We start from the raw sequence: 57,671 nt of genomic DNA, 5'->3' as shown, positions 1-57,671 counted from the left end.
AGGCCTGGGCGACCAAGATGGAGCGGGCGATCTGGGTGTGGAAGCTCATGATGTCGCCGGAATAGGCCTTGTGCAGGTGGCCGGCCAGCAACAGGTCGACTCCGCAGCTTTCCAGCGCCGGCAAGGCGAGCTTGTGACGGCCGACCAATTGGGTCTTGGGCAGGTCGGGTGGCGGCAGGAAGGGATGGTGGGTGAACAGCACCTTGAACACGGTGTCCGGCATGCCGCAGAACACCTCGCGCACCCGCGCGATCTGGCGCCGGTTCATCCGCCCTTCGGAAAAATCCATGATGACCGGACGGGCGGTGTTGATGCCGAGCACCGCTATCTCGTCGTCGACATGCAGCGGGCTGAAATCGCTGGTGATGTATCGCCGGTAATGGCCGAATGGGTCGGTGAAGCGTTTGAACACGTTATAAACCGGGATGTCATGATTTCCCGGTACAGCCATGTAAGGAAAGGGCAATTTCTCCAGAAAGGCGCGGGCCTCCTGGAAATGGCGCGCTTTCGCCCGCTGCACGAAGTCACCGGAGATGACGATCAGGTCGGGCACCTGAGCAGTCAGATCGGCCAGCAGCCCGTCCACCACGCGCTGGTCGATCCGCCCGAAATGCAGGTCGGAGATGTGAGCGAGCCGTTTCACGCCATCCTCATCCTTTTTCTCAGCCCGGCGCCAGAACCTTCAGAGCCCCCGGGAGAATCCGATAGTGAAGCGGCGCGTGCAGCTTCCGGACCTCGCCATCGTTGACCATCTTCAGGTGGTGGCGGCGGCTGTGGACCGTCAGGCTGGTCACCGCATAGGTTTCCAAACCCTCGTCCTGCTTCCAGGAACCGGTAATCAGCCTTCCCATCAACCGCAGCATTGCGAATGCGTTCCGTTCACGGGCCACATAGACCCCAAGCTTTCCGGCATCGAGCGCCTGCCGGCTGAGGACGAGGCCGAATCCTTCATCATAGACGTTGTTGGAGACGACCAGGATCGGTGTGCGCATGCGCCGGAGCCCCTCTCCCCAGTCCAGCCGGACATCCAGCAACGGCAGACGGTAGAGTGTTTTCGCCATGGCCACCGCGGCTCCCGGCCATTTCAGCAGCCGGTGCTGCTTGCGCTGGCGTTCGCGTTCCTGAACCACCTGCGGATAGAAGCCGAGGACGGAACTGTTGGTGTAGGGTTCCCCATTCACCTCGGCGATGTCGATGACCCGAACCCGGCCGGCGGCCAGGGCCTCCGCCGCATCCCCAAGTTCAAGTGGAATGCGAAGATCACGCGCCAGAAGATTGAGAGTACCCAAGGGAAGGACGCCCAGCGTCTTGCCGGTCGGCAGCGCCAGCTTCACCGCGCTGTGCAGCGTGCCGTCGCCGCCGCCGACCACCACCGTATCGGCATCGGAGTCCAGCACCTGCCGGATCGTGTCGGTGCATTGCGCACCGTCGACCGTGTGCAGGTCCACCGTGGCGCCGTGCCGCTGAAAGGCGTTGCGGATCGCCGCCTCGGCGCCTTCGATCGGCCGGTCGACCAGCGATCCCGCCTGCCGGTTGAGTACAATTGCGACCTTCATGCGTCACCCGGCAGGATGTGGAGCGGCATCGGCATCTGACTTTCCGTAATGCTTCAGAGAGGAGCCGTTCTCAGATGAGAGCGTGATCGCAACGGTCCAAGAGGGGCGTTGTTCCTAATCCGCGTATCGGCGAACATCCGGATCCGTATGGTAGGTTTGACAGGGCCGCCGGCTCCCGTATCATCACTCTGGGCCGGTCTTCACGCCCTGGATCATCGCGGGGATGGAACAGACTGCTCGCCACCGCCCGATTCGCAACGATAACCGAGAAAATACAAGACGATGAGCGACGCTGCTGAGATTCTGTTCGAACGTCGGGGCGCGATCGGCCTCGTCACGCTCAACCGACCCAAGGCGCTGAACGCGCTGACGCTGGGCATGATCAGGCTGTTCGATCCGCAGCTCCGGGCATGGGATGCCGATCCGGAGGTCAAGGCCGTCGTGATTCGCGGCGCCGGCGAAAAGGCCTTCTGCGCCGGCGGCGACGTCGTCAGCCTGTACGAAGCCGGCAAGGCGGTGAAGGAAGGGCGCGGCGATACCGGGCCGATCCGTGCCTTCTTCAGCGAGGAATACGTGCTGAACCGGCGGATCAAGCGTCTGTCGAAGCCCTATGTCGCACTGATCGACGGTATTTCGATGGGCGGGGGCGTCGGCCTGTCGGTCCACGGCACCCACCGCATCGTCACCGAGCGCACGATGTTCGCCATGCCGGAAACCGGCATCGGCCTCTATCCCGACGTCGGCGGCACCTATTTCCTGCCGCGGCTGCCGGGACAGGTCGGCATCTGGCTTGGGCTGACCGGCGACCGGCTGAAGGCGGCCGACCTGCTGGCCATCGGGGCCGCTGATGCCTTCGTGCCGAGCGCCGGGATCGACGCGCTGATCGACGATCTCGCCGCCGGAGTCCCGGCCGACGAGGCGATCGCGGCCCATCGCGGCGATGCCGGCGAGGCGGCGGTGAGCGGCATCCGGGCCGCGGTCGACCGCTGCTATGCCTTCGACAGCGTGGAGGCGATCCTCAAGGCGCTGGAGGCCGAGGGGACCGACTGGGCGGCCGGCCAGCTTGCCACCCTGCGCCGGGTTTCGCCCACCAGCCTGAAGGTGACGCTGGCCGCACTCCGTCGCGGGGCCAAGCTGGATTTCGAAGGCTGCATGGTGCAAGAACTGCGCCTCAGCCTCGCCTGCCTTGCCGGGGATGATTTCTACGAAGGCATTCGCGCGGTGCTGGTCGACAAGGACAAGAATCCGAAATGGAAACCGGCGGAACTGGCCGATGTCGGCCCGTCGGATGTCGAGCGGCACTTCGCCGAACCGGCTGGCGGCGATCTGGTGTTCCGCGACTGACGAGCCGCCGTCCGGTAAGGATTCCGGGGGAATGGTCGCGCAAGCGGTCGCGGGACCATTCCTTTCCGCTTATGCCGGTCACACCGCCCGGCCGAAAACCTTCGTGTGGGGACACCCGGCGAAAGGCGCCTGTACAGACGGGTTGTGCCAGACTTTTTCTGGAATTATTAGGATGATTGCCGACGAATGATCGGTTAATCTCGCTTTAAGGTCCCGGTATCGTCCTTGCGCGGGGAACGGCCGGTTAGAGCCAAAGGAGACCGCGGTGCGCAAACCCTATTACGAGAGCATTCTGTTGATCGAGCGGCTTCACCGCCACTTTCTTGAAGTGCTCAAGACTGAGTTGGACCGGCTCGGGATCCAGGACATCAACAACGTCCAGAGCCTGATTCTGTACAACATCGGCGAAGATGAGATGACGGTCGGCGAACTGACCGCGCGCGGTTACTATCTGGGTTCCAACGTCTCCTACAACGTCAAGAAGATGGTCGAGAACGGCTATCTCGGCCAGGAACGCTCCCCGCACGATCGCCGGTCCGTCCGTGTCCGCCTGTCGGAGAAGGGCCTGGACCTGCGCGAAAAGATCAGCGTCATGTTCGAACGTCATCTGACCGCCCTGGAAAAGGCCGGCTTCAGCGACGAGGAACTGACCAAGGCCAACGAGACCCTGCGCAAGCTGGAACGCTTCTGGTCGGCGTCGCTCGACTACAGCGGCTTTCCGATGACCTCTGCGGCCTGACCGGCCGGTATTTGCGAGGCCCCCGCGGTTCCGGCTCCCGCGGGCGGCATCGGGTTCCCGCTTCCCATCGGCCACCACCCTTATCGTGGTCGGCAGGGAAGTGAAGTCGAGCGAGCCGGCATCTCCGCCATACATACCGCATCGTTCCTGCATCCGTCCTGAACCCATCGGCGCCTTCGCGTGTTGACGGGGATTGGCTTTCGCGCGGCCACAGTTGGTCCGGTCGGACGATTTCCGGCGGCCGAGCCGTGCCGAAGGCGCCAAGGCAACGGGCGGCTTATGTCTTATATCGTCATGATGGTGGGGCTCGGGGTCCTGATACTGTTGGTGGCCTGGCTGCCGATGGTGCTGAAGGAACTGCCGCTTTCCTTGCCGATCATCTGCGTCGGGCTTGGCTTCGCGGTGTTCAGCACCCTGCAGCTGGAGAACCCGGAACCACTGCTCTTTCCCCAGGCCACGGAGCGGCTGACCGAACTGATCGTCATCGTCTCGCTGATGGGCGCGGGGTTGAAGCTGGATCGCCGCATCGGCTGGCGGCGCTGGATCATCACCTGGCGGCTGTTGGGCATCACCATGCCGTTGTCGATCCTGATGATCGCGCTGATCGGCTGGTACTGGCTCGATTTCCCGTTGGCGGCTTCGATTCTTCTGGGGGCTGCGCTGGCGCCCACAGATCCGGTCCTTGCGTCCGACATCCAGGTCGGTCCGCCCAAGTCCGGCGAGGAGGATGAGATCCGCTTCAGCCTGACCTCTGAAGCCGGACTGAACGACGGCTTGGCCTTTCCCTTCGTCCATCTTGCCATTGGGGTCGCCCTGTTGAACGGCAACCCACCCTGGGGCATGCTGGAACATTGGGTGCTGCTGGATGTGGTGTGGAAGCTGGGGGCCGGCGTCGGAGTCGGTTGGCTGGTGGGGCGGTTCCTCGGCTATGTCACCTTCCGGGTGCCGAATCGGGCGAATCTGTCACGGACCGGCGACGGATTCGTGTCGCTCGGCATCACGCTGATTGCGTACGGCCTGACGGAACTGGTCAGCGGATACGGCTTTCTCGCGGTGTTCGTCGCTGCACTCGCATTGCGCGATGCCGAGCGGAACAGCGAATATCATGGGCGCTTGCATGATTTCGTCGAGCAGACCGAACGGCTGCTGATGATGCTGATGCTGGTGCTGTTCGGCGGCACGCTGGCTCATGGATTGATCGACGCCCTATCTTGGAGCGCCGTCGGCGCTGCGGCCGTCATCCTGCTTCTGGTGCGTCCGGTTGCTGGAGTGGCGGGTCTGGCCGGCGTGCCGATGCCGGTCGGCGAGAAGCTGGCCATCGGCTTCTTCGGCATCCGCGGCATGGGCAGCATCTATTACGTCGCCTATGCATTGAACGTCGCGGAATTCGACGTGCCCAACGCCCTGTGGGCGGTCACCGGCCTGATCGTGCTTCTCTCGATTCTCGTCCATGGCATCAGTGTGACGCCGGTCATGCGGCGGATCGACCGGCGTCGGCAGGCCGCGGCGGCGCCACCGTCGCCCTCCATACACCGCCGAATGGAAAAAGCGCGCGTTTCGGCCGACTCTTGATGAAAATTGTTGGTGAAGCTGAAATTCAGCTTTTCGTACAAGGTGATGCGCCTGCATAGTGGTCGGGAAGGGGCGGCGTGGACGACCTGACGGTTTCGGATGAAACCAATCAGGCGGACCGACGCGACCGCCCGGGAACCGCCGGACGAACCGATCCGGACGGTCTTCCGCAACATGCGCAACGCAACGCTGTGGGGAGGAATTCACGTATGATCGCACGTCTTCTGGCCGGTGCCGCCCTTGCTGCCCTGACGATCGGTGTCATGTCCACCGGGCCCGCCATGGCCCAGCAGGGCAAGCTTTCCGGTGACATGGTCAAGATCGGTGTGCTGAATGACCGCTCGGGCCTCTATGCCGATCTCGGCGGAGAGGGGTCGGCCATCGCCGCCCGGATGGCGGCCGAGGAGTTCGGCAACAAGATTCTCGGCAAGCCCATCGAGATCATCACCGCCGACCATCAGAACAAGCCCGATATCGGGTCCAACCTCGCCCGTCAGTGGATCGACCAGGACGGCGTCGACGCGATCGTCGACGTGCCGAATTCCGGCGTCGCGCTCGCGGTTCAGGAGGTGACGAAGGAGAAGAAGAAGATCTTCCTGATGGAAGGTCCGGCGACCTCGCGCTTGACCGGCGACGCCTGCTCCCCCACCGGCTTCCACTGGGCCTACGATACCCGCGCCCTGGCGGTCGGCACCGGGCAGGCCATCGTGAAGGAGGGCGGCGACAGCTGGTTCTTCATCACCGCCGACTACGCCTTCGGCCACCAGTTGGAGGCCGACACCTCGGCGGAAGTGAAGAAGGCCGGCGGCAAGATCGTCGGGTCGGTGAAGGCGCCGCTGAACACCGCAGACTTCTCGTCCTTCCTGCTGCAGGCGCAGGCTTCGGGCGCCAAGATTGTCGGCCTCGCCAATGCCGGCGGCGACACCATCACCTCGATCAAGCAGGCCTCCGAGTTCGGCCTGACGCAGAGCGGTCAGCAGAAGCTGGCGGGCCTGCTGATCTTCCTGTCCGACGTCCATGCGCTCGGGCTGCAGGTCGCGCAGGATCTGGTGCTGACCACCGGATTCTATTGGGACCGCGACGACGAGACCCGCGCCTGGTCCAAGAAGTTCTTCGACCGCTACGGCAAGATGCCGACGATGGTGCAGGCCGGCAGCTATTCCGCCGTCCGCCACTATCTGAAGGCGATCGAGGCCGCCGGGACCGACGACGGCCCGACCGTCGCCGCCAAGATGAAGGAGATGCCGGTCAACGACATGTTCGCCAAGAACGGCACGATCCTGCCGAACGGCCGCATGGTCCACGACATGTATCTGGCCCGCGTGAAGAAGCCATCGGAGTCCAAGGGCGCCTGGGATTACTACCAGATCCTGCGCACCATCCCCGGCAAGGAGGCCTTTGCCACCTTCGAGGAGAGCGGCTGCAAGTTGCCGAAGTGATCGCGTCGGTAAACAGGACGACAGGGCAAAAGCCGTGACGTGACGGAGCGGCATCCCCGCCAAGGCGGCGGTCTTCGGACCGGTGCCGCGGCGGGTATGCCGCTGAGGAGTGCGACTCTCATGATGGGAACGATTTTCGGCATTCCGCCCCAGGCGCTGTTCGGCCAGCTTCTGCTGGGGTTGATCAACGGGTCGTTTTACGCGTTGCTCAGCCTTGGGCTGGCGGTGATCTTCGGCATGTTGAACGTCATCAACTTCGCCCATGGCGCGCTCTACATGATGGGCGCCTTCGTGGCGTGGCTGCTGCTGAACCAACTCGGCATCGGCTATTGGTGGGCGCTGCTGGTGGCGCCGCTGATCGTCGGCGCGTTCGGGGTGGTGCTGGAAAAGACGCTGCTGTCGCGGCTCTACAAGCTGGATCACCTCTATGGGCTGCTGCTGACCTTCGGACTGGCTTTGATCGTCGAGGGGGCGTTCCGTCACCAGTATGGCGTCTCCGGCCAGCCTTATCCGATTCCCGCCGAACTCAGTGGTGGCCGGAACCTGGGCTTCATGTTCCTGCCCAATTATCGCGGCTGGGTGGTGGTGGCGTCGCTGATCGTCTGCATCGGCACCTGGATCGCCATCGAGAAGACGAAGCTGGGCGCCTATCTGCGCGCAGCGACGGAGAATCCGGTGCTGGTCCAGGCCTTCGGCATCAATGTGCCGCGAATGGTCACGCTGACCTACGCCTTCGGCGTGGCGTTGGCCGGGCTCGCCGGCGTGCTGGCGGCACCTATCTATCAGGTATCGCCGCTGATGGGCTCGCACCTCATCATCGTCGTGTTCGCGGTGGTGGTGATCGGCGGCATGGGCTCCATCCTCGGCGCCGTGCTGACCGGCTACGGGCTGGGCCTGTTGGAAGGATTGACCAAGGTCTTCTACCCGGAGGCCTCGAACATCGTGGTCTTCGTCATCATGGCGGTGGTGCTGATGGTAAAGCCCGCCGGCCTGTTCGGACGGGAGAGGTAAGCGCATGAGCCTTCATTCGCAGAGCAGTGGCCGAGCGTCCGCACAGGCGGCCGGCGGACCGGCGACGGTGGGGCTGACCCTGGCGAAGGTTGGGGCGCTGGTGGTGCTGGCCGCTCTGCTGGCGGTGCCGTTCCTGCTCTATCCCGTTTTTCTGATGAAGGTGCTGTGCTTCGCGCTGTTCGCCTGCGCCTTCAATCTGCTGATCGGCTTCGGCGGGCTGCTCAGCTTCGGTCATGCGGCATTCTTCGGCAGCGCCGCCTATGTCACCGCCCATGCGGTGAAGGAGTGGGGCTGGTCGCCGGAACTGGGGGTCCTGCTGGGCACCCTGGCCGGGGCCGTCCTGGGGCTGCTGTTCGGCATGATCGCCATCCGCCGGCAGGGCATCTATTTCGCCATGATCACGCTGGCGTTGAGCCAGATGGTCTATTTCCTGGCCCTGCAGTTGCCCTTCACCCACGGCGAGGATGGCATCCAGGCGGTGCCGCGCGGCGTCCTGTTCGGCCTCTTCGACCTGCACAACCCTCTGGCCATGTACTACACGGTGCTGGGCGTCTTCCTGATCGGATTCGCCATCATCTGGCGAACGGTGCATTCGCCGTTCGGGCAGGTGCTGAAGGCGATCCGCGAGAACGAGGCGCGCGCCATTTCTCTGGGCTACCGTACCGACCGCTACAAGCTGCTGGCCTTCGTGCTCTCGGCGTCGCTGGCCGGTCTGGCGGGCGGCACCAAGGCCATCGTCTTCCAATTGGCGACGCTGACCGACGTGACGTGGCAGATGTCGGGCGAAGTCGTGCTGATGACGCTGCTGGGCGGAATGGGCACGCTGACCGGCCCGGTCATCGGTGCTGCCCTGGTGGTGACGCTGGAGAATTATCTGGCGGCGACCAGCCTGCCGGTGCCGGTGGTGATCGGCTGCATCTTCGTCGCTTGCGTTCTGGTATTCCGTCGCGGAATCGCCGGGGAAATCGCGGCGCGTTTTGGAAATCAGAAACAGGGCAGCTGAATACTTGTCTGAAAAACGACAAATATATTAAGGACTGTTTCGTCTGTAAGACCTTACGGTTTCAAAATACCGCATACCCCGAAAGAATGGGTGTGCGGTTATTATTTTGCGTCCTGGAACGTTCTGCTTGTCGGATGTTATAGCTCTCAACGCGTGCGGCGGTGCAGCAAAATGACCGACGCGAGCTTTGGGAAGAAGCGTCCACCCGGACGAACGTATTCGAGGAGCATCCCGCATGGCTATGGACAAGGACACCACGACCAGCGCGCGTGAAACCGCTGACCGGGCAAAAGGCACGGTGGAGGACATGACGCGCGCCGGAGAGGCCACCACCCGCCGCGCCGCCGATGCCGCCCGCTCAATGGGTGAGAACGCGGCGGAGACCGGCCGGCAGGCCGCCGATGCAAGCCTGAACGCCGGTCAGAAGGCAATGGGGGCGGGTGCCGACATGACCCGCCGCGGTGCCGAGACCGCCGGCACCATGATGAACAAGGCCACCGATGTCGCCGGCCGCACCACCGAGCAGCTCCAGCGTGCGCTGGGCCTGTCGAAGGAGGCGCAGGGCGAGGTCGCCAGCCAGACCCGCGAAACCATGGACGTCATGGTCCAGTGCGGCAGCGTTCTGGCCGACGGCTGGCAGAATGCCTGGCGCGAATGGATGGGGCTGGCGCAGGACGTCGCTTCGCGCAATGCCGAGGGAATGAACGCGCTGATGCGCAGCCGCACCGTCCCCGATTTCTACGCGGCGCAGAGCCGCATGCTGAAGGACAACATGCAGATGGTCCTCAGCCGCAGCGTCAAGATCTCGGAGATGTCGGCGAGCACCGCCAACACGGCGATCGGCAAGCTGAACGCCCGCCTGGAAGGTGCGGCGCAGCAGACGGAACGCCGCTTCTGAACGTCTGGCCGACTGCATCGGCACGTCATCGATAACGAACGGTCTCCATCCTGACTGAACCCCGGCCCGCAAGGACCGGGGTTTTTTCTGCGCCGGATAGGCTGCCTACCCGCTCGTTATGACGCTTCAGGCGTGAGCCAGCTCACCGCGGCCCCGCCGCCGGTGGAGGGCAGGGCGCTGTGCAGGGCCGGCAGCATTTCCTTCAGCGTCTGGTCCAGCTTCCAGGGCGGATTGACGATCAGCAGGCCGGAGCCGTTCAGCCGCAGATGGGTGTCCTCGGGATGCCAGGTCAGTTCCGCGATCAGCACCTTCGGGATGCCGGTCTTCTCCACCGCATCCTGGAAGCGCCAGACCGCCGCGCGCTCCTTGATCGGATACCACAGGGCGAAGATGCCGGTGGACCAGCGGCGGTGCGCCTGCGCCAGCCCCTCCGCCATGCGGGCGAACTCGTCGGGCTGCTCGAAGGGCGGATCGATCAGCACCAGCCCGCGCTTCTCCTTGGGCGGCAGATGGGCCTTCAGCGCGGTGTAAGCATCGGACTGGTGGACGGCGACGGAGCGGTCACCGGCGAACTCCGCCTTCAGGCTGACGGCGTCATCCGGATGCAGCTCGACCAGCACCATGCGGTCCTGCGGGCGGAGGGCGGCGCGGGCGATTCGCGGAGAGCCGGGATACCAGCGCAGGGCGCCGTCGGGGTTCAGCGCTTGGACGGCATCCAGATAGGGCGCCAGCGCCGGATGCGGCAGGGGATGGCCGAACAGCCGGCCGATGCCCTCGTCGCTCTCACCGGTCTTGCGGGCCGCTTCGGAGGTCAGGTCGTAGCGGCCGATGCCGGCATGGGTGTCCAGAACGCAGAATGGCGTCGGCTTGGCGCGCAGATGATCAAGGATCAGCGCCAGCACGGCGTGCTTCATCACGTCGGCCGGGTTGCCGGCGTGGAAGATGTGGCGGTAGTTCATGCGTCGGGGTTTACCCGATCACGCAACGCGGCGCCAGCGCTCTTGCCGGCGCGTTCGGTCGGTGGACGATCAGTTGATCGCCGCGACCTGCTGTGCATTGTGGAAGCTGCGGCGGGTGCGCGGGGCGACGCTGACGGGATCGCTATCCTCGCAGCGGGAAGAGGCCAGCAGCTTGGCACTCTGCGTGTCCAGTTCGCCCAGGCTCTGCCAGATCTTGCAGACATAGGCCTGGGCGCGACGACCGGAGCTGCCGTTGTAGCGGGCCAGCGCGGTCTTCCAGTTGCCTTCCTCACCATGGAAGCGGACCAGAAGCTGACCGGCGTAGAACACGTTGTCGCGCGGCTCGACGATCTTCTCCAGCGGCTGGAACTCGCCACGGTGGGTGGCGACCGACAGCTGCATGCAGCCGACATAGGTGTTGGAGCGAAGCTGGCCGCGGTGATCGCGAAGGTGACGGGCGGCGTCGCTGACGTTGCGGGCGTAGTAGGGACGGCCCTGCACGCTCATGGCAAAGGGATGGGGAGCGCCGTCCTGGCCGCTCTCGACCAGGGCGATGGCCACCAGCATCCCGGAAGGAATGCCGAGCTTCTGTTCGGCTTCCACCGCGTGGGTGACGCAGCTTTCCTTAGAAACGGTCTGGGCCTGGGCGGTTCCGCAAACGGAGAGCGCCACCAGGGGAGCCGTCAGCAGTCCCGCAGCCAGTGCGAAGCGTCCACACGTTGTGGCGCCTACGCGCTGATTTCGTCCCCGCATCCCAAACCTCCTTCTGCTGTCGCCCCGTATTATACGGCGGCTGTTTGACCCCCCGCGCGGGGCCGTTGTTCCGGTCACCGAGTCGCTTACGGCGACCGCCTCCTACCCAGATGTTCAGCGCCTCCCGATTGGGCGCCGCGGCAACACTTCCAAAAATTTGATCCATCGTCAACCCGCTTGCATCCTGGTAATACCACAGCTTTCGTCCGTCAGATGTCACCCAGGCTCGCCGAACGGACGGCTTAGGCGCTTCGGTCAGGTTCATAAGTCATTGAATCGCCACATTTTCCGGCAAAATCGATTGGGGTGCCGCTGCTGTCGCTCTTGACCCTTCGGATGGGGGACAAAAAAGGGGCTACTGCGACCGCGTGTCGCCCGAATCACACTTCGGAAGGATTTTCGCACACCCCTTGCGCGCCGCAGCATGTTGGGGCAGTAAACTCCGCCGCCCTGTTTTCCTGGACTCGGTTCCCTGGACCAGGTCGGTGCCGCAGCGACGCCCGGGACGGCCCGATGGCGGGCGGAGGTGGGCTATCCGGGCCGGCGGCATTTCCCTGGCCGAAGCCCGCGATCAGAGGAACTCCATCCGTGTCCGCGGATACCTCCATCGGCGACGAGCCGCAAATCTACAATCTCGATCAAATGTTCCGGTTCGGTTACGACCGGCTCTACGCGGGGGATAATGGCGGAGCCGTGCGCGCATTCCGCGCCGGCGTCGCCGTCGACCCCGCCCATGCGGAGGCATGGTCCGCACTGGCGGAAGCCGGCGGCGGGACCGAGGCGGCAGGGCAGGTGGCCGCCTGTTTCCGGCGCGCCGTCTCTCTGGAACCCGGCAATTGGGGCTGGCGGCTGATGCTGGCCGATGCGCTGCGGCAATGCGGCGAAACCGATGCTGCACACGCGTTATTCCACTCCCTTGTGGCGGAGCGGAGCGATTCGGCACCGGCGCGACTCGGCCTTGCCCGCTGCCTCGCCGCTGCCGGCCGCCAGGAGGAGGCGCTGGAGGAGTACCGGGAGGCGGTGGCTCTACGCCCCAACGACCGTGATGCCGTCCTCGCGCTGGCGGAGGCGCTAGCCCTGTCCGGCGATGCGCTGGCGGCGGTAGAACTGCTTCAGCCGCTGGCCCGGCGGCTTGAGGATGATGCGTCCGTCCATCACGCACTGGGCCGCAGCTGGCTTGCCCTGCGCGAACCGACGAAGGCGTTGGCCGCGCTGCGCCACGCCCGAACCGCCGCCGAAGGGGACGAGGCGGCGGCGATCGAACGTCTGATCGCGGCACTGGAGGCCGGGGAGGGCACCGACCTGTCCGCCTCCTATGTCCGCGCCCTGTTCGACCGCTATGCCGACCGATTCGACCAGGATCTGGTGGGTAAGCTCGGCTACGCGGCGCCCGAACTGCTGAGGTCGGCGCTCGACCGCATCACGCCCGGCGCTGTCGGGTTGCGCATCCTCGATCTCGGTTGCGGTACCGGACTGGCCGGCGTCGCCTTCAAGCCGCTGGCCTCTCGGCTCGCCGGAGTCGATCTGTCGCCGCGGATGGTCGAGAAGGCGCGGCAACGCCGCCTCTATGATGAACTGACCGTCGGCGACGTCGTCGAGGCGATGGAGCGGACGCCCGGTGGCTGGGACCTGCTGGTCGCCGCCGACGTCCTTGTCTATATCGGCGACCTCGTTCCCGTCTTCGCGGCGGCCGCCCACGCCCTTCCGCCGGGAGGCCGTTTCGCAGCCACCGTCGAACGCCTGCCGGGCGAACCGGCCTCGCTTACGGGCGAGTCTTTCGTGCTCGGTGCGACCCGCCGTTATGCCCATTCCGAACAATATGTCCGGGCAACTGCAGAAGCGGCAGGCTTCCTCATCCGCCTGATGGAACCCTGCACTCCGCGACGGGAAAAGGGCATGCCCGTCCCCGGTCTCCTGTTCGTGGTGGAACGGGCGGCACGGTAGCGATCCGACTGCGGGTCAGATCGCCTGTGTATAGCGGCCGGTATCGCCGGGCAGGCACCAGCGTGCATGCAGTTGCCCCTTGGCGTCGAAGCTGCAGGCGATCCAGCCGGAACCGTACAGCAAGCGCCGGCCGCCATCGGCGAAGGGCGGCATTTCGAACCGGTGGGCGGGCAGGGGATGGTCAGGGCGGGTGGCCAGCGGTTCCGCCAGTCGCCACCTCCATCCCCCCGCCGGGGTGGTGGTCGTGGTGAAGCGCGGCGCGTAGAGCTGCCACATCTCCAGTCCGCCGCCGCGCAGCACGCCCCGCGCCCCCGCCCCACCGGCGATTCCGCGCGAAGCGACCGTGATCCGGCAGCCGCTGCGTCGGGAGAATTCGGCCAATGTGCCGATCATCCGCTCCCATTCGGCATGGCGTCCCGGTGCCGACCAGTGATCGCCGAACCGGCCACGCAGCCGGGAGGGAAGCACGCCGCCCAGCTGGTCAAGCAAGGCGGCGGCCGGGGTCAGCAGCGGCCCGCCGCTGACCAGGATCAGGTGGCGACAAGCGGCGAAGCGGTCGAGCCAGTCCGGCAACATGCTCCAGCTGCGTTCCGACAGCATGCGCCGGCCGTTGCGGTCGCTCCAATTGTCGAGCGTCAGCAGTCCGACTTCGCCCATGGTGAATCCCTGGGCCAGCGTTCCGCACTCCGAACCCCACAGGCAATCGGGCGGGCTGTCGGCGACGGAGCCGGTCTGGAAAAGCTGGACCTGCCGGCGGGTTGCCGCGAACAGCGGACGCAGGCTGCGCGAGGCGGCGTCGCCCTCCTCCCGGCCGCCCCAGGCGCTGGCCAGCAGCCGGCCGAGATCGCCGCCGTCCCACACCATGACCGAGGGGATCGACGCCAACGCCGACGCTGCGGCGGCCCCGCTCCAAGTCCGCAGCATGCGGTCGAAGCCGGCGGCCATCAGCTCTTCCGCCACGCCGGGCAGTGCGGGGCCAAGCCGGCGGGAGGCATCGGACAGCAGGGCATTCGCCTGGGGGGCCGCGGCCGTCACGGCGTCGCCGTCGATCTGTCCGCCGGCCTGGACAATCAGGTGATAGCGGTCGGGGGAATGCCGGGCCAGGAGATCGGACCAGAGGGCCGGTGACGCACCGGTCGAGCCTCTGCCCTCCGGAGCGCCACCACCGGTCATTCCGCTTCCGTAAAGAATAGCTATGCGCGGGAGTGAATGACGACCTGGAACGACCACGGTCCAGCGGGGGCCGTCGGGAAAGCCGTAGGTGACGTCGGTGTCGCGCATGCCGCGCGGGACGGCGAAGTCGAATCGCCAGAGCTGACGGTGGCGCCAATGAGTCAGATGCCGCGGCGGGACGGGCAGGGTAACGCCATCCACCCGCAGATCGTCGGGTTCGACCTCCCCGTCCAGAACGAACAGCGCCGACAGCCACCAACGGTCGCGCTGCTCACCACGGAAATACAGGATGGGACCAAGCAGGATGCTCGGTTCCGCTCGTCTCGGCGCCATGCTTCATCCGTCCGAACCGGCCCTTCCCCCAAAGATGGGCCTGCCGCATGCAATAGCGCAAGGCGCGGCCGGACGGCGAAAAATTATCGCGCTCCGAGACGGGCGGTCAGCCGTTCCGCTTGCGCAACAGCTCCAGCATTCGGGGCGGCACCTCTTCGTTCAGGACCGGGTCGTACAGGCGATGAAGCTCCTCCACATGCTGGCGATGCTGGGCCAGCAGCGCCTTTGCGTCGGGATCGCTCTCGACCACGCTTTCGAATTCTGCGCGCTCCCGCTCGTCCAGGGCGCCGTCCAGATAGGCGTTGATATCGGTCATCGTCACACGCTTCATCTCTGTCGTTCCCGGATGGGTCGCCGGGGTTCTCCCCTGGGACACGATCAACCGTGACACGTCCGGTGGCCCCGCCGTTCCCGGAAAGTTCGGCCGAAAGGACGCATACCTCATCTTATGGGCATGATCCTCGGTCCTACCAGTCCGACAAACGGCGCGATCACAGCTCACTTTCGAGGCGAGCAAACCGGCGCTGTCATCCTCTTTCGCGTCGCCCGGCCAAGTAACAGGGCGGTACGGCCGATTGTTCCGGTTTCCGTTGGTGTGGAACGCCGCGCAATGGGGACTGTTGTGATTGTGCAACTCACCCCATCCGCGCCCTGACAGGGTTGCCGAAGAAGGAGAATGGCTATGGCGCAACAGGAGGGCAGACAACCGCCCCAGCACCAGAACACGCAGCCGGGCCGTCAGGCGCCCATGACTCCGCAGCCGTCGGAAACACGCCCCGCCTACCGCGGCAGCGGCAAGCTGCGCGACAAGGTGGCATTGATCACCGGCGGCGACAGCGGCATCGGCCGGGCGATCGCCGTTCTGTACGCGCGCGAAGGCGCGAAGGTCGGCATCCTGTACCTGAACGAGGACGACGACGCCCGCGAGACCCGCCGCCTGGTCGAAGCCGAGGGCCAGCCCTGCACCATCCTGAGCGGCGACGTCGGCAGCGAAGAAACCTGCCGCAAGGCAGTGGAGCGCATCGTCGGCGAGCATGGCCGCCTCGACATCCTGATCAACAATGCGGCTGAACAGCATCCGCAGAAGTCGATCGAGGACATCACCGCCGAGCAGTTGGAGCGGACCTTCCGCACCAACATCTTCGGACAGTTCTATATGGTGAAGGCTGCCCTGCCGCACATGCACGAGGGTGCCTGCATCATCAACACCACCTCCGTCACCGCGTACAAGGGCAGTCCGGAATTGCTGGACTATTCGGCGACCAAGGGCGCCATCGTCGCCTTCACCCGGTCGCTGTCCATGGCTTTGAGCGACCGCGGCATCCGCGTCAACGCCGTGGCTCCCGGTCCGATCTGGACCCCGCTGATCCCCTCCACCTTCGACGAGAAGAAGGTCGAGAGCTTCGGCGGCAATGTGCCTATGAAGCGGGCCGGCCAGCCGGACGAGGTGGCGCCGGCCTATGTGTTCCTGGCATCCGATGACTCTTCATATATGTCCGGGCAAGTGCTGCACCCGAACGGCGGCACGGTGGTGAACGGCTGACTGGGAGCCGTTCGTTTGACCGGGCAGCGCTCACAACCCCAAGCCGATCCGACGAGCCCCGGTGCAGGTTGCACCGGGGTTTTTCAATCGTGGAGTGTTCGCAGCTGGCGGGCGGGCCATCAGGGAAGGTGTCGGATCAGGCGGCCATCAGGTTGTTCAGCCGCTCCCGTGCCCGGCACAGGCGGGAACGGATGGTGCCGATCGACACGTTCAGCGTCTCGGCCGCTTCCTGATAGGGACGCCCTTCGATGGCGACCAGCTTCACGACCTTGCGCTGGCTGGGGGTGAGGGAGGAAAAGGCGCGGTCGACGTCGCGGAAGACCAGACGCGACATCTGCGCCGCGTCGACCGACATGGCGCCGTCCCACAGTTCCACCTTCGTCACATGGCGGTCACGCTGCAGGTTGTTGAAATGCAGGTTCTTCAGCATGGTGGTCAACCACGCCTGCATGTTCGTGCCGGGTTCGAAACGATGCTGGCGCGACAGGGCACGGGCCAGGCAGTCCTGCAGCAGGTCCTCTGCGGCGTTGGCGTCACGGGTCAGCTTGCAGGCATAACGCTGCAGGTTCGGCATGCAGCGGATCAGTTCGTTTTCGAACGAGTACGCCATGGTCTTTCCTTCCTCCACGGTCTGTGTACGTCTCCCGCCGGCCGGGTGAGCGGCGGCGCCCTTCGCAGTACGGGCGGGGCGCAGGGCGGGGACGGCATTGGGCTTTCCGGCGCGCAAAAGCGGCGCCACCGGTTCGAAGGGCTGACAGTGTGTATGCGGTCTTGAGCGCTCGGTACGCCCTGGCGATCGGCTCCAGGGTCCTCCCGGGCCGGCCCGTCATCTGCTGCGGGTCGGTGGCCCCTGGAGAGTGTTGCGGAACGATCCGTTCGGCGGTGGCGTCATTGAGGAGGTCCCGTTGTTGCCCGTCGTTGATCGTGTCGGGAGCTAAACGCGCCGTCCTCCACGGATGTTCCACCGCAGGAACCGGAAAGAGTGACATCGGTGGCAGATTGCGGAGATTCCGGTCCCGTCTCCGCTTGCCGGGCTTACCACCATCGAACGCGCCCGCCGGTGCGGCGCTGCAACACTCAGTCGTTGGAAAACAGCGGTTTTTCCAGGCGAAGCGCCGCCATTCCATCCTCGTAGTAATCAGGATATTCCGCGAATCGGCGATAGCCGGCCGCGGTATAGAGCGCGATGGCGGCGGCATTATCCGCCCGCACCTCCAGTCTCATTCCACGGCAGCCATGGGCGGCGGCGGCGGCCTCCAGCGCCGCCAGCAGTCGGCGGCCGATTCCCTGTCCGCGGTTCCCCGGCGCCACCGCGAATGAGGTGAGGCGGGCGAAGCGCGTGCCGGCATGGAAGCTGACCACCCCATAGGCAAGTGGCAGCCCCCCCACATTCGGCACTTGGCGGTATGCCGTCAGCACCACACCTTTTGCCTTGTGGATCGCATAACGGAAGTTGCGCTGCGTCATCTGGTCGGTCGGGAAGCTTTGCTCCTCGATCGCCAGCAGCGCGGCTATGTCGGCCAATTCGGCATGGCGGATGCGGATGAATGCTGCATCGCAGTGGACAGGATCGGATTCGTGAAGCATCGTTGACGGGAAAAAGGGGAGGGGACGACAGCCTACTCCCTTTTACCACGACGAAACGACGGTGCGTTCCATCTTGGGAAAGCTTTGCTTAACCAACAGGGCAGACACTTCCCCCATGATTGGAGCGCCGTCCTTCCAGCCGCCCGCTCCTATTGGCCTTTCACGCAGAAAGTCAGGACATGGACGCTCGGTTCAAATCTCGCGACATCGAACGCCGCAGCCTTGATGTCGATGGCCTCAAACGGTCGTTCCTGGAATGGCTGGTCTATTCGGTCGGCAAGGATGCACGCGCCGCGACGCGCCGTGACTGGTTCCACACCGTGGCGCTGGCCGTTCGCGACCGCGTCGTCGACCGCTGGATGGACACGACCCGCAGCTATTACCAGGAAGACGCCAAGCGCGTTTACTACCTGTCCCTGGAATTCCTGATCGGGCGGCTGCTGACCAACAGCCTGTCGAACCTGGGCATCATGGACGAATGCCGTCAGGCGCTCGACCGTCTCGGCCTGTCGATGGACGACGTGGTCGATGCCGAGCCGGACGCGGCGCTGGGCAACGGCGGCCTCGGACGTCTGGCCGCCTGCTTCCTCGACAGCATGGCCTCGCAGGGCCTGCCCGGCTACGGCTATGGCATCCGCTACGAGTTCGGCCTGTTCGAGCAGCGCTTCGAGAATGGCTGGCAGGTCGAATATCCGGAGCAGTGGCTGCAATTCGGCAACCCGTGGGAGTTCGCCCGTCCGGAGGTGCTGTACCCGGTCCAGTTCTATGGCCGCGTCGAGGAGTTCCGCGACAGCGTCGGCGAGCGCGCCTATCGCTGGGTCGATGCCGACCGCGTGCTGGCGATGGCCTATGACACCCCGGTCGTCGGCTTCGGCGGCGAGACGATCAATACGCTGCGCCTGTGGTCGGCCCGCGCCACCCGCGACTTCAACTTCGGCCATTTTAACGACGGCGCCTACATGAAGGCGGTCGAGCAGAAGATCCTGTCGGAGAACCTGAGCCGCGTCCTCTATCCCAACGACGCGACGGAGACCGGCAAGGAACTGCGGCTGAAGCAGGAGTATTTCTTCACGTCGGCCTCGCTGCAGGACATCCTGCGCCGCTATCTGCAGCATCACTCCACCTTCGACAATCTGCCCAACAAGGCGGCGATCCAGCTGAACGACACCCACCCGGCCATCGGCATCGCCGAACTGATGCGCCTGCTGGTCGATCAGCACGCCCTGCGCTGGGACGATGCGTGGGAGATCACCCGGGCCACCTTCGCCTACACCAACCACACCCTGCTGCCCGAGGCGCTGGAAGCCTGGCCGGTGCGGATGATCGAGCGGGTGCTGCCGCGCCACATGCAGATCATCTACGAGATCAACGCCAAGTTCCTGAACCGGACCAAGGCAAAGGCCGAAGGCGACAACGCCAGGCTGTCGCGCCTGTCGCTGATCGACGAGCGCGGCGAGCGCCGGGTCCGTATGGGCAATCTCGCCTTCCTCGGCTCGCACAGGGTCAACGGCGTGTCAGCCCTGCACACCGAACTGATGAAGCAGACGGTGTTCGCCGACTTCCATCAGGAATTCCCGGACCGCATCAACAACAAGACCAACGGCATCACTCCGCGCCGCTGGCTGAAGCAGGCCAACCCGGCCCTGTCGGAACTCATCACCACCCGCATCGGCGAGGGCTGGATCTCCGACCTGTCGCAGATCGCGGCCCTGCGCGAGAAGGCCGACGACGTGGTGTTCCGCGAGGAGTTCCGCCGGGCCAAGCGCAAGAACAAGAAGCGTCTGGCCGCCTACATCGCCCGACAGACCGGTGAGGAGGTGCTGGTCGACAGCATCTTCGACGTGCAGGTCAAGCGCATGCACGAATACAAGCGCCAGCTGCTGAACGTGCTGCACACCATCGCGCTGTACAACGAGATGCGCGACAACCCGACGGTCAGCTGGGTGCCGGTGACCAAGGTGTTCGCCGGCAAGGCGGCGCCGTCCTACCACATGGCCAAGCTGATCATCAAACTGATCAACGACGTCGCCAAGGTGGTGAACCACGACCCGTCGGTGCACGACAACCTGAAGGTCGTGCTGCTGCCGAACTACAACGTCACCGCGGCGGAGATCATCATCCCGGCCGCCGACCTGTCGGAGCAGATCTCCACCGCCGGCATGGAGGCGTCGGGCACCGGCAACATGAAGCTGGCCCTGAACGGCGCCCTCACCATCGGCACGCTGGACGGCGCCAACGTCGAGATCCGCGAGCATGTCGGGCCGGACAACATCTTCATCTTCGGCATGACCGCGGAGGAGGTGAACGACCTGCGCGCCAGCGGCGGCTTCAACCCGCGCGATGTGATCGCGTCGAACCCGAGCCTGAAGCGGGCGCTCGACATGATCTCCACCGGTGCCTTCTCGCCGGACGACCGCAATCGCTACCACCCGATCGTCCAGGCGCTGACCGACGGCGGCGACCATTTCCTGGTGACGGCGGACTTCGCCGACTATTGCCGGGCCCAGGACGCCGCGATGCAGTTGTACCGCGATCCGGAGGAATGGACCCGCAAGGCCATCCTGAACACCGCCAACATGGGCTGGTTCTCGTCCGATCGTACGGTCAACGAGTACGCCCAGGAGATCTGGGACGTACACCCGGTACACCCGAGCCATGACGGCGAGGGGTTCCGGTAATTTTCGAATGGGCGAATGCGCAGGCGCTTTACAATGCCTGCGCATTCGGATAAGAAGGCGCCATGAACCGCACGGCCATCACCACCACTACGACCAAAAAAGCGACTCGTTTCGGCGGGCAGCGTCGTGGTGCGTGCTGATCGGATCGACCAGCGTTTCTTCCACGAGGCAGGCCCCGCCGGACAACGGACGGGGCCTCGTCGTATCCGGGGTCCGCTGTCCGAACGACCGATAGGCCGGTCCGATCAACAGTGCGATAGACAGGACGGAACCCCGCCATGAGCAGCAACAACGCCTCCGCTTCTTCCAAGTCCCTCCGCGTCGCCGTGGTCGGCGCCACCGGCGCCGTCGGCCGCGAGATGGTCAAGGTCCTGCACGACCGCAACTTCCCGGTCGCCGAACTCGGCCTGTTCGCCTCCGAGCGTTCCGCCGGCAAGGTGCAGGAGACCCCCTACGGCGCCCTGACCCTGCAGGCCTTCGACGCCGCGGTGGTCAAGGGCTATGACGTTGTCCTGCTGGCGGTGTCGGGCGACTTCGCCAAGGCGCATGCCAAGGATCTGGCCTCGGCCGGCGCGCTGGTGATCGACAACAGCTCCGCCTTCCGCTACGACGCCGACATCCCGCTGATCGTTCCGGAAATCAATGCCCACGTCTTCCGCGAGGCGTACGCCGCCGGTTCGCGCCTGATCGCCAACCCGAACTGCACCACGGCCATCGCCGTCGTGGCTCTCGGCCCGCTGCACAAGGCCTTCGGCATCAAGCGCGCCATCGTCTCCACCTATCAGGCCACCAGCGGCGCCGGCGCCGAGGGCATGGCCGAGCTGGAGGAGCAGACGCGCAACCAGTTGGACGGCAAGCCGGTCACCAACAGCGTGTTCCGCCATCCGATCCCCTTCAACCTGATCCCCCAGATCGATGCCTTCCAGGAGAACGGCTACACGAAGGAGGAGATGAAGGTGACGTGGGAGACGCGGAAGATCATGGAGGTCCCGGACCTGCTGGTCAGCTGCACCGCCGTCCGCATCCCGACCTACCGCGCCCATTCCGAGGCCATCACGCTGGAAACCATCCAGCCGGTCACGCCCGACGCCGCCCGCGCCGTGCTGGCCGATGCCGCCGGCGTGAAGGTGGTGGACGATCCGGCCAACGGCGCCTACCCGATGCCGCTGAACGCCACCGGCCAGTATGACGTCGAGGTCGGGCGCATCCGCAGCAACCTGGTGTTCGGCGACCATGGCCTGGACCTGTTCGTCTGCGGCGATCAGCTGCTGAAGGGCGCCGCCCTGAACGCGGTGCAGATCGCCGAGCTGGCTCTGTAAGACAGGCGGCCCAGCCCGATCCCAAGGCTCTGGAATCCCAGGGCCGGCACTGCTATGTAATGCGACGGGGGCCGACGGGCGTTTTTCGCCTGTCGGCCCTTTCGCCGTTCGCACCAGATAACGCCTTTCTAGTCACGGGACTTCGCGCATGTCCGAACTTCAGGACGCCGTCTCCCGCCGTCGGACCTTCGCTATCATCGCGCACCCCGACGCCGGTAAGACCACGCTCACGGAAAAGCTGCTGCTGTTCGGCGGCGCCATCCAGATGGCCGGCGCCGTCAAGGCGCGCGGCGAGCAGCGGCGCGCCAAGTCCGACTGGATGAAGGTGGAGCGCGAGCGCGGCATTTCCGTCACCGCCTCGGTCATGACCTTCGATTTCGATGGGCGCACTTTCAATCTGCTCGACACGCCGGGCCACGAGGACTTCTCGGAGGACACCTATCGCACGCTGACCGCGGTCGACAGCGCGGTGATGGTGATCGACGGCGCCAAGGGCATCGAGGCGCAGACGCTGAAGCTGTTCGAGGTCTGCCGTCTGCGCGACGTGCCGATCATGACCTTCTGCAACAAGATGGACCGCGAGGCGCGCGATCCCTTCGACCTGATCTCGGAGATCGAGAGCGCGCTGGCGCTGGAGGTCACGCCGGCCAGCTGGCCGATCGGCATGGGCCGCGACTTCCTCGGCTGCTACGACCTGATCCGCGACCGGCTGATCCTGATGGACCGCAGCAAGGGCGACGAGATCGACGAGGGCATCGAGTGCAACGGCCTGGACGATCCCCGTCTGGACGAACTGCTGCCCGCCCACGCCGTCGCCAAGCTGCGCGAAGAGGTGGAGATGGCGCGCGGGCTGATGCCGGCCTTCGATCTGGAGGCCTATCGCGCCGGCCATCTGACGCCGATCTATTTCGGCTCCGCCATCAACAACTTCGGCGTGCGCGAGCTGCTGTCCGGTCTGGCGGAGAACGCCCCGCCGCCGCGTCCGCAGCCGGCCGATCCGCGCACCGTCCAGCCGGACGAGGAGAAGGTCACCGGCTTCGTGTTCAAGGTCCAAGCCAACATGGACCCGAACCACCGCGACCGCATCGCCTTCGTCCGCCTCTGTTCCGGCCGCTACAAGCGCGGCGCCAAGCTGAAGCATATCCGCTCCGGCAAGCTGATGGCGGTCAACAACGCCGTGCTGTTCCTGGCCCGTGACCGCGAGGTGGCGGAAGAGGCGTGGCCCGGCGATATCATGGGCATTCCCAACCACGGCAGCCTTCGCATCGGCGACACGCTGACGGAGGGCGAGGATCTGCGCTTCACCGGCGTGCCCAGCTTCGCGCCGGAACTGCTGCAGCGAGTCCGGCCGGACGATCCGATGCGGGTGAAGCATCTGCGCAAGGCGCTGGAGCATTTCGCCGAAGAGGGCGCCTCCCAGGTGTTCAAGCCGCTGACCGGCGCCGACTGGGTCGTCGGTGTCGTCGGCCAGCTTCAGTTCGAGGTTCTGGCCTCGCGGATCGAGGCGGAGTACGGCATCGCCGCCCGCTTCGAAGGGGCCGGACTGGACGCCGCGCGTTGGGTCGAGACCGACGACAAGGTCCAGCTGGAAAAGTTCATCGAGCTGAACCGTTCGGCGCTGGCGGAGGACCATGACGGCGCCCTGGTGTTCCTGGCCCGCAATGCCTGGCACCTGAACCGGGCGCAGGAGGATTTCCCGGCATTGCGCTTCCTGAAGACCCGCGAACAGAACCGCAAGGTCCACACGGCCGCATAAAATCGACGCCGCCCAAACGCCCGCCCACATGCGCCACGGGCGTGGGCGGGCGTCCATTCACGAGAAAACCTGTAAAGGCTTATCAGCCGGACTGACGGCTTGACGGCGTCGGTCCGGTGACGGACCTTGTGCAATGCAGGTGATAGTTTCGACACTGAAGCGATGGCCTCCGTCGGACGGATATGGTCGGAAAAGAGGCGGACATGGCGATGGGATTGGACGAGCTTCTGGATAGCGGCGGATTCATACCCCATGGAGTCTGCCTGCTCTGGCGCCCCGATATCCTGATGCTGCATGTCGGGTCCGACATTCTGATCGGCCTGTCCTATTTCTCGATTCCAGTGGCGCTGACATATTTCGTCATGCGGCGGCGAGACGTGGCCTTCGGCTGGGTGGCGCTGCTGTTCGCGCTGTTCATCATCGCCTGCGGCACCACCCATTTCCTATCGGTCTGGACGCTGTGGACTCCCGATTATGTGCTGGAAGGGCTGGTGAAGTTCATCACCGCCCTGGCGTCGCTGGCAACCGCGGCGGCACTCTGGTGGCTGATGCCGCGCCTGCTGGCCCTTCCGAGCCCACGCGAACTGGAGGCCAGCAACCGTGCCCTTGCGCTGGAGGTGGCGACGCGCCGGGAGATGGAGACCCGCTATTCCAGCTTCTTCAACAATCTGGCCGAGGCGCTGTTCATCGTCCGCGTCGAGCCCGACGGCGAGTTCGCCTTCGAGGCGATCAACCCGGCGCTGGCGCGGGCGACCGGTCTGGATCCGGAGTTGTTGCGAGGCAAGCGAGTCAACGATGCGCTGGGTTCGGAGGTGGCGGAGGCTATCATTCCCCGCTACACACAGTGCCGTGACCGCGGCGAGAGCATAGATTACGAGGAGACGCTGGACCTGCCGGTCGGTCAGCGGGTCTTCCACACCATGCTGGTGCCGGTGAAGGACGCCGCCGGACGGGTGATCCAAATCCTGGGCAGCGGCCGTGACGTGACCGAGCGCAAGCGGCTGCAGGAGGAGGTGGTCCAGACCTCCAAGCTGGCGACGCTGGGCACGTTGGCCGCCGGCATGGCGCACGAGATGAGCCAGCCGCTGAACGTCATCCGGCTTTGGACCGAAAACACCCTGAACCGCCTGCAGGAAAATCTGCTCGAACCCGCCCGTGCCGAAAAGGCCTTGAAGCTGGTGATCGAGCAGACCGACCGCATGGGCAAGCTGATCGACCATGTCCGCACCTTCGGCCGGCGGGACGGCGGCGGCATGCGGGCCTTCCATCCCGCCAATTGCGTGCAGAGCGCCGTGGAGCTTGTGCGCCATCAATATGCGCTGGAAGACGTCGAGATCGTCGAGAGCGCCAGTTCGGCGCAACTGCCGGTAACCGGACGCCCCCTTGAATTGGAACAGGTGATACTCAACCTGTTTTCGAACGCGCGCGATGCTATCGTCGCGCTTCGTGCAACTGGTGGGAAGGCGGGACGCATCATGGTGGCAGTCGGCGACGACCCGGACAGACAGAGCGTGGTCATCCAGGTGACCGACGACGGCGGTGGCATCGACCCCACGGTGCTGCCGCAGATCTTCGATCCCTTCTTCACCACAAAGGAGGTCGGGAAGGGATCCGGCCTCGGCCTGTCGATCGGATACGGCATCATCGACGGCATGGGCGGACGGATCGAAGCCCGCAACGTCGACCTGGAGGGCGGAGGCCGCGGCGTCCGCTTCACCATCACCCTGCCGAGCCAGCCGGTTTCCTCATCCGACAGGGAGTTCTCGCATGCCTGACCCGTTGCACATCCTGATCGCCGAGGACGAGGTGCTGGCGGCGATGGCGTTGGAGGACTTCCTGACCTTCAAGGGATTCCGCGTGACTGTCGCCGCCAATGGCGTGGAGGCGCTGGAGCGCTATGCCCGCGAACGGGTGCACGCGCTGGTGACGGACCTGCGCATGCCGCGCATGGACGGCCAGACGCTGATCCGGGAAATCCGCGAACGGGATGCGACCCTGCCGGTGGTGGTGATGACCGGGTACCTGACCCAGGATAGCGACCTGACGCACGAGCGCTGGAAGCCGCTGGAGATCTTCAGCAAGCCGGTCAACCCGCGCACCATCTGCAACACGCTGCACCGCATGCTGGGCCTGCCGCAGGAGGCGTGAGCGGGTTGCTCAGTCCTCCAGCGGTTCGACGTCGACGCTGACGGTCAGGCCATGGCCGGCCCCGCCGACCAGGACGCCGCGGGCCGGGCTGACGTCGTCGTAATCGCGCCCCCAGGCCACGGTGATGAAATCGCGATTGGCGACGCAGGCGTTGGTCGGGCAGATGTCCAACCAGCCGGCGGCGATCCCGCACCAGACCGATGCCCAGGCATGGCTGACGTCGGCGCCGACCAGCCGCGGCTGTCCCGGCGGGGGCAGGGTGCGCAGATAGCCGGAGACATAGCGTGCGGGCAGGCCGACGGCTCGGGCGCAGCCGACGGCGATGTGGGCGAAGTCCTGGCAGACGCCGCGTCGATTGCGCATAACGGCCGCCAGCGGCGTCGCCACCGTCGTCGCGGTGGGGTCGAAGGCGAAATCGCGGTTGATGCGGTTCATCAGGTCGATGGCCGCCGCCACCGCCGGCCGGCCGGGGGTGAAGCTGCCCCGGGCATAATCAAGCAGTTCCGGGCTGGAGGCGACGAGCGCGCTGTCGAAGCAGTATTGCGTGATCTCCGCCCCGTCATCCGGCCCGGTCAGGCCGCGCAGACTGTCGCGCACCTGTTCCCACGGCTGGGATTCGTTCGGTACCGGCGTCGGCAGATCGAACACCTCCACCTCGCTTTCGGCGATCACGGAGAAGGTCCGGTGTGGTTCCTGAACTGCGACATAGGTGACGGTGTTGCCGAAATAATCCACTCGTTCGGCCCGCACCGCCGGGACCGGATCGATGGTCAGCAGGCTGCGGCGGATACGCTGGCGCGGGTGCGGCCGGGCGCTGAGATGCAGGAGATGGTGGGAGATCGGCACATCCTCGCCATAGTCGTAGGCGGTGGCGTGGCGCACGCGGTAGCGCGTGGAAAGGCCGCCACTGCTGGAAGAGGGGCCGGGAGCGGGGGAAGGGGGCGTCATCGCGTCAGGCCGATCGTGCGAAGGCATGGCTGAAATAGGCGTGCGCCAGGAAATTGGACACATCCGGCAACGACATCGCCAGCGTGTCGAGCAGGGTGCGCAACGCCTCGCTGGATGCCATGGCGTCGGTGCGGTCCACGCTGTTGCGCGCGGCGGCGACGATGGCCAGCGCGCCGCCGGTCGGGTCCGTCCCGGTGCCGACGCCCTGGCTGGGCAGCGCCCGCAGGTGGCGGTCCAGCGCCGCAAGCTGGAAGGCCAGCGCGCGGGGATTCGCCTCCTCCCCCAGCAGCAGGTCGAGCACGGGGGTGCGCAGCACGCTGGTCAGGTGGCGCGCGCGGTAGGTCATCACGCTCTCGCCCAGTTCCAGCAGCACCGACAGGGTGGCGGCCTGCACCGGCTCGTCCTCGCGGTCCAGGTCGGCGACATGGACCCCGCGCATCAGCGCGATCATGTGCAGCGACCGTTCGATCCGCCGTCCGATGTCGAGGAATCGCCAGCCGGCGCCCCGTGTCATGCTTTCCTGCTCCAAGCCGGAGAAGGCGGCCAGCGTGATCATCACGTCGTCCAGCCTCAGCAGCAGCGAGGCCGCGTCCATCCGGCTCTTCGGCGGCTGGGTCTGGCGGTCGATCGCCGACACCACCCGCCACATGTCCATCGACAGGCGGTCGCGCACCGAATAAGCGGTGCGGTGCAGGCGCAGCACCTGGGAGCGTAGGCTGTTGGGATGGTCCGGATCGGTCACCGCCGCGTGCAGCGCCTCGCGCAGGCCGCGGTTCGCGCCGCTCTCCGTCACCCGCGCCATCTCCGCCGGGATCATGCCGAGCGAGCTGAGCAGGTCGAGCAGAGGGCGAAGCTGCAGGGTGGCGCCCGGCATGTTGCTGTCGATCAGCCGGCTTTGGGTGGCGCGCAGCAGGCGCAAAGCCCCCTCCGCCCGCTCCGCATAGCGGCCGAGCCAATAGAGGCCGTCGGCGACGCGGCTGGGCAGGTCGTTGGCGGACGGTCGGGCACCGCTGGCTGTCGGCTCCGCCGCCAGGGCCGGGCGCGGCTGGGTGGAGGCGACATCGGCCCGGCGCGGCGCCAGGATCCAGGTGTCCTTGCTGCCGCCGCCGCTCTGCATCGACACAACCAGCCGGCCGGATTCGCTCGACACGCGGGTCAGGCCGCCGGGCATCACCGCATAGCCGCCGCTGGGGGTGGCGCAGAGGAAGACGCGCAGCACCAGAGGCCGCGGCTGGAGCCGGCCGTCCTGCCAGACCGGCGCGGTGGAGAGCGCCATCTGCTCCTGAGCCACGAAATACCAGGGACGGCGCTTGATCCGCTCGACCAGGACGGAGCGTTCGGCGGCCGACAGCTGGGCGCCGAAGATCGGCTCGAAGGACAGCGACGGGAAGGCAGGCTTGACCACCAGCCCGTCGAGATGATCGATGACGTAGGCGCGTTCGGCGTCGTTGCCGCACCACCAGCTGGCGACGCCGGGCAACCGCAGTTCCTCCCCCAGCAGATGGCGGCAGAGCGTCGGCAGCGATGACTTCATCGCCATCGATTCCATCAGCCCGGAACCCAGCGCGTTGGCCATCACCACGTTGCCGGCCCGCACCGCCTCGATCAGCCCGGCGACGCCGAGCGAGCTGTCGGCGCGCATCTCCAGCGGGTCGGCGAAATCGGCGTCGAGCCGGCGCAGGATCACGTCCACCTGCTCCAGGCCCGACAGGGTCTTCAGATAGACCGTCCGGTCGCGCACCGTCAGGTCCGCCCCCTCCACCAGCGTCAGGCCGAGATAGCGGGCGAGATAGACGTGCTCGAAATAGGTTTCGTTGTAGGGACCCGGGGTCAGCAGGACCACGCGCGGCGCCCGTCCGCTGCCGGTGCCGCCGTTGGCGCCGCCATTCCGAGGCGCGATCGACAGCAGCGTTTCCTTGAAGGTGTCGAAGAAGCCGGTCAGCCGCTCCACCTGGCAATGGCGGAAGCTGTCGGGCAGCACCTTGGCGATCACCGCGCGGTTTTCCAGCGCATAGCCGCTGCCGCTCGGCGCCTGGGTGCGGTCGGACAGCACCCACCAGCGCCCGTCGGGCGCACGGGCGAGGTCGACGGCGTAGAAGTGCAGATGCACGTCGTTCGGCACCCGGATGCCGTGGACCGCGCGGCGGAAGCCGGGGTCGGCATGGATCACCGACGGCGGAAGCCGACCGTAACGGGTGAGCGTCTGCGGCCCGTACAGGTCGGTCAGGATGGCGTTCAGCAGCGATGCGCGTTGGATCAGCCCCGATTCGATGGCCTTCCATTCGTGGGCCGGCAGCAGAAGCGGCATCATGTCGAGCGGCCACGGCCGCTCCATCCCGTTGGGATCGCCGTAGATGTTGTAGGTGACGCCGTTCTGGTGCAGCAGCCGCCGCGCCTCCTCCCACCGCTGCGCCATCTGTTCGGCGTCGAGGGGGCCTAGCGTGCTCATGAAGGTCTGCCAGTGCGGCCGCAGCCGCCCTTGGCCGTTCACCATCTCGTCATAGACCTGGCCCGAGCCATAGCCGATGGCGTCGGCCTCGCCGAACAGCGATCCCTGGGTGAAAGGGACCGGCGGCATCCCCGACGGGATCACGGATGCCGGAGCGCGGAAAGGCTGATCGGATTGGGACAAGGTCGTACTGGTGCGTATTGCCTATGAAGGAAGCAACAGTCTGAACGTCCAAGCCCGGCGATGCAAGGCTGGCGGCCGGCAGATCCATCCGAAAGAGGAAAGATTCCGCCATTATCCGTTCGCAGCCGCATGGGCCGTTGGCGACCATCACGAATGAAAAAGGCCGGAGCGTCGCGAATAACGACGCTCCGGCTTGCCGGTTGTTGCGGAAATCCCGGTAACGGTCAGAGCGTCTTCAGGTATTCCACCAGCTGCCAGCGCTGGGTGTCGGTCAGGCCGGCGCCGAATTCGTGGCCGCTGTTGTGGTCGCCGGGCTTCGTCGTGTCATAGACGAAGGTGGCATCCTTGGCGGAGGAATCCACGCCGACCTTGACCGGGTCGATGGAGGTGCTGCCCATACGGAAGGCCACCGACCGCTGGGACGCCGGCAGCAGCATCTCGTACAGGTTGGGAACCGATCCGTTGTGCATGAAGGGCGCCGTCGCCCACACCCCGTCCAGCGGACGCGCCTTGTAGGCCAGCAGCTGCTTGATGGTGGCGGCCAGCGCCTCCTCGTCGGCGGTCGCCCCGCCGGAGGTGGACTTCGCGGGAGCGGCGGCCGCCTTCGCCGCACGGCCACCGGCGGGGACCGCGCCGACGGTCGGCTTGGTCTGGCCGCGGCCGGTCAGGGCGGCGATCACCTTCTGGTGGTCGGCCGTCATCTTGGCGCCCTGCTTCACGAAGGGGGTGGTGTCCAGCGTGCCGCCCTTCGTTTGCGATTCGGGCGACCAGCTGGCCGGCGCGCTGGCGGTCAGCCACGGCGCCGGGGCGTCGTCGCCCTTCAGTAGGTCGGCCAGCAGGCCCGGTTCGCGCACCAGGTCGCCGAGTATGGCGCCGATCACCGCGTTGGACAGCAGGTTCGCCGCCAGATCCGGGTTCTTCAGCGGCTTGCCGCCCAGCAGCTGCGGCGGCATGGCGACGTTGGCGAGGACGCCGGTATCGACCTGACGGCACAGCGCGTCGACCGCCATCTTCGGATCGGCGGCATAATTGACCGTCACCATCCCGGCGGAGACTGCGGCATCGACGCCCTTGGTGCAGATCGTGCCGAAGGCCGCGATCACCGCCTTGGCGTCATCAGGCTTCGCCCAGTTGAACAGCGGCACCATCTGGATCGGCGCGGTGGCGTAGGTCTCGCCGCGCGGCAGGATGGCGTGGCAGCTCTCGCAGCTTTCCTTGTAGATCGTTTCGCCGGCCGCGGCCTTGACGATGTCGACATTGCCGGCAAGGCTGTCCGGCCACACGGGCGAGCGCAGCTTGCGCAGCTGGTTCTCCATGTCGACCAGATTCTGGCCGCGGACCGTCGACTTGTAATAATAGTGCGCGGCGTCGGCCGGCGGCTTCAGCGCCACCTTGCCGAACACGCCCAGCACCTCGCCGGCATTGCGGCCCAGCGCATCGAAGGCGGTGGCGTTCGGCAGCAGGCCGTTCCACTGCACCCGCGGCTGGTGCGGCGCATCCCACAGGAAGGGATAGCTGACCGGGGCGTTCGGCGCGCGGTTGTTCTTGGGCAGGTTCAGGTCGATGGCCGAAACCCGGTTGAAGATCATGCCGAAGGCGTCGGTGCGCATCGACCCCCAGGGCGCGTCCGGGGTGCTGGCGGCGACGAAGGCGGCGAAGGACTGGTCGAAGGCCTTCAGGTCGTTGTAAAGCGCCAGCTTCTGCTGATCGGTGGCGTTGGCGCCCAGCATGCGGGTCGCGAAGGGCTGGAAGGCCGCGTCGCTGGTCACCGTGGTGTGGACCGCGCCGCTCAGCCCGCTGATGAAGCCATAGAGGTCGCCGGTGGTGACCGCGCCGTCGATGCGCATGGTCTTGCCGTTCACCGTCACGTCGCCGGTGTGGCAGGCGGCGCAGGTCATGCCGAACCAGGCGGTCTTGTCGGGATCGGTATCCTTGACGAAGCCGACCGGCAGCAGATCGGGGTTCCAGCTGCTGGCGGTCCCGGCGGCATAGCCGTAGCGGGTGATGCTCTTGACGAAGGGCTGCCTGGTCTGCGGATCCTCCAGCGCCATGAACCAGTCATAGCGCATGATCTGTGAGCCCTGGGTGGTGTTGTAGTACCACTGGCGGGCCTCTTGCGACCAACCCTGGTCCAGGTACCACAGACCGTTGACCTCGACCGGCGGCTGGACCGGCACCGGGCGCGGCGGCTGTGGCGGCTCGGCGCAGGAGCTGAGCAGCAGCGCGGTGGCCGCCAGCGTCGCGTAGAAGGGCAGATTCATCCCTGTCATTCCCTCATCTGGTGTATGGCGCCTTGGCCTTCGACCGAAGAGGGTAATTCTGATAATCGTTATGCGGGTAGTGCTATCACGTTATGACGCTGAAAAATGGATGACGGGCCGGTCATGCGTGAAGCTCCCTCTCCCGTCCCGGGAGAGGGAGCTTCATCACTATGGGCGATAGGCTTCACCCCCGCCGCAGATCCAGGGTCATCGGGAATTGCGGATTGCGTTCCTCCGCCGGGGCGTCCATCGGGCCGGGGGTATGGCCGAAGGGGAAGAAGCGGGCCAGACGGCGCCCCTCCGCCTCGTTGGCGTTGACCGGGAAGGTCTCGTAGTTGCGGCCGCCCGGATGCATGACGTGATAAGTGCAGCCGCCGATCGACCGGCCGGCCCAGCTGTCGAGGATGTCGAAGATCAGCGGGGTGTGGACTGGAATCGTCGGATGCAGGCAGGAGGGCGGCTGCCACGCGCGATAGCGCACGCCGCCGACGAATTCGCCCTCCACCCCGGTCGGGATCAGCGGCACGCGCCGGCCGTTGCAGGTGATGACGTGGCGGGCGTCGATCAGGCCGGTGACGCGCACCTGCACCCGCTCCACCGAGCTGTCGACATAGCGCACCGTGCCGCCGCCGCCCGGCTCCTCGCCCAGGACGTGCCAGGGCTCCAGCGCCATCCGCAGTTCCATGGTGATGCCGCGCTGGCTGACATGGCCGTAGATCGGGAAACGGAAGTTGAAGTGCGGGGCGAACCAGTTGTCCTCCAGCGGATAGCCGTGGTCGCGCAGGTCCTGCAGCACGTCGGCCATGTCCTGCTGGACGAAGTGCGGCAGCATGAATCGGTCGTGTAGCTCGGTGCCCCAGCGGACCAGCTTGCCCTTGTAGGGGTGCTTCCAGAAGCGCGCGACCAGCGCCCGCATCAGAAGCTGCTGGGTCAGGCTCATCTCCGCGTGCGGCGGCATCTCGAAGGCGCGGAACTCGACAAGGCCGAGGCGGCCGGTGGAGCTGTCCGGCGAATAGAGCTTGTCGATGCAGAACTCGGCCCGGTGGGTGTTGCCCTGCACGTCGACCAGCAGGTTGCGCAGCACCCGGTCGACCAGCCAGGGCGGGCAGTTGCCGCTCGCCGCCGCCTGATCGATCTGGTTGAAGGCGATCTCCAGCTCATATAGTTGGTCGTCGCGCGCCTCGTCCACGCGCGGGGCCTGACTGGTCGGGCCGATGAACAGGCCCGAGAAGACATAGGACAGGGCAGGGTGGTTCTGCCAATAGGTGATGAGGCTGCGCAGCAGGTCGGGCCGGCGCAGGAAGGGGCTGTCGGCCGCGGTGGCGCCGCCCATCACCACATGGTTGCCGCCGCCGGTGCCGCAATGGCGCCCGTCGATCATGAACTTCTCCGCCCCCAGGCGGGACTGGCGCGCATCCTCGTACAGGGCGATGGTGTTGCGCACCAGATCGTCCCAGCTGTGGGCGGGGTGGATGTTCACCTCGATCACGCCGGGGTCGGGGGTGACGGCCATGGAGTTCAGTCGCGGGTCCTTCGGCGGCTGATAGCCTTCGATGACGACCGGCATCTCCAGTTCGACCGCCGTCGCCTCGATCTCCGCCAGCATCGCCAGATAGTCTTCCAGCGTGCTCATCGGCGGCATGAACAGGTGCAGGCGCCCGTTGCGTGCCTCGCAGCTCAGGGCGGTGCGCACCACCCACCAGGCCGACTTGCCTTCCTCCGGCAGTTCGTCGCGGATCTCCGCCATGATGCGCTGGCGCTGGGCGATCCGCTTGTCGGTGTGGACGCCGCGGTCGGATTCCTGAACGGCACCGCGGATCTCCTGCCGGCGCTGAACCGGATGAGGAGGAAGCGGGCCGCGATCCTCGAACGGATCGGTTTCCCAGGCATAGGGATAGTCGGACTTCGACACCCAGGGCAGCGAGCCCAGCGGCAGGCGGTAGCCGACCGGGCTGTCGCCGGGGATTAGCAGCAGTTTCTCCTGGCGCAGCGGCCATGTGCTGGACAGCCAGACCGGCCCCTGCTGGGTCATGCGGCGGTTGATCGGCATGACGAAGCCCACCGGCTCGCTCAGGCCGCGGGTGAAGACGCGGGTCAGCCGCTCCCGTTCCTCCTTGTCGTCCAGCTTGCTGTTCAGCGGATCGACATTGACCGGAAGCTGCGACTCCTTGCGCAGGTAGTGCCAGGGGTCCTCATAGGCGCCGAGCACGAGGTTCGGGTCGAGGCCCAGCCTTTTCGCCAGCGCCATCAGGAACACGCCGGCATCCTGGGCGGTGTGGCCGTAATCGGTGTCCTCGCGCGCCAGCAGGTCGCTGTTGGCCCACAGAGCCTCGCCGTCGCGGCGCCAGTAGAGCGTCATCGCCCAGCGCGGCAGCGATTCGCCGGGATACCATTTGCCCTGGCCGAAATGCAGCAGGCCGCCGGGAGCGAAGCGGACCATCAGCCGGTGGATCAGGTCGGCGGCCATCTTGCGCTTCTGCGGACCCAGCGCGGTGGTGTTCCACTCGGCGCCGTCCATGTCGTCGATGGAGACGAAGGTCGGCTCGCCGCCCATCGTCAGGCGGACGTCCTCGGTCTTCAGATCCTCGTCGACCCGGTGGCCCAGCGCTTCGATCGCCGCCCATTGCTGCGGGGTGTAGGGTTTGGTGACGCGGGGCGCCTCGTAGATGCGGGTGACCGACATCTCATGGCCGAATTCGACCTCCGCCTCGTCGACGAGACCGGATATGGGGGCGGCGGAGGAGGCGTCCGGCGTGCAGGCCAGCGGAATGTGCCCCTCGCCGGCCAGCAGACCGGAGGTGGGGTCCAGCCCGACCCAGCCGGCGCCGGGCAGGAACACCTCCACCCAGGCATGCAGGTCGGTGAAGTCGCTCTCCGGACCCGACGGGCCGTCCAGCGCCTTCTGGTCGGCGGTCAGCTGGATCAGGTAACCGGAGACGAAGCGGGTGGCCAGCCCCAGGTGACGCAGGATCTGCACCAGCAGCCAAGCCGAATCGCGGCAGGAGCCGGTGCGCTTGGTCAGTGTCTCCGCACAGTTCTGGATGCCGGGTTCCAACCGGATGACATAGCCGATGTCCTGCTGCAGCCGCTGGTTCACCGCGACCAGGAAATCGATGGTCGGCGTTTTTTCCCGCGGAATGTCCTGCAGATAGGCGGTCAGTTCCGGCCCCGGCTCCTCCGTCTCCAGATAGGGGCGCAGTTCGCGCAACAGCCAGTCGTCGTAGACGAAGGGGATGTGGCTCGCCTTCTCCTCCAGGAAGAAGTCGAAGGGGTTGATCGCGGCGATTTCGGCGACCAGATCGACCTCGACGATGAACTCGCGCGTCTTTTCCGGGAAGACGAAGCGGGCCTGGAAGTTCGATTGCGGATCCTGCTGCCAATTCAGGAAATGCTGCTTGGGCGTGACCTTCAGGGAATAGCTGAGGATCGGTGTCCGGCAATGGGGCGCCGGCCGCAACCGGATGATCTGTGGGCCGAGCGACACCGGCCGGTCGTAGCGATAGATCGTCTTATGGTTCAGCGCGACGTGGATCGCCATGGAAAACCCCGCCTCATGCCTGTTCGATGATGTTCGCGCCCGGGTTTGGTCCAGGGTCGCCGCTGCAACGGTAACACCGATAAATCCCACCCGACAGAGCGCCCCCGCACCGATCCTACCGCAGTTGCGAAAAAGTCACGAAGTTGCGGATGACGCGCGCTGCGGCTATCTTCCGTTCGCGTTACCCTGTTATATCCTAAGCGATCGGAGTATCGCGGCGGCGGGAAATCGCGTCTGGATGGTGTCGGTGGCGGCTTCTTCACTCATGGGCGGCAACCGCGGTGCGGGCGGGGCGGGCGATGCCGGTCCCGGCGGCGCCGGACGGGGCGTCGTCACCGGAAAATATTTCAATTTCAAGCCACTGCCGCCGTCGGCCGACATTCTCGGCAATCCGCTGATCGTCCCCAACCTGCCGACGCACAAATTGCCGAAGGAAACCTTCGGCAGCCGCGTGAAGCGGTTTTTCGCCCGCATGAATCTCGGCAGCCAATCGGCCGACACCAAGCTGCGCTGGAAGCTGCACGACACGATCCAGGCGACCATGGCCTCGCTGTCGCCGGCCGTCACGCTGGTGGCCGAAAAGCGGGCGCCGGCGAAGAACAGGAAGCTGTCGGTTCCGGTCGTCGTCGTGCGCCATCCCTATCACATGCGCCATGTGTTCGAGATGCTGCCGAACATCCCCGACAGGTTCGCGGTGGAGCAGCGTTTCCTCGAACTGTTGATGACCCGCGCGCTGAAACGCTATGGCGAGCAGATGGCCCTGATCAAGGGCAGCGCCTTTTCCTTCGAGCACGAGGCGAGGGAATATTTCTTCGCCGGCTTTCGCCTGGAAAGGCAGATCAAGAAAGTCAACAGCCCGGACGAGAGATTCGCAGCGTTGCAGGCGATCCACACCAACTATTTCCATGGCCGCAACTATTATTACTATGCGCTGCTGCGGCGGGAGAAGCTGGCACCGGACAACAAGCTGTTCATGCTGTTCGCCCGCGCGGTCTATTTCATGGCGCGGATCGACTGGAACGGCGAACTGCTGGAAAAGCCGAATCCGCGCATGCTGCCCAGCCGCGACGACATGCTGTTTTTCGTGGAGCGTGACAAGTCGGTCGTGACGCGCTATCGCACCGACCAGGATTTCCAGCGTCAGGTCAAGTCTGTGCTGGAGGCCTTCCCCGCTTCGTGACGTTCCGTTTCCTTATCCAAGGTTTCCTGCGATGCGCGCCCTGTCCCTGGTCGGCGGTTTCCTGGCTGCCGGCTCCCCGATCGCAGTCCTGACTCTCGCGGTCCTGACACTTGCGGTCCTGACTGCGGTCCCGGCCCTATCGGCTCCGGCGGGCACTCCCCCGCCGGAGGCCGCCGCTCCAGAGGCGGCAGCGCCCGGCTGCGAGGCGGTGGAGACGCCGGCCGCGCAGCTGATGTGTCGCGATGCGAAGCTTGCGGCGGCCGGTGCGGCGATGGATGCGGCGCTGGCGGCACTGGGCGCCACCACCGACGACAGCGGCCGTGCGGCGATCGAGGACAGCCAGACCGTCTGGCGGGCGCGGCGGGACGAGTCCTGCCCGGTGACCGCGGCCGATCTGGCCGACGAGAAATCGGCCAGGACGCGCGCGGATTGCCTGCTGCGCGTCGTCCGAAAGCGTACGGCGGCGCTGGAGGCGGAGCGGCAGGCCCGGTCACGACCGGTCGGCGATCTGCCGCTGTCCGTCACCGGCGCCGCGGCCCGGCAGTTCGCCGCACCCCAGCCACCGATGCCGCCGGTCAGCCGCAAGGTCTCGCTGTCGACGCTGGCCGGCCGCTGGGCGAAGGCCGATCCGGCCGACCGCACCGCCATCGACGATTGCCGAAGCTCCTATCTGGATATCGGGACCGACCGCAGCCTCCACGCGGTGGAGCCGCGGCTGCAGCTGTTCCCGCTGGATGGCACGCTGGCGGCCGACGGCGACCCCGTGCAGGGGGTGGCGCTTCTGCCGGCCGGTCCGGTGGACGGTGCTCAGCCCGAGGCAGCGGCGGGCACTGCGCCGGGAACCCAGGCACCGCTGGCGACTCTGCGGCTTCTGCCGGCCGACTCGCCGCGTTTCGACCGGCTGATCCTGCGCATGGAACCGCCGGCCGGCTTCGCGGCGGAATTCGTCCGCTGCCGCTGATGGGTGCCGGCAGAAGCCGGGTCCGCTTGTACCGCCGATCGTGCGTCACACGGTTGGAATGGTACCGCCGTCGATGACGTATTCGGTGCCGGTTATGGTCCCGGCACGGTCGGATGCGAGGAACGCGATCAGGTTGGCGATTTCGTCCGGCTTCGATGGCCTCCCGATGGGAATACCGCCGAGCGAGTCCATGATGATCCGCTTGCCGCCTTCATAGTCGGTGCCGGCGTCCTTCGCGAGCCGCTCGGCCAAACGTACCGCGGCCTCGGTCTCGATCCAGCCGGGCGAAACGCGGACCACGCGCACGCCCTTGGGTGAGACCTCCTTCGACAGGCTCTTGCTGTAGGTCGAAAGCGCAGCCTTCGCAGCGGCATAGGCTGTCGTCGACTGCGGCAAGGGCAGCTGGCGCTGGATCGAGGTCACGTGAATGACCACACCATGGCCCTGCGCCACCATCGCCGGCACAAGCGCGCGGTCGAGCCGGATGGCGGGCATCAGATTCGAATCGAGTTCCTTGCTCCAGACCGCGTCGTTCAACGCCGCGAATCCACCTGCGGGAGCGGAGGATCCACCCAGCATATGAACGATGACGTCGATCCCGCCCAAGCGTTCGCGCACCGCCGCCGCGAGCTTGGCGCACCCGTCCGGGGTCGTCAGATCCGCCGGGACGAACATCGCCTCGTCCACCCTGTCGGGGCGCGAGCGGGCTGCAGTCAGCACACGGGCCCCGAGTTCGCGAAACAGCGCGACAGTGGCCGCACCGGCGCCGCGCGTGCCCGACGTGACGAGCGCCCGCTTGCCGTCCAGGTTGATGAAGGGGCTCATGGGGTGATCTCCAGGCCGGCAATCCGGCTGTCCTCGACCCGGAACGCAAAGACCATCCTGGCAGGAGTGCCGGGAAATTGGCCGGTCACGTTGACGAGAACTCTGGTGGTCCGGCCGTCTTCAGTCGATTCGAGCGGTTCGATCACGTGTTGGTACTTGGCCTTCGCAGCCCGCCACCACGCGCCGATCGCTTTTTGACCAACGTGAGTGCGACCTTCATCCTTGACGGCGGCATCGGGCGCGAAGGCATCGATCAGCGCCACGCCGTCGTTCCTTCCGTCTGCATCGATGTAGGCCAAGACCGGTGAAGGGAGTGTCATCGCGCCATTCCTCCTGATCGAAGTCTCCTTGCCCTTTCCAAACTAGGCTTGGACATCTGTTTCGATAATCGGGATAAAGCTGGACGAGGCATTTCGATTGGCGGGACAATGCGCGAGGCTGAACTGAACGATCTGGATGCGGTCATCGCCATTGCGCGACGGGGCACCTTTCGCGCAGCGGCGCTCGACCTGGGTATGTCGACGACGGCGCTCAGCAATGCCATCGGAAAACTCGAAGCGGGCCTTGGCGTTCGCCTGTTCAACCGGACGACGCGGAGCGTCTCTCTCACCGATGCCGGGCGGGTGTTCATCGAGCAGGTTGGCCCGGCATTGCAGGATGTCCACGGTGCCCTGGAAGCCGTGCGGTCGCAGCAGATGATTCCGTCGGGCACACTTCGCATCAATGCCTTCGCCACAGCAGCGCGCGAACTCCTCTCGCCGCTGGTGCTGGAGTTCCTGCGCCGTCATCCGCAGGTCCATGTCGACCTCGTCACCGAAGGGCGGCTGGTGGATATCGTCGCCGAGGGGTTCGACCTTGGTGTGCGTGCGGCAGACCTCGTACCGAGCGACATGATCGCGGTTCCCCTGGGTCGGCCGCAGCGTTATGCGGTCGTCGGGTCGCCGGCATATTTCGCGGCGCATGAGCGGCCGCGCCTGCCGCCTGACCTGCTCGTTCATCCCTGCATTCGTGTCCGTCTGCCGAACGGAGCGCTATTCCGGTGGCAGTTCGAGAAGGACGGGCAGTCGGCACAGATCGAGGTAAATGGACCGATCACGCTGGACGAGGCCAGTCTGGCGCGAATCGCCGTCCTCGAAGGCGTAGGCCTCGGCTTCTTCATGGAACCGGACGTGCGGGCCGACATACAGGCGGGGCGTCTCGTTCGCGTGCTCGATGACTGGACGCCGCCGCGTTCCGGGCTCTGCCTCTACTATTCCGGACGGCGAAACCCGTCGGCCGCCTTCAGGGCCTTCATCGGCCTTGCTCGTGAACTCGGTACGAAGGGCGGCGCTCTAGGATCGTGACACGAGGAAACGCACGGTCATCGACAGCCGCTCCCCCGGTGGCAGGGCGATCACCCCGGCATCGGGTACCTGCGGACGGTTCAGCGCATCGGTCATGTGGGTGACCGGCTCCAGGCATAGATAGGGTTCGCCGGGCGGGGCGTAGACGATCAGGTGTCCGGCCGGACCGTCGGCCAGCATGGTCAGGCGCAGCCGCTCGCGCGGGCGGTCCAGCGTCGCGGAGCCGTTCCAGCCGGTGAAGCCGTTGTCCAGAGCCACATGGTCCATGGTAACGCCATGGCGGAAATCCCAGGCGGCGGGCACCGGGCGATTCCGGCAGGGCAGAATGGTGTCGTCGTTCTCCCAGACCGTCTGGACAGCGGCGGTCACGCGGCTGCCCGGCGACCTGACCAGATAGGGATGCAGCCCCAGCCCGGCCGGCATGTCGCTGTCCGAGTCGTTGATGAGGTCGAGCGTGACGGTCAGCCCTTCGCCGTCCAGCGCCACCGTCTGCGCCGCGCGATAGCTCCAGGGCCAGTCGTCGGCCCGGTGGGCGAAGCCCATGCGCAGGGCGTCATCGGTGGCGGCCTCCACGCTCCAGGGGGATGACCAGCCATGGCCGTGGATCCGGTGGGGCGATCCGGGATCGGTGGCGAGCACGACCTCCCGGCCCTGGAAGACGAACCGGCCGCCGCCGATGCGGTTGGAAAAGGGGACCAGCGGGAAACAGGCCATGTCCGGGGCGAAATTGCCGGCCAGCGCGCGGTCGGAGGCCCGCCGGAAAAGCTCGACCGGGCCATCGGCGGTGGACAGGCTCCAACTCGCCAGCGAGCCGCCGCACCGGGGGGCCGCGGTGATTGTCATCGGCCCGTGCCGCAACGCGATGATGGTGCCCGTCCGGATCATGCGTTTCTCCCATCGTCGGCGTCCCGACTCTTATCGCACATGCGAAGGCCGAAGGAAACGACCGCCGCCGGCAAAGCGCCCGCTGCCTCGACGCTGACACAGTTCATCTGTTTTTGTCGAAAAATGTGGGTATCGTACACTCGTCATTTACCCTCGTTGCGCGACGATGCCCGTCCGGCACCGCTCCCCGGCGGATGCGGAATGCCGGTTGTATCGACAACGCGGAAGTGGCGCCGGTGTTGCAGCCCGGCTGCGCAGTCCGTCACGTCCAGGAAAGGCCCGGAGTGTCCACTCCCCAACTCAGCCGCGCGATGCCGACTTCGTCGTCGGCCATGGCCACGCTCGACGAGGTGGAGCCGTGCGATTCGCTGCCGGACTACCACGCGCTGCCGGCCCGGCTGGTGATCGGCACGGTGCTGCGGTCGTACCTGGACCCGCTGTTCCTGACCCCGACGGAAGTGATCCATCTCGCCAAGCCGCTGAAAGCCTGTCTGGAACAGGGGACATTGATCGAAGCGGCCCTGAGCAAGGTCGCGGCGGCCCAGGCCCGCGCGCCGGGGCAGGAGCAGCAGACGCGCAAACGCGCCATCCGCGCCGCGGTGGATGAAAGCTGGGCCAAGGCGCGCGCCGCCCAGGCCGCCTTCGCCGCCATGCCGCGCGGCCGCAAGCCGGTGGACTGGCTGCTCTCCCAGGGGGCCAGGACTCCCACCGGAGATGCGGAGTATGACCAGCGCGTCGCCATCGCCCTGGAACTGGTGGAGATCAAGAGCTGGAACGGCAAGCTGGACCGTCTCCTCGAACTGCACCAGTGGGACCGGGACGAGCGGCTGTCGGCGGCCGTCGACGGAGTTATCGGCGACGTCCTGGCCTCCACCGCCGCCGGGTCTGACCTGTTCGGAACCAATCTGCTGCCCGGAACGCTGCTGTCCACCCTCTGCGACATGCTGTTCGGCCGCATCGGCATGGAGGCCATGGGGCCGAACCGCATCGGTGTGCTGAACGCCCTGTTCCGCCAGGGCAAGCTGCCCCATGCGAAGGCCGCGGTGCTCGACCGCATCCGTCGCCAGTTGAAGGCACCCCAGCCGCTGGGCCGTGGCGCCTTCGACCAGGAGGCGGAGATGCTGAAGACGCTGGTCGGGCATTTGCTGACCCGCGACGGGCTGGTCGGCGGTGCGGCGATGGCCGATGCGCTGACCGTCCGCTACTCGCGCCGGCTGGAGCAGGGAGGGGCCAGCGCCTACCGCCGCTCCATCATCGGGATGGGCGAAGGGCAATCGGACCTGATCTGCCGCATCCATTACCTGACCCGGATCGCCGCCGTGCCGGCCGCCGAGCGCCATGCCGACGAGATCCTCGCGTCCCTCGATGCGGCGGTCTGCAACGAGCTGCTGATCGAGAACATGCTGGTGCAGACGCCGGACACGGCCCTGCTGGAACGCGCTTTCGTCCGCGCGCTGGCGGCGATCCGCACCGCGCCGCTGCCGGCGGACGCCTGCGAGCGGATCGCCGGACGCGCCGAACGCGCGGTCGACGATTTCGTGAAGACCGGACAGCTCGCCGTTCGCCTGAAGCAGGTGGAACCGGTCCTGCGCCGCCGCACCGTCCGGCTGGCGGAGGTCGCCTGTTCCGGCCTGATCCGCGAGGACGGCGCCCTGCCGCTGATGCGCCAGCACATCCTGGAAATCGTCCGTCAGCCGCAATTCCAGGCCGAACTCGCCCAGCCCGAAAGCGAGGTCGCCCAGGCGGAGGTGCGCAGGCTGCTGGAACTGCTGGATCGTCTGCGCCAGATGGCGACCGCGCCCGCCCCGCCGCCCGTTCTGCCCCCCGTATTGCCGCCCGCTCTGCCGGCCACCGTGGAGGTGGCGCCACCGCCGTCCAGGGCGGTTCGCAATGCCGAGACAATTCTTCATCCGGCCAGCCAGCAGCGCGGTGCGGCCGGCGCCAACCCCGTGGTCACCGACGACACGGCGAAACTATGCCCAAGCTGCTATTCCGCAAAAGGCCGGACGGAGATCTGCGGCGCTTGCGGTTTCCCGGCGAAATCGGACAACCGGCCGGGCGTGCATCTGGTGCCGGGGACGCTGCTGCATGGCCGCTACCGTGCCGGGCGCGTGCTGGGGCAGGGCGGGTTCGGCGCCACCTATCTGGGATGGGACGACCGGCTGCAGGTGAAGGTGGCGATCAAGGAATATTATCCATCCAACCTGATCTCCCGCGTTCCCAACGCCGCCGCCGTCTCCCCCTTCTCCGACGAGCATGCCGAGACCTTCGCCGCCGGCCTCGCCAAGTTCCTGGAAGAGGCGCGGACGCTCGCCCGCCTGCGCGACGTGCGCGAGATCGTCGGCATCCAGGATTTCTTCGAAGAGAACGCCACCGCTTATCTGGTCATGGAGCTGCTGGAAGGCCGCACCATGAAGAAATATCTGGCCGACTGTGGCGGCCGGATCGACGTGAAGCGGACGCTGTCGGTGGTGATGCCGATCGCCAAGGCGCTGCAGGCTATTCACGAGCAGGGACTGATCCACCGCGACATCAGCCCGGACAACATCTTCCTGACCAACGCCGGCGACCGCAAGCTGCTTGATTTCGGTGCCGCGAGGCAGACAGCCCGTCCGGGCGCCGGCCTGACCGTGATCCTAAAGCCCGGCTACGCCCCGCCGGAGCAATATTCCAACGAAGGGCGGCAGGGGCCCTGGTCGGACGTCTATGCGCTCTGCGCCACGATCTATCTGGCGCTGACCGGCCGCACTCCTCCCGACGCCACCTCCCGTTTCATGAACGACAAGGTGCCGAAGCCGTCCGAGCTGGGCGTGGCGCTGGCCCCCGGATTCGAGAAGGTGCTGCTGTCCGGGCTGGCCATGCGCTGGCAGGACCGGCCGCAATCGATGAAGGATCTGCTGCGCGCCATGACCAATGCGCTGGCCGGCGGTTGACGGACGAAAACCAGTGCCAAGAAAAAAGGGACCGGCGCACCGGTCCCCCTTTCCCTGAACGGCTGCCGAGGAGACGTTACTTCACGTCGGCCGCGACCTGCATCTTGATGATCTTGTCCGGGTCGGTGACCTGTCCGTTGCGGGACTGGCTGCCCTTCTTGATCATGTCGACGAATTCCATGCCCTCGACCACGCGGCCCCAGACGGTGTACTGGCGGTCCAGGAACTGGGACGGGGCGAAGCAGATGAAGAACTGGCTGTCGGCGCTGTCCGGATCCTGGGCGCGGGCCATCGACAGGGTGCCGCGGATGTGCGGAGCGCTGGAGAATTCGGCCTTCAGCTTCTTGCCGGAGCCGCCCATGCCGGTGCCGGTCGGGTCGCCGGTCTGGGCCATGAAGCCGTCGATGACGCGGTGGAAGACGACGCCGTTATAGAAGCCCTGGCGGGTCAGTTCCTTGATGCGGGCGACGTGGTTCGGCGCCAGGTCGGGCCGCAGTTCGATCACCACGCGACCGTCCTTCAGGTCGAGGTAAATGGTGTTTTCCGGATCCAAGGCCTTCGCCTCCCCTTGAGAAACTGTAAAGAACGAGACAGTGAAGATTGTGGCGAACAGGGCCGCCAGCAACGCGCGGGTCCACCGCTTCATGCGAAACACTCCGATGAGCCGAAATCCGCGCCCCGGACCATAGGGGAAAAGCGTCCGAATGCAAAGCCGCGCTGGCGGGGATGGCGATCCGCCGAAAGTCTCCGCCAAAAGTCACGGATGACAGCCACTCGTCCGGGTGTTCATCCGGACATGGACGTGGCATGCCGGTCATGACGGAATTTTACGGAAAGGGCATGGGCTTGAGGCTGGGACGGGCGATAGCCGGCACGGTGGCGGTCACGGTCACGCTTGCCGTGGTCGGGCTGGGCGGCGCGATCCTGGCCGGTCCGGCGCTGATCGGCGGGATGGCCACGCAGACCTTGCGCGATGCCGGCTTCACCGGGGCTGCGATGACCGTCACCAGCCTGCGCATCGCCGATGGCTGGCGCGGCCTGCGGCTGGAGTTCGCCGTCGACAGCGGCCCGCTGGAGGCGGCGGCCCCGGCGCTCGACCTGCCGATGTCGGGGCGCGTGACGCTGTCCGGCGCGCTGGTGGTCGGGATGGACGGCGGCGCAGTGACCGTCGTTCCCGCCGGCTGCCTGCCGGCCAAGGCGGAACGGCTCACGGTCGCCGGGCAGCCGCTCGGCCTGCCGCAGGGGGCGACGCTGTGTCCGGTGGGGGAAGCCGTGCTCGTGCGCTGGTCTCCCGACGCCATGACGATCATGGCGGAGTTGCAGGCGCCGCGTCTCGAAGCCCCCGCCAGCGGACTGCGCGCCGAAAAGGTCGCGCTGCGGCTTGAACAGGACGGCGACGGCCGGCGTGCTGATGCCGTGGTCGGGCGACTGACCAACACCGCCAAGCCGGCGCCCGTCGTGCCGCTGGCCGTCACGGTGCGGGCGGTGCAGGCAGGGCAGGGGCCATGGGCGATCGACGGCACCGCAAAGGGCGCGAACGGGCTCCTCTCCCTCACGCTCGACGGCACCTACGACCAGATCGCCGGCACCGGCACGCTGCAGGTGGCGGCGAAGCCGTTCCGCCTTGCCCCCGATGGCCCCGGCCTCGCCGCCGTTTCGCCGCTCGCCGCGACCTTCCTGGAGAAGGCCTCAGGCACTCTGTCGGGCAAGGCGACGGTCGCTTTGACGGCGAAGGGCGTGACCACGGCCGGACAGGCGGTGGTGAAGGGGCTTGCCGGGGCCGCCGGGCCGGTGACCGTCGCTGGGGTCAGCGGCAGCATCGCAATGTCCAGCCTGTCGCCACCGGTGATTCCGGACGGGCAGAAGCTGACCATCGGTTTGCTGGATGTCGGCATTCCGCTGACCGACGGCACGCTGCTGTTCGGCTATGGCCGCGACGGGCGGCTGGATGTGGACAGGGCGGAATGGAACTGGGCCGGCGGCCTTCTGCGCGCCGACCCGTTCGCGCTGTCGCCCGAGAAGCCCAAGGGGCGGGTCACCCTGCATGCCGACGGCATCGATGCCGCCAAGCTGCTGGACCTGATCGCCGTCGACGGGCTGGCGGCCAGTGGCAAGCTGGCAGGATCCCTGCCGGTGGTGTTCGCCGGCGATAAGGTGACAATCGACGGCGGCGTTCTCGAATCGGCCGGTCCCGGCACACTGCGCTACGACCCGGACAAGCCGCCACCGGCCATGAAGGGGGAGGAGGGCAGCCCGACCGCCATGCTGATGGGGGCGCTGACCGACTTCCATTACGACACCCTGCGGATCACCATCGACGGGCAGGCCGGCGGCGAACTCAACGCCGGCTTCTCGCTGCGCGGGTCGAACCCGTCATTCTACGATGGCTATCCGGTTGCGCTTAACCTTAAGCTGTCCGGCGCGCTCGACCGGATTCTGCGCCAGAACCTCGACGTCTACCGGATCCCCGACACGCTGCGGGACCGGATGACCGGCTTCGACCAGAAGGACCCCTGACCGCCATTATGCAGACCAAAATCCGACCTGCCAAAATTCCACCTGGGGCCCTCGCGGCTGCTCTGCTGATCTCGGCCGCCGCTGCCGCCTGCTCCCCGACGGTGAAGATCGAAGCGCCCGACAAGCCCATCGAGATCAACCTGAACGTCCGGATCGAGCAGGAGGTGCGGGTCAAGCTGGAACGCGACGTCGACGACGCCATCCGCAACGATCCCGCCCTGTTCGGCCTGCCAACCGACTCCACGACCTCTTCCACGAAGGGGAAGAAGTGATGAAGACCGATCCCATCAGCCGCCGCCGCTTCAATCGGCTCGCGCTATCCGCGCTGGCCACCGGTCTGCTGGTGTCCGCCCTGCCGCAACTGGCCCTGGCGCAGGATGCGCTGGCCGCCGCCAAGGCCGCCGGCCAGGTGGGCGAGCGTCCCGACGGTCTGGTCGGCGTCGTCCCTGGCGCGCCGGCCTCGGCCCAGGCGCTGGCGCAGCAGGTGAACGCCCAGCGTCTTGCCCGCTATCAGGAAATCGCCAAGGGCAACGGCACGGCGCTGGACAAGGTCCAGGCCGTGGCCGGCCAGCAGTTGATCGAGCGTACCCCGGCCGGCCAGTTCGTGATGACCGCCGCGGGCCAGTGGCAGCGCAAGTGACCTCCGCGTCTCTGCCCGGTCACCGCGCCGTCGCCGATCTGCGCCGCCGTCTGGCCGGCAAGCCCGGCGACGGTGCGCTGATGTCGGCCCTGTTCTCGGCCCTCGACACGTTGGGTCAGGCCGGCACACCGGAAGAGGCCGTTGCCCGCTCCAACCTCGGCGAGGCGTTGCGGCGCCAGGGCCGCCTTGCGGAAGCGGAATCGCATCACCGCAAGGCGCTGGCATGGCTGCCCGATTTCGGCGGCAACCATTACAACTGGGGCGTGACCCTGCAGGCGCTCGGCCGTCCGGCGGAGGCGGCGGCGGCCTATGGCGAGGCGGCCCGACTGATGCCGCAATTCGCGCCCGCCCCCTGCAACCAGGGCGTCCTGCTGCGCGACCTCGGCCGGCTCGACGAGGCCGAGGCGGCGTTGCGGCGGGCTCTTGCGCTCGACGCTACCCTGGTGCCGGCCCGGCTGGCTCTGGCCGCCCTCCACCGCGACCGCGGTGACCTGGACAGCGCCGTCGCGGCATTCCGCGCCTGCCTCAGCCTGCGACCCGATCTGGCGGAGGGGCAGGCGAACCTCGCCCTGACGCTGAAGGAACGCGGGCAGCGCGGCGGCACGGCGGAAGACGGCGCGGCGAGCATCGTCGGCTTCGAACGCGCGCTGTGCCTCGGTTTGCCCGACGTCGGCGGGGTGCTTGCCCAGCTGGTTCAGCAGCGCCGCCACCTCTGCCGCTGGGACGGGCTGACCGCACTGTCGGGCAGGCTGGTCGAGTTGGTGCGGGAGGGGCGGACGCAGCAGGTCCATCCCTGGATCTTCCTCGGCGAAGGGGCGGGACCGGCGCTGGAGCGCGCCTGCGCCGAACGCTATGCAACCTGGAAGACGCGCGGCATCCGGCCCGCATTTCCGACCCGCAGCATCCGCGGACCGAAGCTGCGCATCGGCTATCTCTCGGCCGATTTCCACGAACATGCGACCGCGGTTCTGATCGCCGAACTGATCGAGCGGCACGACCGCGACCGCTTCGAGATCGTCGGCTGTTCCTATGGTCCCGACGACGGCGGCCCGCTGCGCCGCCGGCTGGTCGCCGGGTTCGACCGCTTCATCGACCTGTACGCCATGACCGACGAGCAGGCGTCCGGCCTGATCCACGAGGCCGGCATCGACATCCTGGTCGACCTCAAGGGCCATACCCAGAACGCCCGCCCCGGCATTGCCGCCCATCGGCCGGCGCCGCTGCAGGCGCAGTGGCTGGGCTATCCGGGCACGCTGGGCAGCCCGGCCATCGACTATGTCATCGCCGATCCGATCGTGGTCCCGGCCGACCATCAGCGCTTCTACAGCGAGCGAATCGTCCATCTGCCCGACTGCTACCAGCCGAACGACCGCAAGCGCGCCATCGGTCCGGTGCCTGCCCGCGCCGACTGCGGGCTTCCCAAGGATGCGATGGTCTTCTGCGCCTTCAACGCATCCTACAAGATCGGTCCCGAGCTGTTCGGCCGCTGGTGCCGGATTCTGGAGCGCGTTCCGGGATCGGTGCTGTGGCTGCTGGAAGGACCGGCGGAGGTCGCGGACAACCTGCGGCGGGCGGCGGCGGGGCGAGGCTTGGCGCCGGAGCGGCTGGTCTTCGCCCCGCGCCTGCCGGGTCCGGCGCATCTGGCGCGCCACCGGCTGGCCGACCTGTTCCTCGATTCGAGCCCGGTTGGCGCCCACACCACGTCGAGCGACGCGCTGTGGGCCGGCCTGCCGGTGCTGACGGTCCTCGGCCGCTCCTTTGCCGGACGGGTGGCCGCCAGCCTGCTGCACGCGGTCGGATTGGCGGAGCTGGCTGTGGCGGATTGGGATGCGTATGAGGCGACGGCGCGGCGTTTGGCCGAGCAGCCTGCCGAACTGGCGGCATTGAAGCTGCGGCTGGAGCAGGCGCGGGTGACCGCTCCGCTGTTCGACACCGACCGCTTCACCCGGTCCATCGAAGCGGCCTATGCCACGATGTGGGACATCCACGCCGGCGGCGAGCCGCCGCGCGGGTTCGCTGTCCCGCCTCAGGGATAGGCGCAGCGGTCGGCGGTGACCTCGACGAAGGAGCGCTGGGCGGCGGCGATGGTGAAGCGGTATTCGCTGTTGTCGACCACCAGCGACTGGTGCAGCGGCAGGACGCCGCTGACCGTGGTGCCCTTGCCGCCCATGCCGGTGATGCGAATCGTCACCGGCTGGCCCGGATCGAACCAGCTTTCGGCGTTGCCCTGGGGGTTGTGGGCCGACTGACCCTCGCCGGTGACCGTGACGGTGCCATTGCCGAAGGTGACGCCGCGAGCGCCGCCCTTCAGCAGCGGCGTGCTGAGCGTGAAGCGCTTGGTGTCGGTCGGCTGGCAGTTGCGCGGAACCTGCGCCTGCGAAATGACGAAGGCGAGGCGGTTGGCGTCCAGCCCACCCTTCAGCCGCTCCGCAACCAGTTGGGTCAGCTTGGCGAGGTCGCCGGTCGGCACCTCGCGCTGCAGCCGGCCTTCCAGTTCGGCCACGCGCGCCTCGGCGGTGCGGGCGGCGTGCTGCATCTGGCTCGCCAGCAGCTCCAGCTCGGCCTTCTGGCGCGACAGGGTGGCGATCTCCTCCCTCAGGGTGACATCGCGGCCTTTCAGCTGCTCGATCCCCATCTGGTAGGAAAACAACCCGACACCGAGCACCAGTGCCGCCAGCAGCGCGAACTTGATCACGCCGGCCCGCATGCGTTTGCGGTAGCGTCTTTCGTAGTCGTAACGTCCCAGGGTCATGATTCCGGTCGCGGCGGGCTGTCTCGTCGGGCGTTAATGGCTAACGGCAACGGCCAAGGGATGCAACCCCCTGGCCGTCGGTAATTGCCGCCTTTTCCCACCGATCCGCGCTTACTGGTTGGCCGAACCGCCGCCCAGGAAGCTGGCGTTGATGCCGGGGCTCTTGAACTCGCCGACATTCTTGAAGACCAGACGGAAGAAGATGGTGTTGCCGTCCTTCTCACCGGTCGTGCTGACGGTGTAATCGCGGCGCGCGATGGTCTGGAAGACCAGGCATTCGTCGGAATAGGACAGCACGGCAAGGCTGGAGCGCGGACCCGGCTGCGGCTCCATCGCCTGGGTGTGGCTGACGCCCAGGCTCCAGTAATCGGTGAACTGCGACGACACCCCGAAGCTTGCCTGCTCCACCCGGTTGCGGGTCACCGCGTTGCGCGCGGTGGTCTGGTCGACATAGGTGTAGGAGGTCGTCAGCCGCAGAAGCGGCACGCCGGCCGTCGCGTTCAGCGAGTGGCGGCGCGGACGGAAGGTCTCGTGGTCGACACGGAAACCGTAATTGACGTCCAGCCAGTCGGCCGGCTGCAGGTCCAGGCGGCCGACATAGTCGGACACCCGATCTTCCAGGCCGGAATCGCCGGTGAAGCCGACATTGCTGTCGTTCAGGCGGATGCTCTGGCCCAGGAAAAGACTGGCCGACCCCTGGGTATGGCCGTAGATCGCCGTGCGCAGGCCATAGGTGAAGCGCATGCCGTCGTCCAGCCGGTCGATGCCGGTGAAGCGGTTGGGCTGCAGCAGGTTCACATCGTCGAATTCGACATCCAGGCTGTCTTCGTTCGGGAAGACGCGGCCGTTCGGCAGCTTCGGCGCGAAGGTCAGCTGGCCGATCGGCTCCACCAGTTGGGACGAGCTTTCGCCGTAGCGGACGAACGGATAGCGGACGGTGGCCTGCCCCTGCGGGAAGAAGCGGAAGCGGCTGACATTGTCGTTCCCGCGGGTGGTGGGGTCGGCCGTGTTGAACTGTTGCGCCGTATAGCCTGCGACCAGCACGCTGCCCGACAGGGTGGTGACGAAGCCGGCATTGGAGACGATGTTGCGCTCCCACCCCGGCTGCGCCATGAAGCGCTGGGTGTCCGGGCCGGCATTCTTGAAGCGGGACACCGCCAGCAGGCTGGTGTCGAACGACCAGCGGCCGCCCAGCAGGCTGCCCGGTTCGCCCAGCGCGTTGTACTGCGCATAGGGCAGGGCGACCGGCTCGGGAACGGTGTTCCCGTACCGCATGTCCTGGAAGCTGTAGCCGGTGACCGCCGCATAGTTCCGCCCGCGGAAGCCCTCCACGTAGGCCTTGCTGGTCAAGTAGTCTTCGCGGAAATCGTAATAGCGGCGCAGGAAGGTCGGATCGCTGGCCCGCTTCACGTCGAACCCGGCGCGCCATGTCTCATCGATGTCGAACAGGCCGCGCGCCGCGACATAGCCGCGGGTGCGCGTCTCCTTCGGCACGATGGTGGTGTTGGCCACGTCGCCGCGGGTGATCGCGCCTTCCAGTTCAAGGCGACCGCTCTCGAACCGCTTGCGGTACTGGCCGCCGAGCAGCGGCCCCTGCTGCGAGTAGTAATGCAGGTCGAAGGTGGCGTCCTGGTCCGGCGCGATGTCCCAGTAGTAATGGGTCTTGAGGATCGCGCCGAGATTGGAGTTGTTGCCGAAGGACGGCGTCAGGAAGCCGCTCTTGCGGTCCACCGACGGATCGGGATGCGACAGGTAGGGCGTGTAGGCGACGGGGATCCCGAAGATCTCCATCGTCGCGTCCTTGTAGCGGACCTCGTGCTCCTCGTTGTCGTGAACGATGCGCACGGCGCGGATCTGCCACAGCGGCGGACGGGTCGGGTCTTCCTTGCACAGGTCGCAAGGGCTGTAGACGCCGCGGTTGACGCGCGTCAGCCGGCCCTCGCGCCGCTCGCCCTCGTTGCCGGCCATGCGGCCGTTGTCGGTCATCAGGACGCGGATGTTCTCGATGAACACGTCCTTCAGGTTGTCGGTCAGTTCGGCATAATCGGCGAAGATGATGTCGCCCGACGGCTCCACCAGGCGGATCTTGCCTGTGGCGGTGACGACCTTGGTCTTTTGATTGTAGGTGATCTTGTCGGCGCGGACGCTGCGCTTGCCCTGCGCAAGCTCCACATTGCCGCTGGCGGTGACGACGCTGTTCACCTCGTCGAAGGTGACCTGATCGGCGGTCAGCAGGACCGGTTCCTGCTTGGACGCGGTGGCGGTGGCGTTTCCCTGGGCGGCGCCTCCCCGCACGGCCGCGGCGTCCGGCTTCGATCCCGGAACCGGGGTCGCGGGCGATTGGGCGTTCGCCGGATCCGGAATGGCCAGATCCACCACGGCAATCCCGCAAGTCACCATGAGCCCGACGATGCCGGAGCGCATGATGAGGGTGGCGGCGGTCGGAGCTTTGGCGCGGGCGCGCCGGGAGACGTGCTTGGGCATGGCTGAACGATTGGGGGAAGCGAAAGCCCAAGTCAACGGTTTCAAAGCCCTTCGGCGGGCAATGTCACCGTGTCGCCATGCGCCCTGTGGCAGCACTGCCGCAGCCGACGCCGCCGATGGGGCGGCGGGGGCTGCGGCACTTCATCCGATTTCTCTCAAACGACCCGGAAGTTCTTGAACTGCCAGGGGTCATCCTCGTCGATGTCCTCGGGGAACAGGACATTGCGGTCCTGCAGCGGCGTCCAGTCGCCATAGGCGCCGACCACCTCGCCGAGATAGGGGTCGGCGATGTCCAGCACCCGGCGGAAGTCCACCTCGTCCGGTTCGACCAAGCCCCGATTCGGGTTCTCCAGCACCCAGACGATGCCCCCGAGGACGGTGGAGGTCACCTGCAGCGAGGTGGCGTTGTTGTAGGGGGCCAGCGACCGCGCGGTGTCGATGTCCAGCCGCGAGCCGTACCAGTAGGCGCCCTTGGGATGCCCCATCAGCAGAACGCCCAACTCGTCCATGCCGCCGGTGATCTCGTGCATCATCAGCCGTTGTTCGGCCTGGATGTTGAAGTTCTTGCCGGCCAGTTCGTGCAGCGACATCACCGCATCGTCGCACGGATGATAGGCATAGTGGCAGGTCGGGCGGTAGACGACGGTGTCGCCCTCGCGCACGGTGAAATAGTCGGAGATCGAGATCGCTTCGCTGTGGGTGATGAGGAAGCCGTGGAACGGCCCCTCCAGCGGGGTCCAGGTGCGCACGCGGGTGGCTGCGCCCGGCCGCATCAGATAGATAGCGGCGTCGCAGCCGAACTCGTGCCGGCGGCCGTCGGGCGGCAGCTGCCTCTCGTGCGTGCCCCAGCCGAGTTCGGCCGGCTGGCAGCCTTCGCTGACGAACCCGTCGATCGACCAGGTGTTGACGAACTCGCCGATCTGCTTGGGCTGGTTCGACACCTGGGTGTCGCGCTCCGCCACATGGATGGTCTTGATCCCCAGCTTCTGCGCCAGCCGTCCCCAGCCGTCGCGGTCGGTGGGGACATCGGTCTCGACCCCGGTGTCGGCGGCGATGTTCAGCAGCGCCTGCTTGACGAAATGCGAAACCAGACCCGGATTCGCCCCATGGGTGATCAACGCGGTCGGGCCGCTCTCATAGCGGCTGCGCAGCGCCAGCGCCGATTCGCGCAGCGCATAGTTGGAGCGCAGCGACGGCGACAGGCTGGAATCGGTATAGCCGCCGGCCCACGGTTCGGTGCAGGTGTCGGTGTAGAAGGCGCCGACCCGCTGGCAGAATTCGATCAGCGCGATCGACGACACGTCGACCGACAGGTTGACCAGGAAATCGCCCTTGTCGATCAGCGGCTTCAGAACCTGGAAGAAATTGTCGTTGTCGAGCGGATTGTTGTGGAACGCGACGCCGTAAAGCTCCGCCTCCTCCCGTCCGCGCTCCTCGGCGGTGACGATGGTGATTCGGTCGGCCGTAAGTCCGTCGATGTGACGGAGAAGCAGCGGCAAGACACCCTGGCCGATCGAACCGAATCCAACGATGACCATGCGGCCTGTGAACGTGCAGAGCTTCGTGTCCAGGGCCATGATTTTTTGTCTCCCCGAGGTAGTTTAGGCCAACGACATGAGCCGGCGCGCCCGCCCACTTCGGAGAAGAGGAAACGGGGCGCGCCGGGCCACTGAATGTTACGGATGTCTTTACGCTTTATCCACAGAATCCGGCTTCTTTTTCAGGCTGCGCAGGAGCGCAGCACGTAGCCGGGGGTGGCGAGCAGCGGCGCGTCCGACACTTCGACGACACGCGCCTGATCGAAGCCGTTGAAGGCGGTGCGCAGGCAGGAGCCATAGGCGCCGAGCTGGCCCAGCTCGATCCAGTCGCCGGCCTTCACGTCGGCCGGCAGGTGGAAGGGGCCGGCCATCTTGTCGGCGCTGTCGCAGGTCGGACCGTAGAAGCTGAAGGCTTCGCTTTCGGCGTCGGTCATCGCCTCGAACGGCCGGATCAGCCGCGCCGGGAAGCGGAAGCCGGGCACGCCGGCATCCGACAGGGCGCCATAGACGCCGTCGTTGATGAACAGCTCGGCTCCGCGCCGCTTCACCACCTGCACCACCAGCGAGACGCCGGGGGCGACCAGCGCGCGGCCGGGCTCGCACCATAGGCGGCAGTGCGCCGGCAGGTCGATGGCGGCGATCCCGCGGGCGATGGCGGCCATGAAGTCGCCGAGCGGCGGCGGAGTGACGCCCGGATAGGACACCGGGAAGCCGCCGCCGACGTCCAGCACGTCGATGGCGACTCCGCTCTCCGCGATGACGTGGCCGGCCAGCGCGATGGCGCGCTCGTAGGCCGACGGGTCGAGCATCTGCGAACCGACATGGAAGGACAGCCCGACCTTCGGCGCCACGGCGCGGGCGGCGCGCAGCAGTTCCACCGCGTCGGCCATCGCGGCGCCGAACTTGCCCGACAGGTCGTAGACCGCGTTGCCCTTCGGCAGGGCGAGGCGCACGACGAGGCCGAGGTCGGCGGCACCGTCCGTCTCCTCCAGGATCTTGTCCAGCTCCTCCCGGCTGTCGAGGACGAAGTCGCGGACGCCATACTGGTGGTAGGCGTTGCGGATCGCCAGACGGCCCTTGACCGGGTGCATGTAATGCAGGACGGCGTCCGGGAACATCTGGCGGATCAGGCGGATCTCACCGGGGGAGGCGACGTCGAAATGGCGCACGCCGCCGGCCCACAGGGCGCGCAGCACCGCCGGCTCCGGGTTGCACTTCACCGCATACAGCACGTCGCCGCCCCGGCCGACCGCTTCGGTCGCACCGGAGAATGCGGTCAGGAAGCTGCCGGCGGTGTCGGCCAGCACGCCGGGGCGGATGCAGTGCATCGGCTCTTCCGGGCGGTGCAGGGCGACGGCCTGGGTCACGGTCGAGCGGCGGCCGGTGGACAGCGAAACGACGCTGCTGTCGTTCAGGCCGACGCGGCGGAGCGGGGTGACGGCGGAACGGGAACGCAGGAAACCCATGGCGCACTCCTATCCCCGGACAGCGGCGTGCAGGCCGGCCCGGTGAGCAGACGGCGATCCCGGCCGCGTCACGAACCGGCCAGCACAGGGCTGGGGCACGGGTGGCGCAGCGGAATCGGCGGTTGATCGGATTTTGGAAAGGGGGGAGACGGAAATAGCCGGTGCGAGCAGCGGCCCCGGGCTGTGAAGCTCCAGGCAACAGCGCGTCGTTTACCGGCTAAAGGGCTACCGTCTCACAGCCCCACCGTGGGCAGCGTACATACTGACCTCCCTCTCGGGACCGGCCCACTGGAATGGCCGGTTCTGCCAAAAAGGACGCGGTACGTCGTAGCATAACCACAGAGGGCCATAGGCACGTGCGGGTGCGTCGTGTCGATTGATTTACGCTTTTCCGTCCGTGATTCAAGTGAATTTTTTGGGACGGAAACGGGGCGGAGTCAGGCCGCCTCCACAGCCTCCGTTTCGAAAAGCGGGAAGCGCGCGGCGATGGTGTCGCCGGTCGGCGTTGCCATCCAGCCCTCGGGACGGCTGAAGAAGCGGATGGTGGTGAAGCGCGGCCGCGGCCCCATGTCGAACCAGTGCGGCGTGCCGGCGGGAATGCTCAGCAGGTCACCCGTCCCGCACAGCACACGGAAGACACGGCGGTCGAGATGGATGTAGAAGGCGCCCGCACCCTCCACGAAGAAGCGCGCCTCATCCTCCGCATGGGTGTGTTCGTACAGGAACTTTGCACGCAGGGCCTCGACACCGTCGGTCTTGGGAGTGACGCGAACGACGTCCGCGGTGCAGAAACGGCGAGCTGCCTTCAGCCGGTCGATTGGCGCGGCATAGGCCCGCTGCACGGCGTCGGCGTCGGCGGAGGCGGGCAGGGGGGCGTCGGCGGTCCAGCGTTCGTACAGGATTCCGATATGGGCCAGATGGCCGGCCATCAGCGCCGGGTCGGCGGTGCGGAATTCCGGGCGGCGGGCATCGTTTTCCAGATAGACGGTCAGGTCACTCACCCTGCGCACTCCTGCCCAGCGAACCCTTCCAGCCTGATGCGCGCCCGTGCGCAACGCAATATGGCGAACGACAAGCGCGACCGTTCGCCGCGCCGTCAGCGGCTGCGCTGCAGCCCGGCCGTCACACCCACCGCGATGAGGATCAGCAGCCCGACGAACGCGGCGACCCCGGTCCAGCCGAAGCCATGCCAGAACAACCCGCCCAGCGTTCCGGCGACCGTCGAACCCAGATAGTAGCAGAACAGATAGATGGACGATGCCTGCCCACGCGCCACCGCCGCCCGCCGCCCGATCCAGGCCGACACGATGGAATGGGCGCCGAAGAAGGCGAAGGTGAACAGCGCGATGCCGGGGGCGATGGCGAACAGGCTGTCGATCTCCATCAGCGCCAGCCCGCCCACCATCAGCGCCACCGCCGCCGCCAGCGTACGGTGCGATCCAAACCTCCCCGACCAGCCGCCGAACAGCGGCGAACTGACGACGCCGAAGCTGTAGACCAGGAACACCGCGCCGACGATGGCCGGCCGCAGTTCGAACGGCGGCTCGCTCAGGCGGAAACCGATATAGTTGAAGACGGTGACGAAGCCGCCCATCAGCAGGAAGCCGAGCGAGAACAGTCCGAGCAGCGCCGGATCCGTCAGCAGCCCGCGCCACGCCCGCACCAGCGCCGGCAGCCCGGCGGCGCGGCGGACGAAATGGCGCGACGGCGGCAGGGCGAGCCAGACGGTGACGGCCGCCGCCGCCGCCAGCGCCCCGACCACCCCCACCGCCAGCCTCCAGGTGCCGAGATCGGTAACGATTGCGGTCAGCACCCGGCCGGACATGCCGCCGATGGCGGTGCCGCCGATATAGAGCCCCATGGCGACGCCGGCCGATTTCGGATCGACCTCTTCGGAGACATAGGCCATCGCCACTGCCGGCAGGCCGCTCAAGGCCAGCCCCTCCAGCGCCCGCACCGCCAGGAATCCGTGCCAGCCCGGCATCAGCGCGCCGACGATCCCGAGAATGCCGGCGCCGAGCAGTGCCGCCACCATCACCGGCTTGCGCCCGATCCCGTCGGAGATGGCGCCCGCCACCAGCAAAGCCACAGCCAGAACGCCGGTGGTCAGCGACAGCGACAGGCTGGATTCGGCCGGCGTCACCCCGAATTCCTGCACGAACTCCGGCAGCAGCGGCTGGACGCAGTAAAGCGTGGCGAAGGTGGAAAAGCCGGCGACGAACAGGATGCGGCTGGCACGGCGATAGGCGGGGGTGCCGGCCTGCAGATAGGCGACCTCTGCATCGGTCTCAGCACCGGTCTCGATCTCGTCGCGCACGCGCTCGGCTCCGTATTTCTGGCATTGGCGCCGTCCACTGCGGCGCACAACGGACATTGCCCTGTCGTGCCCGTCGGTTCCAACAACAGCCGGGGCGCAGCGGCCATGCCGTCTGCGCAGATCCCTTTTGCGCAGATCCCTTTTGCGCAGATCCCTTTGGATCATGTCGATGGACGGGCTTGCACTGGACCTTGGCGGGGTCGCGCCGTATAACCAATCCCCCACACAATTCGTTGATTGTTCGAGCCATGCACGACCTTCGCGCCATCCGTGAGAATCCCGAAGCCTTCGACCGCGGCCTTGGCCGCCGGGGACTGGCGCCGATGTCGTCCTCCGTGCTCGACCTCGACGGCCGCCGCCGTGCCGCGCAGACCCAGATGCAGGAAATGCAGGCCCGCCGGAACGAAGCGGCCAAGGAAATCGGCCTCGCCAAGCGCGAGGGCCGCGACGCCCAGCCGATCCTCGACGAGATGGCGACCCTGAAGGAGCGCCTGCCCCAGGTCGAGGAAGAGGAACGCGCGCTCGGCGCCGAACTCGACGGGCTGCTGGCCGGCCTGCCCAACATCCCGGCCGACGACGTGCCGGACGGACCGGACGAGACCGCCAACGTCGAGGTCCGCCGCTGGGGCACCCCGCCCGACATCGCCAACCCCAAGCAGCATTACGAGCTGGGCGAAGCGCTGGGCCTGATGGACT

45 protein-coding genes (2 of these 45 running past the window's edge) are annotated in these 57,671 nt (G+C 66.7%); 23 read left to right on the top strand and 22 right to left on the bottom strand.

Going from position 1 to position 57,671, the window contains the following annotated elements:
- Both FZ938_RS02120 and FZ938_RS02115 read right to left on the bottom strand, forming a co-directional pair.
- Positions 1–643 carry the 5' portion of a metallophosphoesterase family protein gene (locus FZ938_RS02120; protein WP_246457434.1) on the bottom strand. Its footprint begins 281 nt before the window's first position, so the window shows 643 of its 924 coding nt (coding positions 1–643); the start codon lies at positions 641–643; its stop codon lies off the left edge, out of view.
- A gap of 19 nt (positions 644–662) precedes the next feature.
- Positions 663–1,556, bottom strand: a complete 894-nt coding sequence (locus tag FZ938_RS02115) for a diacylglycerol/lipid kinase family protein (RefSeq protein ID WP_149197042.1) — start codon at positions 1,554–1,556, stop codon at positions 663–665.
- Between the two features lie 282 nt (positions 1,557–1,838).
- On the opposite strand from FZ938_RS02115, the gene FZ938_RS02110 reads away from it, so the two are divergent.
- The 7 genes from FZ938_RS02110 (at position 1,839) to FZ938_RS02080 (ending at position 9,562) form a co-directional block, all read left to right on the top strand.
- A complete protein-coding gene (locus FZ938_RS02110; RefSeq protein ID WP_149197041.1) occupies positions 1,839–2,900 on the top strand; it encodes an enoyl-CoA hydratase/isomerase family protein in 1,062 nt (353 codons plus the stop codon).
- A gap of 265 nt (positions 2,901–3,165) precedes the next feature.
- Positions 3,166–3,639, top strand: coding sequence for a MarR family winged helix-turn-helix transcriptional regulator (locus tag FZ938_RS02105; protein WP_045580172.1), 474 nt, complete (start codon positions 3,166–3,168; stop codon positions 3,637–3,639).
- 183 nt (positions 3,640–3,822) lie between these two features.
- A complete protein-coding gene (locus FZ938_RS02100) occupies positions 3,823–5,211 on the top strand; it encodes a cation:proton antiporter (RefSeq protein ID WP_246798987.1) in 1,389 nt (462 codons plus the stop codon).
- A gap of 209 nt (positions 5,212–5,420) precedes the next feature.
- Entirely contained in the window at positions 5,421–6,650 is a 1,230-nt protein-coding gene (locus FZ938_RS02095) for an ABC transporter substrate-binding protein (RefSeq protein ID WP_149197040.1), read from the top strand.
- Between the two features lie 123 nt (positions 6,651–6,773).
- A complete protein-coding gene (locus tag FZ938_RS02090; protein ID WP_149197653.1) occupies positions 6,774–7,661 on the top strand; it encodes a branched-chain amino acid ABC transporter permease in 888 nt (295 codons plus the stop codon).
- Positions 7,662–7,665: 4 nt separating this feature from the next.
- Positions 7,666–8,664, top strand: coding sequence for a branched-chain amino acid ABC transporter permease (locus FZ938_RS02085; protein WP_149197039.1), 999 nt, complete (start codon positions 7,666–7,668; stop codon positions 8,662–8,664).
- Positions 8,665–8,899: 235 nt separating this feature from the next.
- Positions 8,900–9,562: a phasin family protein gene (locus tag FZ938_RS02080; protein WP_149197038.1), complete on the top strand. Its 663-nt coding sequence runs from the start codon at positions 8,900–8,902 to the stop codon at positions 9,560–9,562.
- A 116-nt stretch (positions 9,563–9,678) separates the two neighbouring features.
- On the opposite strand, the gene FZ938_RS02075 is transcribed toward FZ938_RS02080, so the two are convergent.
- Together FZ938_RS02075 and FZ938_RS02070 are read right to left on the bottom strand one after the other, a co-directional pair.
- Positions 9,679–10,521 (bottom strand): 23S rRNA (adenine(2030)-N(6))-methyltransferase RlmJ, encoded by an 843-nt coding sequence (locus FZ938_RS02075; RefSeq protein WP_149197037.1) that lies wholly within the window; start codon positions 10,519–10,521, stop codon positions 9,679–9,681.
- 69 nt (positions 10,522–10,590) lie between these two features.
- Positions 10,591–11,274 carry a transglycosylase SLT domain-containing protein gene (locus tag FZ938_RS02070; RefSeq protein ID WP_149197036.1) on the bottom strand — a complete coding sequence of 228 codons (684 nt, stop codon included), beginning with the start codon at positions 11,272–11,274 and terminating at the stop codon, positions 10,591–10,593.
- A 588-nt stretch (positions 11,275–11,862) separates the two neighbouring features.
- Between FZ938_RS02070 and FZ938_RS02065 the strand changes: the two genes are divergently transcribed.
- Positions 11,863–13,218, top strand: a complete 1,356-nt coding sequence (locus FZ938_RS02065) for a tetratricopeptide repeat protein (protein WP_149197035.1) — start codon at positions 11,863–11,865, stop codon at positions 13,216–13,218.
- 15 nt (positions 13,219–13,233) lie between these two features.
- Here the strand turns inward: FZ938_RS02065 and FZ938_RS02060 are convergent, their stop codons facing one another.
- Both FZ938_RS02060 and FZ938_RS02055 read right to left on the bottom strand, forming a co-directional pair.
- Positions 13,234–14,724: a hypothetical protein gene (locus FZ938_RS02060; RefSeq protein ID WP_149197034.1), complete on the bottom strand. Its 1,491-nt coding sequence runs from the start codon at positions 14,722–14,724 to the stop codon at positions 13,234–13,236.
- 106 nt (positions 14,725–14,830) lie between these two features.
- On the bottom strand, positions 14,831–15,055 hold the full coding sequence (locus FZ938_RS02055) for an anti-sigma factor family protein (protein ID WP_085089356.1): 225 nt from the start codon (positions 15,053–15,055) through the stop codon (positions 14,831–14,833).
- 351 nt (positions 15,056–15,406) lie between these two features.
- Between FZ938_RS02055 and FZ938_RS02050 the strand changes: the two genes are divergently transcribed.
- Positions 15,407–16,267 (top strand): SDR family oxidoreductase, encoded by an 861-nt coding sequence (locus tag FZ938_RS02050; RefSeq protein WP_149197033.1) that lies wholly within the window; start codon positions 15,407–15,409, stop codon positions 16,265–16,267.
- A gap of 136 nt (positions 16,268–16,403) precedes the next feature.
- On the opposite strand, the gene FZ938_RS02045 is transcribed toward FZ938_RS02050, so the two are convergent.
- A complete protein-coding gene (locus FZ938_RS02045) occupies positions 16,404–16,877 on the bottom strand; it encodes a sigma-70 family RNA polymerase sigma factor (RefSeq protein WP_042695558.1) in 474 nt (157 codons plus the stop codon).
- Between the two features lie 467 nt (positions 16,878–17,344).
- Positions 17,345–17,854: a GNAT family N-acetyltransferase gene (locus FZ938_RS02040; protein WP_149197032.1), complete on the bottom strand. Its 510-nt coding sequence runs from the start codon at positions 17,852–17,854 to the stop codon at positions 17,345–17,347.
- Between the two features lie 179 nt (positions 17,855–18,033).
- On the opposite strand from FZ938_RS02040, the gene FZ938_RS02035 reads away from it, so the two are divergent.
- The 5 genes from FZ938_RS02035 to FZ938_RS02015 all read left to right on the top strand — a co-directional run bounded on the left by FZ938_RS02035 (position 18,034) and on the right by FZ938_RS02015 (position 25,755).
- Positions 18,034–20,532 (top strand): glycogen/starch/alpha-glucan phosphorylase, encoded by a 2,499-nt coding sequence (locus FZ938_RS02035; RefSeq protein WP_149197031.1) that lies wholly within the window; start codon positions 18,034–18,036, stop codon positions 20,530–20,532.
- A gap of 278 nt (positions 20,533–20,810) precedes the next feature.
- Complete coding sequence (locus FZ938_RS02030) at positions 20,811–21,851, top strand: aspartate-semialdehyde dehydrogenase (protein ID WP_149197030.1); 1,041 nt, start codon at positions 20,811–20,813, stop codon at positions 21,849–21,851.
- 148 nt (positions 21,852–21,999) lie between these two features.
- A complete protein-coding gene (locus tag FZ938_RS02025; RefSeq protein ID WP_085089362.1) occupies positions 22,000–23,607 on the top strand; it encodes a peptide chain release factor 3 in 1,608 nt (535 codons plus the stop codon).
- A 203-nt stretch (positions 23,608–23,810) separates the two neighbouring features.
- Positions 23,811–25,382: a sensor histidine kinase gene (locus FZ938_RS02020; protein WP_149197029.1), complete on the top strand. Its 1,572-nt coding sequence runs from the start codon at positions 23,811–23,813 to the stop codon at positions 25,380–25,382.
- Entirely contained in the window at positions 25,375–25,755 is a 381-nt protein-coding gene (locus FZ938_RS02015; RefSeq protein ID WP_149197028.1) for a response regulator, read from the top strand. The genes FZ938_RS02020 and FZ938_RS02015 overlap by 8 nt, the downstream gene beginning before the upstream one ends.
- Before the next feature lie 9 nt (positions 25,756–25,764).
- Here FZ938_RS02015 and FZ938_RS02010 read toward each other — a convergent pair whose 3' ends face one another.
- The 4 genes from FZ938_RS02010 to FZ938_RS01995 form a co-directional block, all read right to left on the bottom strand.
- A complete protein-coding gene (locus FZ938_RS02010; RefSeq protein WP_149197027.1) occupies positions 25,765–26,703 on the bottom strand; it encodes a transglutaminase family protein in 939 nt (312 codons plus the stop codon).
- A 4-nt stretch (positions 26,704–26,707) separates the two neighbouring features.
- Entirely contained in the window at positions 26,708–29,281 is a 2,574-nt protein-coding gene (locus FZ938_RS02005; RefSeq protein WP_149197026.1) for a circularly permuted type 2 ATP-grasp protein, read from the bottom strand.
- Positions 29,282–29,559: 278 nt separating this feature from the next.
- Positions 29,560–31,596: a di-heme-cytochrome C peroxidase gene (locus FZ938_RS02000; RefSeq protein ID WP_174757290.1), complete on the bottom strand. Its 2,037-nt coding sequence runs from the start codon at positions 31,594–31,596 to the stop codon at positions 29,560–29,562.
- Positions 31,597–31,780: 184 nt separating this feature from the next.
- Positions 31,781–35,134, bottom strand: a complete 3,354-nt coding sequence (locus FZ938_RS01995; RefSeq protein WP_149197024.1) for a transglutaminase family protein — start codon at positions 35,132–35,134, stop codon at positions 31,781–31,783.
- On the opposite strand from FZ938_RS01995, the gene FZ938_RS01990 reads away from it, so the two are divergent.
- Positions 35,133–36,314, top strand: a complete 1,182-nt coding sequence (locus FZ938_RS01990; protein ID WP_246457430.1) for a hypothetical protein — start codon at positions 35,133–35,135, stop codon at positions 36,312–36,314. The genes FZ938_RS01995 and FZ938_RS01990 overlap by 2 nt on opposite strands.
- A gap of 31 nt (positions 36,315–36,345) precedes the next feature.
- Complete coding sequence (locus tag FZ938_RS01985; protein ID WP_149197023.1) at positions 36,346–37,275, top strand: lysozyme inhibitor LprI family protein; 930 nt, start codon at positions 36,346–36,348, stop codon at positions 37,273–37,275.
- Positions 37,276–37,320: 45 nt separating this feature from the next.
- Here the strand turns inward: FZ938_RS01985 and FZ938_RS01980 are convergent, their stop codons facing one another.
- Together FZ938_RS01980 and FZ938_RS01975 are read right to left on the bottom strand one after the other, a co-directional pair.
- Positions 37,321–38,100, bottom strand: coding sequence for an SDR family oxidoreductase (locus FZ938_RS01980; RefSeq protein ID WP_149197022.1), 780 nt, complete (start codon positions 38,098–38,100; stop codon positions 37,321–37,323).
- A complete protein-coding gene (locus tag FZ938_RS01975; protein ID WP_149197021.1) occupies positions 38,097–38,420 on the bottom strand; it encodes a nuclear transport factor 2 family protein in 324 nt (107 codons plus the stop codon). Before FZ938_RS01975 ends, FZ938_RS01980 begins: the two co-directional genes overlap by 4 nt.
- A gap of 108 nt (positions 38,421–38,528) precedes the next feature.
- On the opposite strand from FZ938_RS01975, the gene FZ938_RS01970 reads away from it, so the two are divergent.
- Positions 38,529–39,443 carry a LysR family transcriptional regulator gene (locus tag FZ938_RS01970; RefSeq protein ID WP_149197020.1) on the top strand — a complete coding sequence of 305 codons (915 nt, stop codon included), beginning with the start codon at positions 38,529–38,531 and terminating at the stop codon, positions 39,441–39,443.
- Here the strand turns inward: FZ938_RS01970 and FZ938_RS01965 are convergent.
- On the bottom strand, positions 39,432–40,328 hold the full coding sequence (locus FZ938_RS01965; protein ID WP_149197019.1) for an aldose 1-epimerase: 897 nt from the start codon (positions 40,326–40,328) through the stop codon (positions 39,432–39,434). The two genes, FZ938_RS01970 and FZ938_RS01965, sit on opposite strands and share 12 nt — an antisense overlap.
- 284 nt (positions 40,329–40,612) lie before the next feature.
- Between FZ938_RS01965 and FZ938_RS01960 the strand changes: the two genes are divergently transcribed.
- Complete coding sequence (locus FZ938_RS01960; RefSeq protein WP_246457428.1) at positions 40,613–43,261, top strand: serine/threonine-protein kinase; 2,649 nt, start codon at positions 40,613–40,615, stop codon at positions 43,259–43,261.
- Positions 43,262–43,337: 76 nt separating this feature from the next.
- On the opposite strand, the gene FZ938_RS01955 is transcribed toward FZ938_RS01960, so the two are convergent.
- Positions 43,338–43,907: a peptidylprolyl isomerase gene (locus tag FZ938_RS01955; protein WP_012974050.1), complete on the bottom strand. Its 570-nt coding sequence runs from the start codon at positions 43,905–43,907 to the stop codon at positions 43,338–43,340.
- Between the two features lie 161 nt (positions 43,908–44,068).
- Between FZ938_RS01955 and FZ938_RS01950 the strand changes: the two genes are divergently transcribed.
- Genes FZ938_RS01950 through FZ938_RS01935 form a run of 4 tightly spaced genes read left to right on the top strand, consistent with a single transcriptional unit; the run spans position 44,069 to position 48,454 of the window.
- Positions 44,069–45,778, top strand: coding sequence for an intermembrane phospholipid transport YdbH family protein (locus FZ938_RS01950; RefSeq protein ID WP_246457427.1), 1,710 nt, complete (start codon positions 44,069–44,071; stop codon positions 45,776–45,778).
- 8 nt (positions 45,779–45,786) lie between these two features.
- The gene (locus FZ938_RS01945) at positions 45,787–46,050 is read left to right on the top strand and encodes a YnbE family lipoprotein (RefSeq protein WP_149197018.1); all 264 of its coding nucleotides are present in this window, start codon (positions 45,787–45,789) and stop codon (positions 46,048–46,050) included.
- Entirely contained in the window at positions 46,050–46,418 is a 369-nt protein-coding gene (locus FZ938_RS01940; RefSeq protein ID WP_149197017.1) for a YdbL family probable chaperone protein, read from the top strand. The genes FZ938_RS01945 and FZ938_RS01940 overlap by 1 nt, the downstream gene beginning before the upstream one ends.
- Positions 46,415–48,454, top strand: coding sequence for an O-linked N-acetylglucosamine transferase, SPINDLY family protein (locus FZ938_RS01935; RefSeq protein WP_246457426.1), 2,040 nt, complete (start codon positions 46,415–46,417; stop codon positions 48,452–48,454). Before FZ938_RS01940 ends, FZ938_RS01935 begins: the two co-directional genes overlap by 4 nt.
- On the opposite strand, the gene FZ938_RS01930 is transcribed toward FZ938_RS01935, so the two are convergent.
- The 6 genes from FZ938_RS01930 to FZ938_RS01905 form a co-directional block, all read right to left on the bottom strand.
- Complete coding sequence (locus FZ938_RS01930) at positions 48,445–49,170, bottom strand: hypothetical protein (protein WP_149197016.1); 726 nt, start codon at positions 49,168–49,170, stop codon at positions 48,445–48,447. The two genes, FZ938_RS01935 and FZ938_RS01930, sit on opposite strands and share 10 nt — an antisense overlap.
- A 111-nt stretch (positions 49,171–49,281) precedes the next feature.
- The gene (locus FZ938_RS01925) at positions 49,282–51,654 is read right to left on the bottom strand and encodes an LPS-assembly protein LptD (protein ID WP_149197015.1); all 2,373 of its coding nucleotides are present in this window, start codon (positions 51,652–51,654) and stop codon (positions 49,282–49,284) included.
- A 155-nt stretch (positions 51,655–51,809) separates the two neighbouring features.
- Positions 51,810–53,231 carry a homospermidine synthase gene (locus FZ938_RS01920; RefSeq protein WP_149197014.1) on the bottom strand — a complete coding sequence of 474 codons (1,422 nt, stop codon included), beginning with the start codon at positions 53,229–53,231 and terminating at the stop codon, positions 51,810–51,812.
- Positions 53,232–53,374: 143 nt separating this feature from the next.
- Positions 53,375–54,658 (bottom strand): type III PLP-dependent enzyme, encoded by a 1,284-nt coding sequence (locus FZ938_RS01915; RefSeq protein WP_149197013.1) that lies wholly within the window; start codon positions 54,656–54,658, stop codon positions 53,375–53,377.
- Between the two features lie 437 nt (positions 54,659–55,095).
- Positions 55,096–55,659, bottom strand: coding sequence for a 1,2-dihydroxy-3-keto-5-methylthiopentene dioxygenase (locus tag FZ938_RS01910; RefSeq protein ID WP_149197012.1), 564 nt, complete (start codon positions 55,657–55,659; stop codon positions 55,096–55,098).
- 95 nt (positions 55,660–55,754) lie between these two features.
- Positions 55,755–56,975, bottom strand: a complete 1,221-nt coding sequence (locus FZ938_RS01905; RefSeq protein ID WP_149197011.1) for an MFS transporter — start codon at positions 56,973–56,975, stop codon at positions 55,755–55,757.
- Between the two features lie 248 nt (positions 56,976–57,223).
- On the opposite strand from FZ938_RS01905, the gene serS reads away from it, so the two are divergent.
- Positions 57,224–57,671: the 5' end (the start) of a serine--tRNA ligase gene (gene serS / locus FZ938_RS01900; protein ID WP_149197010.1), read on the top strand. Its footprint extends 824 nt past the window's final position; only the first 448 of its 1,272 coding nucleotides appear in the window; it begins with the start codon at positions 57,224–57,226; its stop codon lies off the right edge, out of view.

This window comes from Azospirillum oryzae (assembly GCF_008364795.1).
GTDB lineage: Bacteria > Pseudomonadota > Alphaproteobacteria > Azospirillales > Azospirillaceae > Azospirillum > Azospirillum oryzae.
Note: the sequence above shows the minus strand (reverse complement) of the source record. Positions and strands in the feature narration are given on the sequence as shown.

Excerpts from the sequence above, each read along its gene's own strand:
- FZ938_RS02030 (WP_149197030.1), top strand. The coding sequence starts at position 20,811 with ATGAGCAGCAACAACGCCTCCGCTTCTTCCAAGTCCCTCCGCGTCGCC.
- FZ938_RS02055 (WP_085089356.1), bottom strand. The coding sequence starts at position 15,055 with ATGAAGCGTGTGACGATGACCGATATCAACGCCTATCTGGACGGCGCC.
- FZ938_RS01990 (WP_246457430.1), top strand. The coding sequence starts at position 35,133 with ATGGAAAACCCCGCCTCATGCCTGTTCGATGATGTTCGCGCCCGGGTT.
- FZ938_RS02045 (WP_042695558.1), bottom strand. The coding sequence starts at position 16,877 with ATGGCGTACTCGTTCGAAAACGAACTGATCCGCTGCATGCCGAACCTG.
- FZ938_RS02050 (WP_149197033.1), top strand. The coding sequence starts at position 15,407 with ATGGCGCAACAGGAGGGCAGACAACCGCCCCAGCACCAGAACACGCAG.
- FZ938_RS02015 (WP_149197028.1), top strand. The coding sequence starts at position 25,375 with ATGCCTGACCCGTTGCACATCCTGATCGCCGAGGACGAGGTGCTGGCG.
- FZ938_RS02010 (WP_149197027.1), bottom strand. The coding sequence starts at position 26,703 with ATGACGCCCCCTTCCCCCGCTCCCGGCCCCTCTTCCAGCAGTGGCGGC.
- FZ938_RS01925 (WP_149197015.1), bottom strand. The coding sequence starts at position 51,654 with ATGCCCAAGCACGTCTCCCGGCGCGCCCGCGCCAAAGCTCCGACCGCC.
- FZ938_RS02085 (WP_149197039.1), top strand. The coding sequence starts at position 7,666 with ATGAGCCTTCATTCGCAGAGCAGTGGCCGAGCGTCCGCACAGGCGGCC.
- FZ938_RS01945 (WP_149197018.1), top strand. The coding sequence starts at position 45,787 with ATGCAGACCAAAATCCGACCTGCCAAAATTCCACCTGGGGCCCTCGCG.
- FZ938_RS01950 (WP_246457427.1), top strand. The coding sequence starts at position 44,069 with ATGCCGGTCATGACGGAATTTTACGGAAAGGGCATGGGCTTGAGGCTG.
- FZ938_RS02035 (WP_149197031.1), top strand. The coding sequence starts at position 18,034 with ATGGACGCTCGGTTCAAATCTCGCGACATCGAACGCCGCAGCCTTGAT.
- FZ938_RS02000 (WP_174757290.1), bottom strand. The coding sequence starts at position 31,596 with ATGAATCTGCCCTTCTACGCGACGCTGGCGGCCACCGCGCTGCTGCTC.
- FZ938_RS01975 (WP_149197021.1), bottom strand. The coding sequence starts at position 38,420 with ATGACACTCCCTTCACCGGTCTTGGCCTACATCGATGCAGACGGAAGG.
- FZ938_RS02080 (WP_149197038.1), top strand. The coding sequence starts at position 8,900 with ATGGCTATGGACAAGGACACCACGACCAGCGCGCGTGAAACCGCTGAC.
- FZ938_RS02005 (WP_149197026.1), bottom strand. The coding sequence starts at position 29,281 with ATGCCGCCGGTCCCTTTCACCCAGGGATCGCTGTTCGGCGAGGCCGAC.
- FZ938_RS01915 (WP_149197013.1), bottom strand. The coding sequence starts at position 54,658 with ATGGGTTTCCTGCGTTCCCGTTCCGCCGTCACCCCGCTCCGCCGCGTC.
- FZ938_RS01940 (WP_149197017.1), top strand. The coding sequence starts at position 46,050 with ATGAAGACCGATCCCATCAGCCGCCGCCGCTTCAATCGGCTCGCGCTA.
- FZ938_RS01980 (WP_149197022.1), bottom strand. The coding sequence starts at position 38,100 with ATGAGCCCCTTCATCAACCTGGACGGCAAGCGGGCGCTCGTCACGTCG.
- FZ938_RS02060 (WP_149197034.1), bottom strand. The coding sequence starts at position 14,724 with ATGGCGCCGAGACGAGCGGAACCGAGCATCCTGCTTGGTCCCATCCTG.
- FZ938_RS01985 (WP_149197023.1), top strand. The coding sequence starts at position 36,346 with ATGCGCGCCCTGTCCCTGGTCGGCGGTTTCCTGGCTGCCGGCTCCCCG.
- FZ938_RS02070 (WP_149197036.1), bottom strand. The coding sequence starts at position 11,274 with ATGCGGGGACGAAATCAGCGCGTAGGCGCCACAACGTGTGGACGCTTC.
- FZ938_RS02115 (WP_149197042.1), bottom strand. The coding sequence starts at position 1,556 with ATGAAGGTCGCAATTGTACTCAACCGGCAGGCGGGATCGCTGGTCGAC.
- FZ938_RS02095 (WP_149197040.1), top strand. The coding sequence starts at position 5,421 with ATGATCGCACGTCTTCTGGCCGGTGCCGCCCTTGCTGCCCTGACGATC.
- FZ938_RS02025 (WP_085089362.1), top strand. The coding sequence starts at position 22,000 with ATGTCCGAACTTCAGGACGCCGTCTCCCGCCGTCGGACCTTCGCTATC.
- FZ938_RS02090 (WP_149197653.1), top strand. The coding sequence starts at position 6,774 with ATGGGAACGATTTTCGGCATTCCGCCCCAGGCGCTGTTCGGCCAGCTT.
- FZ938_RS01930 (WP_149197016.1), bottom strand. The coding sequence starts at position 49,170 with ATGACCCTGGGACGTTACGACTACGAAAGACGCTACCGCAAACGCATG.
- FZ938_RS01965 (WP_149197019.1), bottom strand. The coding sequence starts at position 40,328 with ATGATCCGGACGGGCACCATCATCGCGTTGCGGCACGGGCCGATGACA.
- FZ938_RS02020 (WP_149197029.1), top strand. The coding sequence starts at position 23,811 with ATGGCGATGGGATTGGACGAGCTTCTGGATAGCGGCGGATTCATACCC.
- FZ938_RS02075 (WP_149197037.1), bottom strand. The coding sequence starts at position 10,521 with ATGAACTACCGCCACATCTTCCACGCCGGCAACCCGGCCGACGTGATG.
- FZ938_RS01995 (WP_149197024.1), bottom strand. The coding sequence starts at position 35,134 with ATGGCGATCCACGTCGCGCTGAACCATAAGACGATCTATCGCTACGAC.
- FZ938_RS02040 (WP_149197032.1), bottom strand. The coding sequence starts at position 17,854 with ATGCTTCACGAATCCGATCCTGTCCACTGCGATGCAGCATTCATCCGC.
- FZ938_RS01920 (WP_149197014.1), bottom strand. The coding sequence starts at position 53,231 with ATGGCCCTGGACACGAAGCTCTGCACGTTCACAGGCCGCATGGTCATC.
- FZ938_RS01970 (WP_149197020.1), top strand. The coding sequence starts at position 38,529 with ATGCGCGAGGCTGAACTGAACGATCTGGATGCGGTCATCGCCATTGCG.
- FZ938_RS02110 (WP_149197041.1), top strand. The coding sequence starts at position 1,839 with ATGAGCGACGCTGCTGAGATTCTGTTCGAACGTCGGGGCGCGATCGGC.
- FZ938_RS01955 (WP_012974050.1), bottom strand. The coding sequence starts at position 43,907 with ATGAAGCGGTGGACCCGCGCGTTGCTGGCGGCCCTGTTCGCCACAATC.